Source organism: Ensifer sp. GW821-FHT05G01 (assembly GCF_059419585.1).
In genome coordinates, this window is the sequence record NZ_JBWKSC010000009.1 from 1 (window position 1) to 54,927 (window position 54,927).

The window sequence follows — 54,927 nt, forward strand, 5'->3', positions numbered from 1 at the left end:
GGAAGTGCGGCAACGCATGAAGCTTACCAGTACTAATCGTTCGATTGGCTTGATCGTTCCCATTGCTCATGCTCATCTTCCAGATGAGCGACGTGTTCAAATCAAAGAGGTGGCATCACCACCTCACCAGCTTCTCATTCGCTTTGCGCCAAGCTAGGCGCAAATCTTGCGCTTTGCCGACCTGGTGGTTCTGGCGGGGTGGCTGCACCCGTTCCCATTCCGAACACGGCCGTGAAACGCCCCAGCGCCGATGGTACTTCGTCTTAAGACGCGGGAGAGTAGGTCGCTGCCAGGTCTGCAAAGCGCAAGATAAAACCCGAAAACAACGATCTTCTTCTCTTCATGCCTCGGCCCAGCCGAACACGGGCCGCCCACAAGCGGCCCTTTTGTTTTGTTAGGCTGAAAACAAGAAGTGCGTCCCTTACACGAGACAAATCGCTTCGCAATTTGCTCGGCACAGACCATAAATCCCAAAGGGATTTACGCTTGGCGCGGGGTGGAGCAGCCCGGTAGCTCGTCAGGCTCATAACCTGAAGGCCGCAGGTTCAAATCCTGCCCCCGCAACCAAATCATAAAAGCCCGTCAGACCAAGAGGTCGGCGGGCTTTTCTGCGTTCGGGCCTAACCAGACAACGCTAACCGGAAAAGGCCAGGAAAACAGGAACCTTGCATGCGGAGTCAGATTTGATGGCGGGCCTCGCTGGCGAGATGTTCGGCGAGTCTGATGGCCAAGGCAACGGCGGGAAGCGTGGGGTTCGCTTGTCCGGACGTAGCGAAAACGGAGCTACCGGCGATATGGAGGTTAGCGATGTCGATGACGCGACAGTTGTGGTTGACGACGGCGTGGTTGCGGTCCACGCCCATCCTGGTCAACCCGATCTGATGGTAGCCGTCTTTGGCTTGCGCGGCGATATGCTCTTCGAGGTTTTCGGGGGCTGCGTCGAACATCAGCTTGCCTATCTTGCGCTCCTTGAGCCAGCGATCCAAGGCGAAATGTGATTGGAGCGTCCCGCGAAAATCCTGAGGCAGATATCGGAACGAGACGTCGAGCTTGAACTGGCCGTCCGCATCCTGCTCTGGCTTGAGGAAGGCGCGGCTTGAACTGCTTGGAATTTGTTCGCCATGGTAGCGAAGGCCGTATTTCATGTCTGGCCTGCGCAGCAGAACATATGGTTCGGCCAAGCTGAATTTTTGGCGAAGCAGCCCCAGCGCCGAAGAGGTCGCGCTAAGGGGATTGCGCAATGCAGTATGCAGCGCATTATTGTAACGGAGTCGGTCGGCTTGGCCCCATGTCGCCTTGTGGACGAAGGACTTCCGACTGTTCCAGAGATATAGCAGCGAGAGGGCCGCATCGGCCTCGCCGACAGCGGCCCTCCGATTTGTCGGCCAAAAAGCGATGTTCGGCAGTTCGAGTGCCCGTTGCAATTGGGGGGCGGGTTGAAACCGGTTGCACACGAAGGTTCCGGTGGATGTGCGTTTAAAAAGATACCGTTCTGCTTGCTCTTTGGTGGCGAATTCGATCTGCGCGATCTGTCCAGCGAGATGTCCCATGTAGAAGCGCCCGAGAGGCCCATCGCTTCCGCCGAACAATTGCGGAAACGCCAGCTGGAGGTTCAGCAGGAGCCGGGTATTACCTCTGCCGCCACAGGCCAGCACATATTGGTCGGCGCACACCTTGTACGAACCACCGCGGCAGGCAATCGACATGGAATGTACTCGCGCCTCAACCGGATCGAACGCCAGAGCTTTGATCCTCGCGTCCAGGGCGACGAAGAGGTTCTTCGAAGAAGCGAGCTCGGCGCTGTTGGCCTTCGCTGTGTTGCGCATACGTGTCCAGCTTTCCCGGGATGATGGGAAATCTGTCTCCGGTTCCGGCTCCGATCGCTCGCCGGCGACATTGCTGCTCAAAAGAGCCCGCGCCCGCTGATAAAAAGGCGAAATCTTTTCGTGAGCAATAGGCCAACCGGAGTGTGCTACATAATCTCTTACTTCGAAGTCTATATCATCCAGCTCAACGCATTGCCCACCCCATCGTTCGGACGTGCCGCCAAGCCGGTGGCCGAGGTATGTCGGTCCGCAGCGTGATAAATATCGTCTTCTATGTCGAAGCCTGTATCGTTTCGTTGGGGTCGTTTCGATCGTTTCGACCCGGCTTCGATAAGCAGCGTTCGCATGCCGCGCCTGCTCAATTCCAGCGCAGCGGCAATACCGACGGGGCCAGCGCCCCCGACACACACGTCGAACGCCTGTTGAAAGATCTCGAAGTCCGCAAACATCTATCCCCCCGCTTTTGAACAGCGCCCTCTTGGCCGCCTTCGCAATCACCCTTCCGTCCCCTTGTGGCACTGCGGATCAGTCTTGGCGCGATCGCTAGCGGATAGAAGATGGAGGCGCCAACTTGTCGCAGCACGCTAGTGTTTCACTATTCGCAGGACAATTTCGCCAAAAGCAGGATAAATTTTGCTCGTCACCGGATCAAAAGGATTAGTGGCACTTCGCTGAAAAACTAAGGTGTCATGGTTTCCGCTCACCTGCCGCTGGACCGGCTTCGGGCCTTTGAAGCCGCCGCGCGGCTCGGCAGTTTTGCCGGAGCCGGGGCCAAGCCGAATGTCACGCCGTCCGCCGTCTTGCAGCACATCCGGGGCTGAAGGCTGGCTCGGCAGGCGCTGACGCTCGTCGAGCAATCGATCGTCGTGGGTTGATGCGCCGTGCCTCGGATAAAGTCGGAGGAATGCCGTGAAAGCCGGCCGGACGGATCAGGAAATCAAATGCCCGGAAATCGATGCCGGGCTTCGTGCGCGCGGCGTAGAGGCTGATGCGCGAGGTGGCTGACGCCGACCTCCTGCTCGTGTGCTACACGCCGATCACCGCCCACGTCATCGCTGCGGCTATGCGCCTCAAGGTGCGGCGAAGACATCGATATTCATAAGGCCCGCAACCAGGCAAAAGGCGCAACACAAATTGCACCGCTGAGCTCCGTCACCCTGCTGCTTTACTGGCTCGAAAGAGTTGGGAGCGGAAAACCCGTCGGCCCGCGCGACGATGGGCAGCAAAGCTGGCGGGCTAACCGGTGCATTGCTCGTCAGCATGACCCGCTTTGCATGACCGTCGACAACACACCGACGTTTGCCAAGCGCCTGCCGGCTGGTAGAAATTGAGGATCAAGATTCGCGATCACAGGCTGTTTGCGACTGCGGGCGAAAATCTACCTTCGAAACGACATTGATGAGGCGAGCGTAAATCTATGAAAACATTCAGCCTGGGAACAACCGATCTCTCGGTTTCATCTGCGGTTCTCGGCCTGATGCGCATCGGTGACCTCAGTGATGACGCCATTTCGCGGCTCTATGGCAAGGCGCGCGACGTCGGCATCAACGTCTTTGATCACGCCGATATCTACGGCGGCGAGTTGCATGCCTGCGAGCGCCGCTTCGGCGATGCCCTCCAGTTGAAGCCTGCTGAGCGCGAACAGATCGTCATCCAGAGCAAATGCGGGATCCGGCGCGGTTATTTCGACTTCTCCCGTGACCATATCCTCCAGTCCGTCGATCGCTCGCTTGCGGCGCTGAAGACTGACTATCTCGATCTCCTTCTGCTACATCGTCCCGATGCGCTGGTGGAGCCGGAGGAAGTCGCCGACGCCTTCGACCGGCTGCAGGCGGCGGGCAAGGTCCGGCATTTCGGCGTTTCGAACCATACGCCGCGGCAGATCGATCTGCTGAAGACCGCCATTCGTCAGCCGCTCGTCGCCAACCAGATCCAGCTCAGCATTGCGCACGCTCCGTCGGTTGCCTTCGGCATGGCCGCCAACATGGCTGGACTGGAGCAGTCGATCGACCGCGACGGGGAGGTCGTTGTCTATTCGCGCATCAACCGGATGACCTTGCAGGCCTGGTCGCCCTTCCAGCAGGGCTTCTTTGGCGGCGTCTTCCTCGGTGACGAAGAGAACTTCCCGGAACTCAACCGGGTGCTCGACGAACTCTCCGGCAAGTACGCGGTGTCGCCATCGGCGATCGCCTATGCCTGGATTGCCCGTCATCCGGCCAACATTCAGGTGGTGCTCGGAACGACCAGCCCCGAGCGACTGGCCGACATCGCCCCCGGCGCGGATATCACGCTGTCGCGCGAGGACTGGTACCGCCTCTTCACTGCGGCGGGGCATGTGCTGCCCTGATTTCTGCTTTGACGTAGCCATAAAGACAAAAGGCCCGCTCGATGTGAGCGGGCCCTTTGCTTTCGATGCTTCGCGTCGCGCGCAGTCGATCAGCTCCGCGGCTTCAGGTTCTCCGGGTCGTAGAGCGGCTTGTAGCCGACGCTGGCAACTTCGACGGGGTAGCTCTCGGCGAAGTATTCGACGTTCAGCTTGCGGCCGACCTGGCAGTGGGACCAAGGCAGATAGGCAAGCGCGATGTTCTTCCCGATCGTGGGCCCAAAGGCGATCGAAGTGGTGTAGGAGCGGCGGCCTAGTTCGTCGACCAGCACCGCGCCGGTTTCCGGGTCCATGACCGGCAGGCTACCGACCGGGTAGCGCTTGACGCCGTTCTTGTCGGTGTTTTCGGTGAGAATGAGCGTGCACAGCATGGCCGGCTGGTGCTCGCGGGCCTTATATTCGAGATGCTTGGCCTTGCCGCGGAAATCCACGTCCTTCACCTTCGGGCGAGCCAGATCCGCCTCGATGAGGTTGTACTGGGTCAGGAGATCGGCGTTCTGCAGGCGCAGGCTCTTTTCCATGCGACGTGAGTTTGCATAGGTTTCTACGCCGAAGGCCATGACGCCGGTTGCGCGCAGTGCGTCCCAGACGGCAAGGCCGTCTTCGTACTTCATGTGCAGTTCCCAGCCCTGCTCACCGACATAGGAGATGCGGAAGGCGGTGACCTTCTTGCCGGCGATCTCGATCGGCTTGATCGCGGCGAAGGCAAAGTTCTCGAGTTCGAGGCCCGCGGGATCGGCAACGACCTTTTGCAGCGTCTGGCGGGCGTTGGGCCCCCAGATGCCGATGGTGATGAACTTCTCCGAGACGTCGGTGATGGTGACATCGAGGCCGCGGTCTTCGGCGACGCGTCGCATGTAGTGGAAGTCGCGCGGACCGGCATCGGCGCCGTTCACGAGACGGCAGCGGTCTTCCATGCGGAAGACCGTGAAGTCGGCGCGCACCATGCCCTCGTCATCGAGGAAGTGGGTGTAGATGCCCTTGCCGATATTGCCGTCGCCGCCGATCTTGGCGGCGCACAGCCACTCGAGCAGCGCGACATGGTCGGGCCCTGAGATGTCGACCATGTGGAAGTGCGAGAGGTTGACGATACCGCAATCGTCGCTCATCGCCAGATGTTCGGCGTTGGACACGCGCCAGAAATGGCGGCTGTCCCATTCGTTCTCGCGCACGGGAACGCGGTCGCCGTATTTTTCGAGCAGATGTTCGTTGGCGGCGTAGCCGTGCGCGCGCTCCCAACCGCCCAGTTCCATGAAGTAGCCGCCAAGTTCCTTCTCGCGCTCATAAAAGGGCGAGCGCTTGACTTTGCGTCCGGTCCCATAGGGTTCGCGCGTGTGCACAGCTGGATAGTAGATCTTCTGCGCCGCCTCGAAGCAGCGACCCTCGATAAACTTCTCCTCAAGCTGGTGCGGATAGAAGCGCGAATAGTCGATCGAGTTATGGTCGATCTCGGTGCGCCCGTCCGTCATCCAGTCGGCAATCAGCTTGCCGTAGCCGGGGCCATCCTTCACCCAGATGGCGACGCAGTACCAGAGGCCGCGCACTTTCTGGCTCTCGCCGCAGGACGGGCCGCCGGCGGCCGAAACCTGCAAGAGGCCGTTAAAGGAATGGCCTTCATTGTAGCCGAGTTCGCCGAGGATCGGTGTCAGTTCCATGGCGCGCTCAAGCGGCTCGATAATCTGTTCCATATCGAGGTCGCGCTGCGAGGGCGACAGGCGCGCCTCGTGCTTTTCAAGAATGTTACGCGGATGGCAGAGACGGGGATTGGTGGTCTCATAATAGCCCCACTCGATCTGGCCGCCTTCGGTGGTCTTCGGGTCGCCGGTGTCGCGCATATAGGCGGAGTTGCCCTGGTCGCGCAAAAGCGGAAAGCCGATTTCCTTGCCGGTGCCTTCGAATTCATTGTACGGGCCGAAGAAGGTGAGCGGATGGTCGACCGGCATGACCGGCAGATCCTCTCCCACCATTTCGGCGATCAGACGGCCCCAGATACCGGCGCAGACGACGACATGGTCGGCCATGATCGTTCCGCGATGGGTTACGACGCCCTTGATGCGGCCGTTCTCGACGATGAGTGACGTTGCCGGTGTGTTGCCGAAGATCTGCAGCTTGCCGGATTTCTCCGCCGCATCGACCAGCTTGCCGGCAACCGTCTGCGAGCGCGGGATGACGAGGCCGGCATCCGGGTCGAACATGCCGCCCATGACCTGATCTTCCTCGATCAGCGGGAACATCGCCTTGATTTCAGCCGGTGAGACATAGTGTGCGCGGGTGCCGAAGGCTTTGGCCGAGGAAAGCTTGCGCTTGATTTCTTCCATCCAGACATCGTCGCCGGTGCGTACGACTTCCAGGCCGCCGATGCGGGCGTAGTGCCCCATCTTCTCGAAGAAATCGATCGAATACTGCGTCGTCCAGACCGAAAGATAATCGTGGCTGGTGGTGTAGCAGAAGTCCGACGCGTGCGCCGTCGAGCCGATATCGGTCGGGATGCCGGATTTGTCGATGCCGACGATGTCGTCCCAGCCGCGCTCGATCAGGTGATGCGCGATCGAGGCACCAACGATGCCACCCAGCCCGATGATTACGACCTTCGCCTTTTGCGGAAACTCTGCCATTGATTGCGACCCTGATTGAAACTGAAGCCGGATTTTAGGATTTGCGGCGCTGCGACTAGAGCCTGTCTACGACATAATTATCGTGCTGCACGACCAGAGCCTGCACGCTGCAAACAGGATTTCTCTATCACCTGTCCGTCGGCGACAAGGGCGCATCACTTCGCATGCAGGGATTTCCTCGTCGGCAGCCGTGACGCAGCACTGCCGCCGGACGGATCGCCCAGGTTGTCGGTCGTTCGGCAACGCTTGAAGACTTGCCCTTCCGAAAGGGCCGGGACCGGTTCCACGTCGGTCCAAACTCCCGCTTCGTTCAGAAATGGCGATATGGAAGCAGTGTTTCTGTTGGGGAAATTCCAAACTTTTCAGACAAATAGAGCGGTGGAGCCAGATTGCTGTTGACAATACACAACAGTCTTTGGCAAATGTCATCGCCGGCCGTGTTGGGTCGGCCGTCGCGGCATCCGAACTCGAAAGAGGTCCCGGTGCGCGGTCACGGAGCGTGCCCTGAAGCGCGCTGGGAGCCGTGGTCGCGCTGGCTTGCGAACGACCACGACGGAGGACGCGCTTTGGAATTTCGGGTTGATCGTCAGTTGGCCTTTTTGGCCGTCGTCAACGTCGCCGTGATGGTGGCGGGCGGCGTTTTGGTCGGTGCCAGCTTCCTCGATATCTACAATCTGCAATCTATGGCCGGCCAGGTCCCCGAGCTCGGCCTTCTGGCACTCGGCGTGATGCTGGCGATGATCTCCGGCAATGGCGGCATCGATCTTTCCGGCATCGCGCTTGCCAACCTGTCGGGTGTCGTCGCCTATCTCGTGTTGCGCGACACGGTTTCGCCTGACGATGCGCCACTCCTGTTCAGCTGGAGCTTTGCCGGCATTGCGCTGCTGGTCGGTCTCGCCGGCGGAATGCTCAACGGCTTCCTGATCGCGCGCGCCGGGCTGACGCCGATCATCGCCACGCTCGGCACGCAGCTGTTCTTTACCGGGCTTGCGATCGCCTTCACCAACGGGTCTGCACTTGGTCTCGGCTACATCGAACCGCTCGATGCGTTCGGCAACACCCCGGTTCTGGGTGTCCCCCTGTGCTTCGCACTCTTCCTGCTGATTGCGCTTATCCTCGGAGGCGTGCTTCGCTACAGCCCGTTCGGTCTGAGGCTGCTGCTGCTCGGCAACAACGCCAAGGCCGCGCGTTATGCCGGAATTGCGGAAAAGCGCATCCTGTTTCTGACCTATACCGCCTGCGGCGTACTCGCCTCGGTCGCCGGCATCGTGATTGCCGCGCGCACCTCCAGCGTGAAGTGGGACTACGGCAATTCCTACGTGCTGATCGCCATCCTCATTGCCGTCATGGCGGGCGTTCGCCCGGAGGGCGGGTATGGTCGGGTGATCTGCGTCGTTCTTTCGGCGACGTCGCTGCAGATCCTGTCGAGCCTGTTCAACTTCATGGACATCTCCAACTTCTTCCGCGACCTCGCCTGGGGCGTGCTGCTGCTCGTCTTTCTCGCGACATCGGGTTTCGACGCCAAGGCCTGGGCAAAGGCGTTGCGCGGCTGACCTTAAGTTCCAGGGCCGGCGAGACGCCTTCGCACGCCGGCCGATCTGTCAAAATTCGAAGGTTCTTTGGGAGGAATGCATGCTTGCCATTCGTAAATTCGCTGCCTGCGCCGTTGCGCTTGGAGCATTGACTGCAACCACGGCCGCCATTGCCGAGGAAAAGCCCAGCATCGTCACCGTGGTGAAGGTCACCGGCGAAAACTGGTTCACCCGCATGAACGAAGGCGTCGACGCCTATGGCAAGGAAAATCCCGGTGTCGCCACGAGCCAGGTCGGTCCGGGCAAGGCGGATGCCGCCCAGCAGGGTCGTCTGATCGAAGATCTGGTGGCCAAGAAGGTTGCCGCGATCGCCGTCGTGCCGATGGACGCGTCCGCTCTCGAAGGCGTGCTGAAGCGCGCCAGCCAGCGCGGCATCAAGGTGATCACCCATGAAGCCGACAACATGAAGAACACGCTCGTCGACATCGAAGCCTTCGACAACAAGGTTTTTGGCGCACGGTTCAATGAAAAGATCGCCGAGTGCATGGGCAAGTCCGGCAAGTGGACTTCGTTCGTCGGCTCGCTCGGTAGCCTGACCCACGTGCAGTGGGCCGATGGCGGCTCGGAAAATGCCAAGAAGTACCCGGAGATGGAGCTGGTTTCGGAAAAGAACGAATCCTTCAATGATGCCAATCGCGCCTATGAAAAGGCGCGCGAGATCCTGCGCAAATACCCTGACATCAAGGGCTTCCAGGGCGGTTCGGCGATCGACGTCATCGGCATCGGCCGCGCCGTCGAGGAAGCCGGCCTGCAGGACAAGACCTGCGTGTTCGGCATCGGCCTGCCGAAGGACACCGGCTCCTATCTGGAATCGGGCGCCGTCGACGGAATCAGCTTCTGGGATCCGAAGGATGCCGGCTACGTCATGAACAAGGTCGCCGACATGGTGTTGAAGGGCGAGGAGCTCAAGGACGGCATGGACCTCGGCGTTCCCGGTTACGAGAAGGTCACCGTCAAGAAGGGTGCCGGCGAAGGCGTGATCGTCGTTGGCCAGGCCTGGGTCGACGTCGACAAGTTGAACTACGCCAAGTACCCGTTCTGATCGGGTAGATGATGACGGCGATGCCGGGCTCGATCGTGAGCCCGGCATCGCCAGTCGAATGCCGCTATAGCGCTGCGTGTCAAACCGGATGCGCCAGGGGCGCTATAACGCTTCAAACCTGCTGCCTATCTTCTCGACGGATCGATTGTGATGTGAGGAGACGTTCAGCAGGCCTCGTTCTTTTTGGTCAGGACAGTGCCATGCAGCTCAAGCACGAAGCCGGCGCGCCGCCTCAAGGCGGCGAGATCGCGACAGCCGCAATCCCCTATCTGGAAATTCGCAACATCCAGAAAAGCTTCGGTGGCGTTCGCGCGCTGAAGGGGGTCAGTCTGTCGATCGAACCCGGGCAGATCTATCACCTGATGGGCGAGAACGGTTGCGGCAAGAGCACGCTCATCAAGATCATTTCCGGTGCACAGCCGGCGGACGCCGGCGAACTGCTCATCGACGGCAAGCCCGTCGGCCATCTGACGCCCGTTGCGGCTCTCGCGGCCGGCATCGAGACCGTCTACCAGGACTTTTCGCTGCTGCCCAACCTGTCCGTCGCCGAAAATGTCGGCTTGACGCAGCAATTGGTCGCCGCTTCCGGCAAACTTGCCCGGCGGCTTGATCTCAAACAGATGCGCCAGACGGCGGAACGCGCGCTTGCCGCCGTGAACCTGCCGACGAGCCGCGCCTTTCTGTCGACGCGCACCGATGAATTGCCGATGGCGACGCGCCAGTTGATCGCGATTGCCCGCGCCATCGCGTCTGATGCCCGCCTCGTCATCATGGACGAGCCGACGACGGCGCTGACGAAACACGAGGTCGACAATCTGATCGGCATCGTCACGCGCTTGCGCGCCAAGGGCGTTGCCGTCTTGTTCGTCACGCACAAGCTTGACGAGTGCAAGGAGATCGGCGGCCGCGCAGTCATCATGCGCGACGGCCAGAAGGTCGCCGAATGCGACATCGCCGATCACACCAAGGCCGAACTCGGCTTCTGGATGACCGGCAAGGTGCTGGACGAAACGCGTTATCGCTCCGCACCGAAGTTTGGCGAGGATCTGCTTTCCGTCGATGCGCTGTCGTTGAAGGGGGCTTTTGCCAACGTTTCCTTCTCCATGCGCGGGGGCGAGATCGTCGGCATCACCGGCCTTCTGGATTCGGGCCGCAATGAACTCGCCAGGGCAATTGCCGGCGTCGTGCCGGCCGATGCGGGGCGCATCCGCCTCGATGGCAAGGATGTGACGCCCCGCAAGCCTGCCGACGCCATCGAAGCCGGCATTGGCTACGTCCCCGAGGATCGGCTTTCGGAAGGTCTCTTTCTTGAAAAGCCGATCGAGGAGAACATCGTCGTGCCGGTGCTCGACCGCCTTCGCGGCGCCTTCGGCATCCTCGACGGTCGTCGCAGCCGCGAACTGGCGAAGCGCTCGGTCGAAGATCTGCAGGTCGTGACACCCGATGTCGCCAACCCGGTGCAGTCACTTTCCGGCGGCAACCAGCAGCGCGTGCTTATCGGCCGTTGGCTGACCATCAACCCAAAGCTTCTGGTGCTGCACGGCCCGACCGTCGGCGTCGATGTCGGATCCAAGGACACGATCTATCGGATCATCCAGCGCCTCGCGGACGAGGGCATGGGCGTCATCATCATCAGCGACGACCTGCTCGAACTGCTGCAGAACTGCGACCGGATCATGGTGATGCGCAAGGGCGAGGTGGTCGAAGCCTTCGAGGCCGAAACGCTCAAGGAAGAGGCGCTCTATCGCGCCCTGGTAGAAGAGACGACTGCGAGGACCCCGCAATGACCGACACGACATTCAACGGGGCAACCCCTGAAGGCAACGGCAAGGCGTCGCTTGCTTCGGCCTGGCGCTGGCTGCTGCGGCATCCGCCGGTCGTCACCTTCTCGCTGATCGTGCTCGTCTGCCTGGTGGTCGGGACGATCAATACGGACTTCTGGCAGATGTCGAACCTGTTCGACATCCTGCGCGCTTCCGTCGTTCGCGGGCTCTTTGCGCTCGGGGTTCTGGTGGTGCTGGCATCTGGCGGCATCGACGTTTCCTTCACCGCCATCGCCGCTTTCGTCATGTACACGGTGACCATGCTGGTCACCAACCTGCTGCCAGGGCTGCCTATGCCGGTGATCCTGCTGGTGGCGGCCGCAGGTGGCGCCTGTTTCGGGGCGCTCAACGGCCTGCTTGTCCACACGTTGCGCGCGCCGTCACTGATCGTGACGATCGGCACGCAATACGTCATTCGCAGCTTCCTGCTCACCTTCGTCGGCACCGCCCTGTTTATGAACATCCCGGGCTCGATGGAAGCGTTCGGCAAACTGGCGCTTTTCACCCATCAAAGCGCCAATGGTTCAATCTCGGTGTTGCCGGCCTTCGTGCTGGTGCTGGCCGTTGCGGCAGTCGTCACCTGGTGGATCCTCGAGCGCACGCTGATCGGTCGAGCGGTCTATGCCGTCGGTGGTAACCCCGGCATCGCGGAGCGTCTCGGCTACAATCTGCGCACCGTGCACATCTTCGTCTTTGCCTATGCCGGCCTGCTCGCCGGCATCGCGGGGATCATGCATGTCGCCAGCAACCGGCTTGCCAATCCGTTCGATCTTGCCGGTACCGAGCTCGAGATCATCGCAGCCGTCGTTCTCGGTGGTGCGCGTATTACCGGTGGCTCCGGCAGCGTGATCGGAACGCTGCTCGGCGTGGTGCTGATCACGCTGGTCAGCAACGTTCTCATCCTCGTCGGCATTCCGAGTACCTGGCAGCTCGCCATTATCGGCGTCTTCATCGTTCTCGCCGGCACCGTCTTTTCGCTTCGCGCAAGAGGCTAAGGGCGTTCGGCAATCATCCAGCGGTTACCATTTCAGCAGGGAAGGTTAAGTGCATGGCGCACGACGTATCTGTAATCGGATTGTATATTCTCGATATTCTCGGCCGTCCGGTGGACCGGATCCCGTCCGGCGGCAACGTCGAATTTATCGACGAGATCCGCCTGACCGTAGCCGGCACTGCCGGCGGCACGGTGGTTGACCTTGCCAAGCTCGGGCTGAACTGCCTGGCTGTCGGCGCGGTCGGGGATGACGAGAAGGCGGACTTCGTGCTCGCCACGCTCGACCGTTTCGGCATCGACCGCTCGGAGATGCAGCGCATTGCCGGCGTGCCGACATCCGCGAGCATTCTCAACATCCGCCGCAACGGCGAACGGCCGGCGCTGCACGTGCGCGGGGCCTCGGGCCATTTCGAGATCCCGGCCGATGCGCGCGAGCGGGTGCTGGCGCCGCCGATCGTCCATCTTGGCGGTACGGGGCTGCTCGATCGCCTCGACGGCGAACCGAGCCGCGTTCTGCTGGAGGAAGCCAAGCGCTTCGGTCGGACGACGACGTTCGATCTGCTGGGCGCCAACGACAACACGCTGTCGCTGATCCGACCGCTCTTCCCCTTTATCGATTACTTCATGCCTTCGGTCGAAGAAGCCATGCTGATTTCCGGCCAGAAGACCGCCGAAGATGCCGGCCGCTTCTTTGCCGATCTCGGCGTCAAGCACTGCATCTTCACGCTCGGCGGCGACGGCGTCTGCTTCCTCGATGCCGATGGCAAGAGCCTGCGTCTGCCGGCTTTCGAGATCGACGTGGTCGACACCACCGGCTGCGGCGATGCCTTCAATGCCGGCTTCATCGCCGGGCTGCATCACCGCATGGAGACGGAGACCGCCTTGAAGTTTGCTCAGGCGTCGGCCGCACTCGTGGCGACCGGACTCGGGTCGGATGCCGGCATCACCTCGTTTGAGGCGACCTGGGACTTCATGAACAATGCCCGCGTGAAGGCCAGCTGACGCCGGGTCCCGCAGAAAAGACCGTCCGCTGCCCGATCCGACATCGGGCAGCGGAGCTGTTACTGCAGCAGCAATTCCGCCGTGGCGATGTCGGTGACCAGATGGGTGGGATAGCCGCCCTTCAGCGTCGCCCGGATCGCCGTCAGCTTGCTGGCGCCACCGGCAACGCACAGGCGCCGAGGCACCTGGCTCAACTCGTTGAGCTCGATGCCGACCATGCGGTTGTCGAGATCGCCGCGCACCGGCCGTCCTTCGGCGTCGATGAAGCGGCAGATCAGCACTCCGACCGCGCCGCCGGCCTGGTAGGCGTCGATGTCCTCCTGGCCGGTGATGTTGGCCGAGCGGATCAACGTCTCGGGGCCGATGTCTCCGACGCCGAACAGGATGATGTTCGAGGAGTGGATCAGCTCGAACTGCTTGACCAGCACCTGTTCCGCCAGAAGGGCCCGCTTTAGCTCAGGCGTCGACAGCAGGGCCGGGGCAAGCAGATTGATGCAGCGGGCATGGATGCGGCGCGACATCAGCGAGGTGCAGAATTCAGGCGCGAAGTCCGGGTTGGCAATCGAGCTTCCTGAGACCTGCACGACCGTCAATCCCTCCACCGGCTCGGGCAGCGAGATGCTGTCGGCAACCGCCAGCACCGTGCGCCCCCAGGCAACGCCGATCGTGTCGCCCGGCTGCACCATATCGGCAAGCAGGCGCGCTCCGGCTTCACCGAGACGCTGCACCAGGTCGCTGTTGTCGACGGCCGGAATGACCAATGCCCCCTCGAGGCCAAACTTGTCCTTCAGGCGTCGCGCAATGCCGGTGCGGAAGCCGACTTCGGTGTTGAGCCGAATATTGACCAGCCCGCGCTCGCGGGCCTCCTGAAGGTAGTTGACGATCGTGGCCCGGGACACGCCGAGCATCTTGGCGATCTCGCTCTGGGTGAGCTGGTCGACATAATAGAGCCAGGCGGCCCAGACGACGCCATCGTCGAACTCCGCGGGCAGCGCTATGCCTTCGCCCACTCCCCGGTTCGCCCGCGTGCTATCCATCATCGTCTGCTCCCCTGGATTGTCATGGCTTCTCCTGAAGCGGAAAAAGTGTCCGCCGTCAAACAAATTTGCCATGCTTGTTGACAGATGACACTACATGGTGGCAATTGTCTCGGCGAAGGTTTTGGGAGACGCCGAGATGCAATGGACGACTATAGGCGCGTGCAAACGGGTTGGAAACGAACCAGTCGGCCGAGCGCTGCGTCCAGCCATTTTCGCCTCCGCAAACCCGCTGCAACTCACTCGCGACGTCGATTGCGGTTTCGGGCGCACTCAGCCCCGGACCGATGACGCAGCAGCGAGGCTTCGCCTGCAGGCCGCCGGCGGATAGGCCGCCCAGTGTCTTCACGGCGCGTGCAGGACGAACGATCGTCCTGCACGCGATCCGATGGAGGGCCGGCGACAGGACTTGATTTTCAAACCCCATAGGAAACGCTGCCAAGCGCGGGAAGACAGGAGACTTTGATGAAATCCAGATGGTCAGAAGCCGAATTCGCCCGTGTCGTCGACAGCTATGTCAATGCCGGCGTCAACCGGGACCTTGCGATCCGCACCTACACGACCCGGCTTCTCGGCTCGGATCCTGAGCTGGTGCTGCACGGCGGCGGCAATACCTCGGTCAAGACCACGTTTACGGAGATGGATGGGTCCGAAGTCGCTGTTCTGTGCGTCAAGGGCAGCGGTTGGGACATGGGCACGATCGAGCCGGCAGGCCTGCCTGCGGTCAGGCTGGAGCCGCTTCAGGCCATGGTCAAATTCCCTGTCCTCAGCGACGACGACATGGTGATGCTGCAGCGCCGGCTGCTCATCGATCCCGCCGCACCGAACCCGTCGGTCGAGGCGATCCTGCACGCCAACCTGCCGTTCCGGCACATCGACCATACCCATGCCAACGCCATCGTTTCGCTGACCAACCAGCCGCATGGTGAGGATCTGGTGCGCGAACTGTTCCCGGATTCCATCATCGTCCCCTACGTCATGCCCGGCTTCGATCTGGCCAAGGCCTGCGACGAGGCATTCCGCGCCAATCCGGGCGCCGACGGCATGATCCTCCTGAAGCACGGCATCTTCACCTGGTCGGAAGACCCGCGTGAATCCTATGAAAAGATGATCGCCGCCATCGACAAGGCCGAGCGCCGGATCGCCCGTGGCAACCCGCGTCCGTTCAAGGCCGTCGAGCAGGCGGCTTCGTTGGCAACGGCGGCAGAGATCGCGCCGGTCCTGCGCGGCGCTATCGCCATCGACAGCGGCATCGAAGGCTGCCCGCGCCGCTTCGTGCTCGAACATCGTTCGGGTCCAGAAGTTCTCGATTTCTGCAACGCCGAGAACGTTGCCGATCTGGTGCATCGCGGCAATGCGACGCCCGAGCATGTCATCCACATCAAGCGCTTCGGCGTGGCGCTGCCGGCACCCGTTGCCGGCGACATGGCCGCCTGGGCCGACAAGGTGCGGGAAGCCGTCGCGGCCTACAATGACGAGTATCGCGCCTACTTCGAGCGCAACAACGCCCGCGTCGGCGGTATCAAGCGCATGCTCGATCCGATGCCGCGCGTCTTTTACGTGGCGGGCGTCGGCCTGTTTGCAGCCGGCCCGTCGAAGAAGGCTGCCCGTGTCGGCGCCGATGTCGCCGAGGCGACGATCGCCGTCATCCGCAATGCCGAGGGAATCGAGAGCTTCGAGGCGCTTTCGGAAGAGGACCTCTTCGACATCGAATACTGGTCGCTGGAACAGGTGAAGCTGACGAAGCAGGCGGAGAAGCCCTTGAGCCGCCAGGTCGCCGTGATCACTGGTGGTGCCGGTGGCCTCGGACTGGCGATTGCCGAGGCGCTCCACGCCGAGGGCGCCGAGATCGCCCTGCTCGATCTTGCAGAGGATGCTTTGAAGAAGGAATCCGCTCGTCTTGGCGGCATCGGTCTCGTCTGCGATGTGACCAAGCCGGAGGCGGTCGACGCCGCCCTTGCCGACGTGGCGAGGCATTTCGGCGGTGTCGATATCGTCATCTCGAACGCCGGTGCCGCCTTCCAGGGCGCGTTGCTGGATGTGTCGGAGGAGGTCTTCCAGAAGGCCTTCGCGCTCAATTTCTGGGGGCATCATTACATCGCCCGCAGCGCCGTCAGGATCATGAAGGCCCAGAAGACCGGCGGCGCGCTGGTGTTCAATGTCTCGAAGCAGGCGGTCAATCCCGGTCCCGACTTCGGTCCCTACGGAACGTCGAAAGCGGCGCTGATGGCGCTGATGCGCCAGTACGCCGTCGAACACGGTGCCGACGGCATCACCTCGAACGCGGTCAATGCGGACCGCATCCGTACCGGCCTGATGACTGACCAGATGATCGAGGAGCGCAGCCAGGCCCGCGGCATTTCGCCGGAGAGCTACATGCGCGGCAACCTAGTCAAGCGTGAAGTCACGGCCCGGGATGTTGCGGCCGCCTTCGTCCACCTCGCCAAGGCGCGCACCAGCACCGGTGCGGTCCTCACGGTCGACGGCGGCAATGTCGGCGCGATGATGCGCTGAGTTTCAGGCATCGGACATTAGACCAAGCATGACAGCACCCAGCCCGGTAGGTCCAACCTTCCCGGGCTGGGTAAAACTGAACTCAAAGGGCGGTTGATCACCGTGATCGTTCTCTTTGACTCAGCTTTCCGACCGCCGCAGTGCCCTGGGGAACAACGATCCATGCACGGCTTGCAGGGGTGGGCTGAGGTCTTGGCGCTACTGCCGGCGGGGGTGATCGCCTATATTCCTCTCATCGAAGCGAACGAAGCGCCAAGGACTGGCAGCTGAGCTTCGAAAGCCCAAGGAAAGGGGATCATCATGAACGTAGCACGCTCTTTCAACAACTGGCTCAAGTACCGGCAGACGGTCTCCGAACTGGGCCGCATGTCCTCGCGTGAACTGCGCGACCTCGGCATCGAACGCGCCGACATCCAGAGCATTGCCCGGGGTGCCTACGGCCGCTAATCGCGCCTGAGACAATTGACCAATTCACGAAGCGCCCGCTTGGAAACAAGCGGGCGCTTTTGATTCCGGTTTACAGCTCGATGCATCGCTTGTGCTTTGCCCAGACTTGCTTTCGGAGCGCGTCGAGCCTGCGACGCTTGGCGCGTCGACGCGGCAGCCGCCCATCGGGTAGATCATCGACGATTGCAGGGAAACGATCGGCGCGTTGCGATAACTCAGCCCATGCGTCGCCGCGCCGGCAAAGGATGCCCATGACTGCGTTTACACGACACGATTCAGAGACGGCGCTGTTTCACAACTATTCGCTGGAGATTACCGGCAAGGATATCGGGCAAATCGAAGCTGCGAGGTCCGCTATTCCCGCCGGAACGCCGATCAACATCGCCTTCCTCGGAAACGAGACCCATGCGCAACGTATCGACGCGGCGGCACGGATCCGGCAATGGGGGTTCGAACCCGTCCCGATCATTTCATCCCGGCGGCTGAGATCGGTCGAGGACCGGGACGAACTGCTCGTCGGCCTGATCGTTGCTGCGCGTCCCACGCGTTTCATGTTCGTGGGCGGCGATCCGTCGTCACCCGCCGGTCCTTATGGAGACTCCCTCGATCTGATTGCCGGCGGCATCATCACAGACCACGACATTGTCCATGTCGGGATCGCGGGCTACCCCGAAGGTCACCCGAGGATCGACCGAGCGCGCCTGTGGGAAGCCCTCGAGCTGAAGATCGGGCTCTTGAAAGCCCGTGGCTGCACGGTGGAGATCACGACGCAATTCGGTTTCGACGCGGACGCAATCGTCGATTGGATCGCGCAGGTCAGAGGCAAGGGTATCGATGTACCTATCCGCATCGGCGTGCCTGGACCTGCCGACGTCAGACGGCTGTTGCGGTTCGCCACGCAATTCGGTGTGGCCTCGTCGGCGGCGATCGTCGGGAAGTATGGGTTCTCGCTGGCCAATCTCGTCAACAAGGTAGGGCCGGATTGTTTCATGACCCGTCTCGAAGACGGGATGAGGGGGCGTGATCTCGGCAAGGTCAGGCTTCATCTTTACCCCTTCGGCGGCATCGACGAGACGGTTGCCTGGGCGGCTGGCGTCGCTGGCCGGCACATGAACGGAATCGCACGTGTCCTCGACGAGACCCGATATCCTTGACGGGCCTGGAAGCCCATCAACCGGACGTTGCCGGAGGTGCGAATGCCGTCGCCTTGATCTCGACCAGCCCGCCGTCGGGATTGAGTTCGGCAACGGCAAGTTCGACCGCGGCGGGATAGGGCGCGGCAAAGAACTCGTCTCGCACCGCGGCGATCGCGGCCAGTTGGCCGGCCTTGTCCAGGGCCAGGCGGTCGCTTCCAAACACATGAAACATCTGGAGTTCGATAACGTCCTCGAGGCGCGCGTCACACGCATCGAGCAATCGTGCGATCAGCGTGAAAACGCGGCGCAGTTCGAGACGAAACCTTTCGGCGTCCATCGGTCTGGTGTCGTCGTTTGCGGCGACAATGCCGGAGAGATAGACGAAATCACCGGCGCGGCGGGCGGGCGCGTAGTGAAACTGATCCACATCCGCCTGAAATTCCTCCGGTATTACGACCTTTCCGGTCCGGGTGGGCACAGCGTTGACGGTCGTCTCAAAGGTCTGCATCGTCATCTCTCTCAATTCGTCGTGACTGCCGCAGCGGCAATCTGTCTTCATTGTTGCAGGGCGGTGAGGGACGGGCCGACAAGAGCTTCCAGCTCCGGCCGGCGCGCGCCATCACGCGCCTGCATGGAAATGGCCTGCATGATGGCGCCGTAGTAGCTGGCCAAGGTCGCTATGTCGGTGGTTTGCGGGAGATCGCCGTCTGCTACGCCGCGCTCGAGCCTTGCGCGCACGCGCTCCACGGTTTCTTTCCGCAGGCCCTTCAGCAGATCGTAGAGCGGCTCTGTTTCGGCTTGGCAGTTCATGACGCCGAGGATCAGCAAGCAGCCGTTCGATTGCGGAGCATTGAGCGCGACGTCGATACTGGCGAGAAGCATCGCGCGTATCGCCTGTTGCGCCGTTTCTCCGGTATTGAGCGCGCGCATCGAGCTCGATCCAGCGGTCTCGACGTAGAGGCTGACCGCCTCGCGAAACGCCTGTTCCTTCGAGCCGAATGCGGCGTAGAAGCTCGGCGGCGTGATGCCGATGGCCGCCGTCAGGTCGTTGAGTTGAGCGGCCTCGTACCCTTTTGCCCAAAATACATCCATGATTTTCTGAAGCGCAAGATCGCGGTCGAAACCACGCGGCCGTCCCCGGGTTGCCATGAACAGTCCTTTCTGTAGTCAGATTTATATAAATCGTCTGACCGCCTGCACAAGGCCGTCCCCGTATTTATGTAGCCGCGATTACAGAAAAGACCTCGCCCTCCATATTTGTTCAGCTATGGACAATCTTCGGTGCTTGATTACAGTCCTTCGAATGAGCGGGGAGCAGCAATAGCGGCGGTCTTCACCGGGCGATCGTGGCGGACAAGTCGCGCGAACAACGAGGGGCAGGCATGGAACAAAGCATCACTTTGGGCGCGCGAAACAACGCATGGCTCTATGCGCTGATTATCCTCCTCGCGGTTCTCGCCATTGCCGGCAGCCTGTTGGCCGGTGGCGATCAATCCGGTTGGCGATGGCTGCACTACCTCACGAAGCCGACGGCGACGCTGCTTTTGCTCGTCGCCGTCCTTCGCAACATCGCCCCTTCGTCTGGCGCCTATGGGAAGGCGATCGTCGTGGGGCTAGCCTTTGCGGCGGCTGGCGATTTCTTTCTGATGTTGCCGGGCGACTATTTTCTTGCCGGCCTCGTCTGTTTTCTCCTGACCCACTGCGCCTATATCTGGGCGCTCACGCGAGACAGCCGCTTTGCCGCGGACAAGAGGATGTTCGCGCTCTTCACCGTCATCGGCTTTGTCGTCATTGCCGGATTGTGGTCGTCCTTGCCGCCAGGCATGCGCGTTCCCGTCGTGATCTATGCGTTGGCGCTGGCGGCGATGGCAGCACAGGCGATTTCCCGCGACCGGCAGATTGCTATCGGCGCGCCGCAGAAATCCGCTGCGCGATCAGCGGCGCTCGGTGGGCTGTTCTTCATGGTCAGCGACACGCTGCTCGCTTACGGTCGGTTCCGCTGGAATATCCCCTATAATGCCGTCTGGGTACTCGGCACCTATTATGCCGCACAATGGCTCTTCGCCCGTTCGACCGAAGGCAATGCGCATGCACGATAGTCATACGCCTCAGCTACAGCAGAGCTTCGAGCGCTTGCGCGCCGCCTGGCTCGACCAACGTCCATCCTACGAGCAGCGCCGGGACGATCTGAAGCGCCTGCGCCGTCTCTTCCGCGAACGCCTCGACGAGATGTCGACGGCGGTCAGCGCCGATTTCGGCCATCGCTCCGTCCATGAAACGCTGCTTGGTGAGGGCAGCGTCGTGCTTTCGGAGATCGATCACACGCTCGCAAGGCTCAAGGCCTGGATGAAGCCCGAGCGCCGCGCGGCCGGATGGAAGCTGTGGCCGGCAAAGGCGCACGTCCGGTTCGTTCCTCTTGGTGTCGTCGGCGTCATTTCGCCGTGGAACTATCCGGTCAATCTGGCGCTGGCGCCACTGGTCGCGGCGATCGGTGCCGGCAACCATGTGCTGCTCAAGCCGTCCGAGCATACGCCGCGCACGTCGGAATTCTTGCGCAGGCTGATCGCCGACGTTTTCCCGCAGACGCGGGCGACGGTGGTGCTCGGCGGCGCCGACCTCTCGGCGGCCTTTTCCGCTTTGCCGTTCGACCATCTGTTCTTCACCGGTTCGACCGCCGTTGGTCGCAAGGTGATGGCGGCGGCCGCGCAGAATCTGACCCCGGTCACACTGGAGCTTGGCGGCAAATCCCCTGTGATCGTCGGGGAAAGCGCGGATTTAAGGCGTGCGGCGGACCGTATCGCGACAGGCAAGTTCTTCAACGCCGGCCAAACCTGCATCGCGCCGGACTATGTCCTGATCCACGAAAGCAAACGCGATGCTTTCGTCAGCCTGCTGAGGCAGCAGATCGGTGAGCGCTACGGGGCGGGCAACGGTTATCAGGATTATACCTCGATCATCAACGACGCCCAGCACGACCGTCTCGCCGGCCTTGTAAGCGATGCGCGGGCGCGCGGGCATGCGCTCATTCCGCTTCTGGAAATGAAACAGGCTTCGCCGTCGCGCGTTCGCCTGATGGAGCCCACCGTGGTCCTCGAGCCCACTCAAGATAGCGCGGTCATGCGCGAGGAGATTTTCGGGCCGATCCTGCCGGTGATCAGCTATCGCACCACGGACGAGGCGATCAACCATGTGCTCGGCCGCGATCGGCCGCTGGCGCTCTATTGCTTCAGCGCGGATGCGACCGAGATCGAGGCGATCCTCGCCCGCATCGTCGCGGGCGGCGTCTGTATCAACGACACGCTCTACCAGTTTGCCTGCAACGACATGCCGTTCGGCGGCGTCGGCGCGAGCGGCATGGGCCATTATCACGGTCGGGAAGGGTTCCTGACCTTCTCCAAGTCGATGCCGGTACTGAGGAAATATGATCCCGCACCGAGTGACTTGATCTCGCCGCCCTACAAGGGACTGACGGACAAGCTTGTTCGTTTCATCACGTGGATTCCCGGCCGCTGACGCAGCCTGAGGCCTGTCCGGCAGGTCTGTCGATCGGCCCTGACGGCGACTGTCATGCTAGAATTTCGCCATCGGCGTCGCTCGGACGGTTCTGCCTGGCGACGGTCACAGACCCAATGTCAGCGCGTCCCCTAGCTGTTGGATTCCACGGGAGAGGGTGCTCGTTTGAAGCTGGCCGCGGGCGAGCCGCCGGAAATTGGCCGGCGAAAGCAATCGAACGCTGTCAATCGCGGGCCCGAACCTCTAGGAAAAGCAAACGGCGATTGATGACTGCCGAATGATCGATTTTGTTGCGAGCACCCATTCATGACCACTCCCTCCGCACCTCGGCTGAACCCGTTGCACCTGCTGGCCGCCTTCGGCACGGGCGGGCTTCTGACGCTGATGGTTCATTTCAACGGAGAACTGGGCCGATACGGCAACGCACTGTTCTCGTCCTGGGCAGCGCACGGCACGGGGACAGTGGCGGCACTTGTGCTGCTCGCTATCCTCTATCCCTGGCGCGCGCGAAATGCAGGGGCGAAGCCGCATGCGCCGCTGTGGGCCTATCTTGGCGGGATTTCCGGCGCCATCACCGTCATGCTCACCTCGTTTGCGGTGAACTCGCCGCTTGCATTGTCCGGTACGCTTGCCCTGGGCCTGGCGGGCCAGGTGATCTTCAGCATCGTGGCGGATCGCTGGGGGCTCTTCGGCCTGCCGATGCGTCGTCCGGATCGTCGAGATCTGGCCGCCATGGTCCTGATCCTTGCCGGCAGTGCGCTCATTATCCTCTTCGGCAGGGGCAACGCATGACCCTGCCGATCCTTCTTGCCTGCCTCGCCGGAGTTCTGGTCGGCGTCAGCCGACAGGTCAATGGCCGGCTCAGCCTTTCGACGTCGCCGCTGATCGCGTCGTTCTGGAACCATATCGTCGGCTTCGTCGCCCTGAGCATTCTCGGCCTGTCTATTGGCGGCCTCATTCCCGAAGGGGCGGCGGACGCCCCCTGGCATGCCTATCTCGGCGGCTCGATCGGTGTGGTCTTCGTCGCTGCCGGAAGCTGGCTCATCGCGCGCATCGGTGCCGTCAATACCGCGCTGCTGGTGATCGGAGGGCAGATGGTCTCGGGCGTGGCGCTTGATGTGTTGCAGGGCGTCTCTGCGGGGCTTCTTGCCAGTGTGCTCGGCGTCGCGCTGATCCTTGCCGGCATGGCGCTGACCCAACGCCGCCGTTGAAAAGGCGACAGGCGCAGGCAAGCGTTATCGCCGCGTCAGTGGACAACCACCGCCGCCTCCGTCGTCATTTTGCTGATGGATGTGATTTGCTGACGGGGATGGGCGACAACCGCTTTGCCGATCATGCCTTGCGCAGGCCCTCGTTCGATCCCTGCGCAAGGCAATAGACCCAAGGTCCGCCGACGCCGATGGTGCCACCGATTTCGTGGCCTCAATAAGGCGTCCAGGTATGTGGCGCACGGCGGCGGCGCCGATGGCCAGCTGATCCCCAACTTATTCCCGAAAATGTGGACAGCCTTCATTCCGACGGAAAAGCACAGGCCCGAAAAAATAACGATGTCGGCGTCACATGTGCCTGCTGCCAATCGTCATCTGGGTATCGCGGCCAAACGCGTCCGTCTCAAGCCATGGTGATATCGAAAAATGACCCAGTTGACTTCGCTCCTCCTGATCAAAGCCGTCCTGCTTTCCGGGCTCGCGCTCTGGCTTGCAATTGTCGTGCTCAACAACGTCGTCGCGTTTCGCAACGGCGTCTTTTCGATTGGTTTGTTGATGCGCATGCAGCTCTTCGATCAGGAGCCCGCCATCCGCACGCCGCTGCTATCGCGCCGCGTCAATGGCGCCCTGTGGCATCGTGCGGTCTTCAGCTTCGTTCTGCTGCTGGAGGTGGCGACCATGCTGCTTCTGGCCGCAGCAGCGTTTATGTTTTTCGGCGCGCTCGTCGGCATATCGGCGGGTCCCACGGCTGTCATCTGGGCCAATCTCGCTTTCGCAGCCTTCATAGCCCTCAGCCTGGTCATGCTGATTGGCGGTGCCTGGTTTGCCTACTATATCCGCCAGGACACCCTGCAGATCACCCATTTCATCCTGATCGGGCTTGGCGTCGCCGGCACGCTGCTGGTGAACATGCCGGCTCAATAGAAAAGCTCACTTGGCGTGGCCAACCGTACCGGTCAACCACGTCGGGCCCGGCAGTTATCGCCAACGCGCATTGCTTTGGCAGGACACGCCGACAAGGACGCCGATAGCAAAGCCGATCAGTCCGGCGGTGCTGACAACCGTCGTCGCCGTGCCTGGATTGTCCTTCGCCGCTTCGACGACGCTCTGTCCCTGTGCACGCACGACACGCGCGGCCGAACGAACCCGCCCTCTCGCATCCTCCGCCAGATCGGCGGCGCTCTCGGCAGCCTCGCCAGCGCGTGCGGAGATCGATCGGGTCAGATCGGCAACCTGTGCCCGCAGTTCGGAGATCTGGTCTTCGACGGATCGCTGAATGTCATTGGCCATTTTTGCACCTCGTTTGTTATAGCAAGGGTGCAACGAAGAAGGGCGGCTTAAGTTCCGCGTGGGATTGCAAACGAGGCGACCGACGGTGCCGTGTTCACGAAGGAGCTACCTTCTAGGATGGCTTGAGTGTCTTGCTCATATTGGTGCCGGTCACGCGAAATCCTGTTGCCTCATAGACGTGCCGGGCGCGCGGGTTGTTCTCGGCGACACGCAACTTGATCTGCTCGAACCCTTTTGCCGAGAGTTCGACCTCAAGCGCAGCCATGGCGAGCTTTCCAAGGCCTTTTCCCTGATGATCGGGCAGAATATGGAAGTCGCTGATGAAGGCTGAGCGGCCCATTGCGTCCGGTCGATACCAGAGATAGCCGACATGCGCGGCACTTGCGCTTTCGATCAGGCACAGCAGGACGCTGCCTGGTGTATCGACGCCTTGCGGCAGATCCTCGGCGATCTCGCTCGTTGCCTGCGCCAGCGCGTCTGCAGCCGGGATCCCGTAGTTGGCGGCGATCTCCGCGGCATAGTCGGGAATGAAATAGGCGAGATATCCAGCGTACTCGCTCTCAAGCATCGGCCTGAATGAGATCATGGTTCCTTCGCATATCTGCAGAGTTCGGTGAGCAGTCCGGCTGCTGCCAGTCCGGCGGCACATGCTGTGGAAGGCCTTCTGCATGTCTCTTTAAATCGTATCCGGTTCAAGGGTAAAAACAGCCAGCAATTTCAGGTGCGACATTGACCTTCGTGCGTCCGTCAGGACGCGCGGCGCTGTAGTGAACGGCCACGTGGTCTCGTGGCAGCGAGGTAGACGTCAATCGCCCGCCCGACCCCATCCTAAAACTGATGGCGATCGCGTTCCCGGATCTTCTGCCAGACAAAGGCAGTCGAACGCAACAGATCTGTGCGGATTTTGATGAGGCAGCGGGAAATCTCGAAAACAAAAAAGGCCGGCAATGCCGACCTTTTCCCGTTCGCTGCTTTGCCCTGCCAGTACATCCGTGGTCAGCGGTTTAGCGCGAACTCTGACCGGAACACATCCGTCTCACCGAGACTGTCTATGCTCAACGATCAATTCGTTATGCCCCATATGGAGAGCGATTGCGGCCATTTCAAGCCCTGGAAACAAGGTCGTCGACAATCTTCTCCAAAAGTCTTGCGCGTGAGGGGGGCGACCAAGGCTGTACCTGACGGCCATTGACGAGCCTCGGGCCGGACCTAAATCCCTGTCGATTGCGAACGGAGGATTTGAGGATGGAGCTGCATCGCGGCCGATTGATCGACCATATCCAGCTGGTGATCAAGGATCTCGGCGCCAGTCGGCGGTTCTACGAAGCGGTACTGCGTGCTCTCGAGGTGCCGTTGGGAGGCGTGGGCGAAGACTATTTTTGGGCCGACGAACTGTTCGTCTCGACGGCCGGCAGCCAAGCGGCCCAGGGTAAGCTGACCGGGCGCCACCATCTGGCATTCCAAGCCCGGGACCGCGCCATGGTTGACGCCTTCTACAAAGTCGGTCTGGAAAATGGCGGCAAGGACAACGGTCGACCCGGCGAACGTCCCTATCATCCAGGCTACTACGCCGCGTTCCTGCTCGATCCCGATGGCAACAACATCGAAGCCGTCTATCACGGCGCCGCCAGCCGTAGCACCAGTTCGGTGAAGATCACGTTCTAGGGGCGTTTGTCCGGGGGAGGCGTGATGCCTCGGCGCCCATGATGTCATGGGGCTTCTTGGCAACGCCGGCGCGCAGGCGAGACGTTCACTTGACATTTTTCTAAAAATAGAACAAAAAGAGAACAGATGTGGAGATGAACGATGACCCGCACTGAAATCATCAATCGCGCACTGGCCGCCGTCGCCGACTCCCGCCTGAAGCGAGAACGTGACAGCGAGCGCCGCAAGCAGATTTTTGGCCGTATCGACCTGGCTGCGCCTTTGCCGAAGCTGAGCCGCGGCGTGCAGCTGAGCTTGAACCTCGATGGTGGGCGCAAGCAATTCGACCTGAAAAGGGTGAAATCCCATTGATCCTGAACGCGCACAGGCGATGACCAGCGGATTTTCCTGAAATTGAGCCGGGGATGTATGCGCTCGGGTGCTTTGCCGGCTGCTCTTTGTTCCTATGGCGCGGGCGAGTGCGCGAGCGCTTTCGGCGCCAGCGAAAGAAAGTGGGCGGATCTGCCGCCGCAACCGGGCGACGGAGCCGGCGGCCCCGTCACTGTTTAACGTCTTGTAGAATGGCGGGCCGAGGCGCCGGCCCGTTGCGTGCGCCGTCAATGATATCGGTTGATTGCCAGGTCCGCTGTTTCGATCTCGGGCTTGGAACCGCTGATGAGATCGCTCAATACTCGGCCCGAGCCGCAGGCCATGGTCCAGCCAAGCGTGCCGTGACCGGAGTTGAGAAACAGGTTGGCGAAGCGCGTAGCGCCGATCACCGGCGTTCCATCCGGCGTCATCGGCCGCAGCCCGGACCAGAAGGTTGCCTGCTTCTGGTCGCCCGCGCCGCCGAACAGGTCTTCGACCGAATGTTCGAGTGTGGCGCGACGCGTCTGGGGAAGGTCGTTGCTGAAACCGGCGATCTCCGCCATGCCGCCGACGCGAATGCGATCACCGAGCCGCGTGATGGCGATCTTGTAGGTCTCGTCCATGATCGTCGATACCGGCGCGCGCGTCTCGTCGACGATCGGCACGGTGATGGAATAACCCTTGACGGGATAGACGGGCAGGCGAAGGCCGAGCGGCTTCAGAAGCGCCGGTGTGTAGCTGCCGAGTGCTGCGACGAAGATGTCGGAACGGATTTCGCCTTCTGCCGTTTCGACGGCGACGATGCGGTTGCCGTCCTGGCGAAGCCGGCGGATGTCGACGCCGAACCGGAACTGGACGCCGAGAGCTTCGGCGCGCTTCTGCAATTCGTTGGTGAACTTGAAGCAGTCGCCGGTTTCGTCATTCGGCAGCCGAAGGCCGCCGACGATCCTGTCGCGGACCGGCTGCAGCCCGGGTTCCGCGGCCACGCAGCCGGCCGGGTCGAGCACCTCGAACGGCACGCCATCGGCCTTCAGCACTTCGATGTCCTTGCCGATGCCATCAAGCTGTTTGGCAGTCCGGAAGAGTTGCAGGGTGCCTTGCGTGCGGTGATCATAGGCGATGCCGGTTTCCTCGCGCAGAGCAATCAGGCAGTCGCGGCTGTATTCGGCCAGGCGAACCATCCGGCCCTTGTTGATGGCGTAGCGGGCTGAGGTGCAATTGCGCAGCATTGCGGTCATCCAGCGCCAGGTGGCGGCGTCCACCATCGGGCGGATGATCAAGGGCGCATGCTTCATGAACAGCCATTTGAGCGCCTTTTGCGGGATGCCGGGCGCCGCCCAGGGAGAGGCGTAGCCCGGCGAGATTTCGCCGGCATTGGCAAAGCTCGTTTCCAGCGCCGGGCCGGGCTGACGATCGAGGACGGTCACCTCGTGGCCGGCCTTGGCGAGATAGTATGCAGAGGTCACGCCGATCACGCCGGCGCCCAATATGGTAATCTTCATCGCATCCTCAGGATCACAGATCGATCGTCCGGCAGCCTGAGGTCGACACAAGGTGCTTGGCGTTTGCCAGCCTCCCTCCAAGCCCCCCCCACTCCGGCAGAAATCGCTTCAGAGCATAGTGAAATAATCGAGCACGATCATGCGAAGTAGCGCTTGAAAATTCCATCATTGACTGATTTTAGGAGTATTCGGCGGAAAAACGAAAGAATCTGCATGTCCGGTCTTGATGCGATCGATCGCAACATCATTCGCCTGCTGCGTCTCGATGCGCGCATGAGCAACACCAAGCTCGCGGCAGAAGTGGGGCTGTCACCATCGGCCTGCCTGAGGCGCATCAATCTGCTGGAACAGGGCGGCGTGATCCGAGGCTACACCGCGCTGGTGGGAAACGTCGATGGCGACAACGCCATTGCAGTGATCATCAACATCACCCTGGAACGCCAGACGGAGGAGCACCTCAACCGCTTCGAGGCGGCGGTCAGAAAGCACCCGGAAATCCAGGAATGTTACCTGATGACCGGTGGTTCCGATTATCTGTTGCGGGTCGAGGTCGAAAATGCCGGCGACTTCGAGCGCATCCACAAGGAGATCCTCGCAAAGCTCCCAGGCGTCCTGCGGATCCATTCCAGCTTTTCGATCCGCAACGTCCTTGCGTCACGCTCGCGGCGGCGATAGCTCGGCCGTGTGGCTATGGATGGAACGCGTGCCGCTTCCTGATCTCGTGAAAGGTTGCCGGCGGGCAGGGCCAAACGTGTTTCGGCGTGCTGCCTGTCCGCCAGTTCTGTCGTTGCAGAGACGATGGCCGCAGCCATCGCTCTCCCAATTACGTTGGTATCAGTGAAGCGCGCGCTGCGCTGGTGGCGTGGATTGCAGCCACGGCGGAAAAGCCCGGCTTGAAACCAGACGCGCAATCAGGCGTCCGCTTGGCGCAAGCACGTCAACGATCGCGCCACGATACTCGTATTCCTCGGCGAGTTCGTCGGCGATGAGCTGTCCGTAAGCGACTGCGCGGCCGTCATTGGGGTGCTGTTTGCCGGCCTGATCGCGGCTCGTCACGCCGGCCGCATGGATATGGTACATGTAGCGGGGCATGGTCCGCCGCTCCTTTCCGTTTTGCATGGGCTTTCAATGCTTCTCGCATCCACAACCGCTGGCCGGGGGATGTCGGAGACACGCGATGACGGGATTTTATAACACGGTTTGTGGGACCGTTCCCGTGACATGGGCGTGACGGCCGCGGCTGCGGGTGTCACTTGCGATGCAAGCCTCTGATATCATTGAATTTTGCCGCTGGCGGAGGATGGGGGCTCGTCCATGCGAAGGGCAGTTTCAAGCCCGTTTGGGCCGATCTTTCTGTCGTTGGCTGATGTTGCGAGCCATCCGATCGGCGCTGAGTGCATGGCTGGTCTGCGAACTCGGATCTACGAAACCGACCGGTTTCTTGTATAGTCAACTCATCGAAGCGGTGCATCTCCTCCCGCAACGCTTCGATAGTTGCAGGCGCTTTCTCCTCCTCCCAAAGAGCGCTTGCCGGAATGGCAACACTCCTCCTCCCAGTTGCCATTCAATCCATTCAAGAGCCTGCCGCACCTCCTCCCGCGGCAGGCTTTTTCTTTTCCGGCGCGGCCTATACGCAAGACTGGCGGCATTCAGGGGGAGTCTGGATTTTGGGCGGGAGAGCGCGACTGGTGTATCCAGAAAGAGGGGGCGGCGCGTTTCGCCTTGCAACGTTTTCGCAGGGGGATTGCGTCCGAGGCTGACGCATCTTTAAATCGAAATTTGTCGATCCGGGCGCGCGCCGGGCGCCCGGTCGGTCACGATGGCCTAGCTTGCGCGCCGGGCGAGCCAGTTCTGCCAATCGTTCTCATCGCCGTGAAAGACATTGAGGTCGATCTTGCCTTCGACGCCGTGCGAGAGGCCCGATCCCGAATATTGCCAGAAGACCCACTTGCGGCCCGGATATCTCTTTGAGGGGTGAGCCGCCACCGAGCGCAGCCAGAACGGATAGTCGAGCAGCTCGCCCGAAAGGTTGTCGGCATAAAAATCCGGGGCGGTGTAGATGATCGGGCGCTGGCCGTAATGCGCCTCGAGCTTGTCCATGAAGACCTGCATCTTTTCAAGCACGCGGGCGCGCGACAGGCGCCGCTTGCAGCTGGACTCGCCATTGTATTCGACGTCGATCACCGGCGGCAGAGCGCCCGCTTCACGCGGAACATTGCGGATGAACCAGTCGGCCTGCTCGCCGGCAGTCCGGCACCAGTAGAAGAAATGATAGGCACCGCGCTTCAGTCCGGCTTCCTTGGCCTTGCGCCAGTTCTTCTTGAACATCGGGTCTAGGTGGTCGCCGCCATCGGTCGCCTTGATATAGGCGAAGTTGGCACCCTGGGTGCGCAGCTTGGGCCAGTCGATCTCGCCCTGCCAGCGCGACACGTCGACGCCATGGACGGCCATTTTGCGTGGCGATGCCCGTCCGAAATTGATCGGCTTTGCGTCGCGGAAGCGATGCCCGTAAATTTGCGAGCGGGTTCCCGGCGTCGTCAGAACCGCGGGTGTCGCCGGCACGATGGCGGCAACGGGCCGCTCCAACGGCATCGGTGTTGCTGCGGCCCTTGCATCCGGTCGGAAGGCTTCCGGTTCCGGCACCGCCCCTGCCCAGGCGAGCACTTCCTGCGGCGGCGCAGCTTGCGCCTGGGCGACGCCGACACTGGCCGAAGGCACGGGAGATGTCGGCATGACCGAGCTCGTCGTTTCGCGCGACGGCTGTTGCGGCACGATCGTGTCCAGCGTCGAACTGGACGTGCAGCCTGCCAAAACCAGACAGGCAAGGAATATTGCTGGCACAGCTGAGAAACGCATGAACACCCGTACGCAAAACATTGTCGACGGCGAGGAACAGTGCCGCCAGACCCCATTGATGTGAAATTGCTAACGGAAACTTACCGGAAAAGACTAAATACAATCTTTACGACCGCCCCCCTTGAGGACGCTGAGGCGGAGCGGATGGTGCAATGGCGCAGTCAGCACTCAATCTGCGCTGTTCGGGTGGTCTGCACATGAGGGCAACCTGTTGCCCATGGCAGCGCCGTAGCGCCGCTCGAAATCGGCGGCGATATCGGAAACGGCGATTTCGCCGAGGCGCGCGAGCAGCAGGGCCTCGGCCTCATCGAGCGTTCGCTCCAGCGCCGAATTGACAGCCTGTTCGACCAGGCATCTCGGTTCGTCGGTGGCGACACCCATGGCGAAGAAACCTGGACTGCCGATGGTTCGATAGACATCGAGGAGGGTGAAATCGGAAAGCGGCCGCGACAATGTCCAGCCGCCGCCATGGCCCTTTTCGGACGATACGTAACCGGCGTCGCGAAGTCCGGCCATCGTGCGGCGCACGACGACGGAATTCGTACCGAGCATCCGGGCGATCGTTTCGGATGTCATTGGGGCCGCATGCTTTTCCATGTGCAGCAATACATGCAGCAAGCGTGAGAGTCGTCCGTCCTGTCGCAATGGCATTCTTCCCTGTTTTCCTTTGATAACATGGAACATGCAGGCCAGGGGAGCCCGCAGTCCCGGTGTTCAGCGGTGCGCTGCCGGGACCTGTCGCGATCGGCCTCTCAGTCGAACATGAGGGATCGGTGAGTGGCAGCACCCGCCATCGCCCCATCTCCGACAGACAGCGCGACCGATCCCGTCGGCCTTGCGGCATCGCCGCAAGCAAAGACGCCGGCAACGGTCGTCGCCTTCATGGCATCGGTTCGGATGTAGCGTCCGAGCGGGCCGTCATCGAAGGCGCAGCCGAGCTGTTCGGCAAAGGGCGCCGAGACCACCGTCCTGGTGGTGGTGAACAGGCCATCCATTGGCAGCACCCGTCCGCCCCGCATGACAACGTCCGCCCGTTCACCATAGAGCCTGTTGACGATGCCACGCTCCACCGTCACATTCCGCCGTGCTAGCTGCTGCAACTGGTCGTGATCGGGTTCGAATGCGCCGTTGAGGAAGAACGTCGTTGGACCCCAGTCCGGCAGCATCATGGCCTGATGCATCGACAGGGGCGATGTCGCGAGCACGCCGATGTTACCCTCGTCGAGTTCGTAACCGTGGCAATACGGGCAGTGGAAGACGCTTTTGCCCCAGCGATCGGCAAGGCCTTCAAGCTCCGGCAGGACATCGGTGACACCCGTGGCGAGCACAAGCCGCTTTCCGGTAACCTCCGGGCCTTGCCGCAGGGCGACCTTGAAGCCATCCTGCATGCGTTCGGCATGGGTGGCCTCAGCCTGCAGCCACTCGACCGTCCGGTATTCCATCAACTGCGCGCGGGCTTCGGCGGCAATGTCTGCCGGAGTGCTGCCATCCTGGGTGAGGAAGCCGTGCGACGTGCGGGCGAACCGGTTCCGCCGCAACCCGGTGTCGATCACCAACACCTTCCGGCGGGCGCGTGCGAGTTGAAGACCGGCGGAAAGCCCGGCGTAGCTGCCGCCGAGGATGAGTACGTCATGGGTCATATCGGGCCTCGTTTCGTGGGTATCGTATCTTATTAGGTTACATGAGTGGCGCTTTTCAATATCATGGCGCAATAAAAATTACGTGATGGCGTCAATGAAGCGGCGCCAACCGGACTGATCCGGTTCGGTCGCGAGCGCGCGCCGCTGCGGAGAGGAGGGGTCGCCGGACAATAAGAGTTGCGCAGCGCGATTTTGGGGCAGAGAAAAATCCGCCCCTTTGCTAACCGACTGCACCATATCGATGCGTGTTCAGTCTCTGCCTCCGCCCCGGAGGATTGGAACTCTTCCCGCCAGGGTCCCATGGGGACGCCCATGAACGACCGGATTTGCCATGCTTCGCAGTTTGTATAATTGGACGATGGACCTCGCTGGCCGAAAGTCGACGGCCTGGTGGCTGGCGCTTGTCGCCTTCGTCGAAAGTTCGGTTTTCGTGGTTCCGGCCGACGTCCTGTTCCTGCCGATGGTGTTGGCAAAACCGCATAGGGCCTATCGTTATGCCTTCCTTGCCACCCTGTTCTCGGTGCTTGGCGGCATCGCCGGCTGGTTCCTCGGCCACTATGCTTTCGACGCGATCGCCCGTCCGATCCTGCAGTTCTACGGCAAGATCGATGCGTTCGAATCCATGCGCGCTTCCGTGGACATGGAAGCGGTCGTGCTTCTGCTGGTCACATCGGGGCTTGCGCATGTACCCCCGATGAAGGTGGTCACCATCCTGTCCGGTGCAGCCAATGTCAGCCTTGGCATGTTCATCGCATCGGCGGTCATCACCCGCGGCGCACGTTTTTTCATCCTCGCCGCGGTGCTTCGCCGGCACGGCGAAGCGGTGCGGCACTTCATCGAGAAGCGCCTGGGCTTGATCGCGGCCATCGGTGCTGCAGCGCTCATTGTGCTTTACGGCCTATACGTCCTGGCAAAGTAGCAGCGGCCGGGCCAAGCCAAGGGCGTGCACATTGCCCGCTTCGGACGGATCAGCCGGTAGACAGGCGCCAACTTCCCGCAGCCGTTGCGGCGTACCAGCAGACATCCTCTCAAGCGGTTCGCGCGGTGCTGATCCGGCCATTCGCGCGCGGCGTCTACCGCAAATTGATGGCTTGCAAATCTGCTGCAACAGGCGGCGAAATGAATGGGAACCAGGTCGCGCAGTTAAAGTCTCCGAGAGGCGAGTGTTCATGCGGCTTATCGTTGTCAACGACGTATCGGAGGCCCTGGGGGGTGCAACCAAGGTTGCGCTCCAATGCATTGAGGCTGGCGTTGCTGCGGGGCTCGATTGTGCCGTTCTGGTCGGCGACGACGGTGCCGGCATTCGCTCGCGTTTCCCGGGTGTCGAGGTGGAGGCTTTGGGCGAGCGCCCCTTGCGTGACGGCGTCCGCTTCACAAACCTGTTTGACAGGAACTTCAACCGCCGCGCCTACCGCGCCTTGCGGCGATTGCTCGAAGCCCGGAGCGACCCGACCGTCGTTCATGTCCACGGCTGGTCGCAGATCCTGTCGCCCTCGATCTTTCATGCACTTGCGCACAGCAAGGCCAAGGTCGTCGTCACCGCCCATGACTTCTTCCTGACCTGTCCAAACGGTGCCTATGTCCACTACGGCAAGGGCGAGGTCTGCACTCAGAAACCACTGTCGACCGGTTGCCTCGTCAGTGCCTGCGACAAGCGCAACCACCTGCACAAGCTGTGGCGGTTCGCCCGGGCGATGACCCAGACTGCCACGGGCGAGGCATTTTGGAGCCGTGTCGGGGTCATTCTCGCCCATGAGGGCATGGAATCCTATCTGAGCGAGGGCCCGCTTCGAAACTTCCTGACGTTGCGCACGCCGTCGACGCCGCTCACGCAATCCCCGGTCGAGGCCTGGAAGAACAGCCGCCCCATGTTTCTCGGCCGCATGTCGGTGGAAAAGGGCGTTCGAACCCTCGCCGAGGCGCTCGACGCCACCGGCAAGGCTGCGACCTTGATCGGAAGGGGGCCTTTGCTCGAGGAGATCCAGCGCGCGCTTCCGCACTGTTATGTTCCAGGCTGGCTCGATGACGACGAAGTTGCCGCTGTCGCATCGCGGGCGCGCTATTTCTTCATGCCGTCAAGGATGCCGGAACCCTATGGTCTGGTGGCCGCCGAGGCACTGATGTGCGGCATACCGGTGATCGCCAGCAGCAATGCGTTGATTGCCACGGAAATCGAGCAGCACCAGGCCGGGCTGGTGTTTGAGAGCGGCAATGCACGATCTCTTGCCGAGATCATGGCACTGATGGAGAGCGACGCTCTGGTCCGGCATCTGAGCAGGGGGGCTTTCGCCTATGGCAAGAGCGTTGCCCCCTCGAGAGACGAATGGCGCCAGCGGATCGTCGATATCTACTCAGGCCGGCTCAAATTCGTGACACGCGACAAGCTGAAAGAGGCAATGGGGCGGCCAGCCCGACAAGAGTTTGAAATGGCCGGCCGGATCTGAAAGGCAGGGGGATGGCGCGCGCATTGGTGACCGGTGGAGCCGGATTTGTAGGACGCCATCTCTGCGGCAAGCTGATATCGGAGGGTGTCGATGTCGTTTGCGTCGACAAGTTCGCGCGCGGAACCGGCGCGATGCGTCCCGCCGAATGGCCGAACCCGCCAAAGGCCGGCTTCTCTCTGATTGAGGAGGATTGCCGCCGCTATTTCGATCGCGCCGACGACCGGTTCGACATGGTGTTTCATCTGGCCGCCATGGTCGGCGGCCGCGTCATGCTTGAAACGCAGACGCTCCTGGTTGCCGAGGATCTCGCAGTTGACACCGACATGTGGCGTTGGGCGGCGCGCACGCGGCCGGGATCGGTCGTCTATTTCAGCTCCAGCGCCGCCTATCCCGTGAGCCTGCAACGACCGGAAGCCTATCGGAAGCTCAGCGAGGACATGATCGGTTTCGAGGCCAGCATAGGCGTTCCAGATCTGAGCTATGGCTGGGCGAAGCTCAGCGGCGAATATCTGATGAAGCTGTATGTCGAGAATTATGGCGGCCGGGCGGTCGCCTATCGCCCGTTCAGCGGCTACGGCGAGGACCAGGATCTGAGCTATCCGTTCCCGGCGATCTGCCGGCGGCTTCTGGAGGAGCGCGGGGCGGAGGAGGTCTTCGTCTGGGGCTCCGGCCGACAGTGTCGCGACTTCATCCATATCTCCGACTGCATCGACTTCGTCTGGAGAACCTTTACCCGGTTGCAGAACGGCGCCTGTCTCAACATCTCCACCGGCGTCGCCACCTCGTTCATAGAACTCGCCCGGCTGGTCAGCCGAGGCATCGGCTGGGAGCCGAAGATAAGCGGCCGGTCAGATAAGCCCGAGGGCGTGTTCTACCGTTGCGGCGATACGGCGCTACAGGCCTCCTATGGCCTTTCCCCGCGTGTCGATCTCGAGGCCGGCGTGGCGCTGACGCTCGACCATCTGCGATCGAGAGTCTACTGACCTATTGGCTGCCGTCGCCTTTCAATAGCCAGAGGCGGGTGTGTTCGCTCCGGCTATCGGTGCAGAAGCATGCTCGGCAAAGCTTGCACGCAGGCGACTGGTCGCCCCCACCAGCAGGCTGACATCGTTTCCGACCGCAACAAAAAGCGCGCCGAGTTCGAGGTAACGTTTCGCAAGTGCAGTGTCCGAGGTCAGGATACCGGCAGCCTTGCCGTGCGACTGGATCCGCGCCAGTGCGGCCTCGACGGCTTCCTGCACTTCCGGCGCACCGGGCCGGCCGAGAAAGCCCATGTCGGCGGCCAGATCCGCGGGGCCGATAAAGACGCCGTCGACGCCTTCGGTCGAGGCTATATCGTCGATGGCCGCCAGACCCGCCCGGCTTTCCACCTGCAGCAGCAGGCAGATTTCGGCATTCGCAGTCGGGAGATAATCGTCGATGCGATTGAAGGCGGCGGCACGGGCGAGCGCTGCACCGACCCCGCGCATGCCGTGTGGCGGATAGCGCACGGCCCGGACCAGCGCGCGGGCCTGTTCACTGGTTTCGACCATCGGCACCAGCAGCGTCTGCGCGCCGATATCGAGGAGCTGCTTGATCAGCCAGGCCTCGCCGATCGGCGGACGGATGATCGGATGGCTCTGCGAACCGGCAAGCGCCTGCAACTGCGCCATCATCAGCGGCACGTCATTGGGCGCATGTTCGCCGTCGATCAGCAGCCAGTCGAAACCGGCACCACCGCAGATCTCGGCGGTGTAGGGATTGGCGAGCGCCAGCCAAAGGCCGATCTGCGGCCGTCCTTCGGCAAGTGCCAACTTGAACATATTGCGTGGAGCAGGCATGGGCGCACCCTATTCGAAGTAACAGCTGACGGTTCCCTGCGGCCCGAAATCGGCGACAATGGTGTCGCCCTGGCGGGCCTCGACGGGGCGGATGAAGGAGCCGGCAAGCACGATCTGCCCGGCGTCGATGCGGTCGCCATAGCTGGAAAGCCGGTTGGCGAGCCAGGCGATACCGCGGGCCGGGTGGTTGAGCACGCCGGCACCAAGCCCGGTCTCTTCGACCTCGGCATTGCGCGAGACGATGGCGCCCATCCAGCGCATGTCGACATCCTGCGGGCGCATGGCCCGGCCGCCGATGACGATGCCGGCATTGGCGGCGTTGTCGGAAATCGTGTCGACGATGGTGCGGGCCTTCTTCGTTCCCGGATCGACACGCAGGATGCGCGTATCGAGGATTTCAAGCGCCGGGGTGACGTAGTCCGTGGCGTTGAGCACGTCGAAGACGCTGACATTGGGGCCGGCGAGCGGCGCCTTCATGACGAAGGCGATCTCTGCCTCGATGCGCGGCTGGATGAAGCGGTTCTTCGGGATCATCGCGCCATCCTCGAACATCATGTCGTCGAACAGCACGCCGGAATCGGGGATGTCGATGTTGAGCGCATATTGCATCGCCTTCGACGTGAGCCCGATCTTCCAGCCGATGACCCGGCGACCCCGCGCGATCTTCTGCTTCACCCAGGCCGCTTGCACGGCATAGGCGTCGTCCATCGTCATGCCGGGATGCTTCAGGGAGAGGAGGTGGGTCTGGACGCGGTTTTTTTCCGCCTCATCCAGCGCCTTTGCCGCATCGGCGATTTCGGTCGTATTCAACATGGATCAGGTCTCGTCGGCGATAGGGTTGCGCAGCACGCCGATGCCATCGGCCTCGACCTCGACGATATCGCCGGGTTTCAGCCAGATCGGTGGGTCAAAACGGGCGCCGGCGCCGGTCGGCGTCCCCGTGACAATGACGTCACCGGGCGCCAGCGTCGTGAAGGTGGAGACGTAGTTGATGATCTTGCGGAACGAGAAGATCATCCGGCTTGTGCGGTCCTGCTGGCGGACCTCGCCATTGACGCGGGTCTCAAGCTTGATGTCGGCGATTTGCGCCTCGTTGGTGTAGGGAACCATCCATGGCCCGATCGACCCGGTGCGGTCGAAGTTCTTGCCCTGCGTCACGTTGAACTTGGCGTGACGCACCCAGTCGCGGATCGTGCCTTCGTTGCAGAGCGACAGCGCGGCGATGTGGTCAAGCGCCGAAGCCTCGGGGATGCGTCGGCCACCCTTGCCGATGACAATGACGATCTCGCCCTCGTAGTCGAGCTGCGGGCTTTCGGGCGGACGGATCAGTGGCTGCTCGTGGCCGGTGAAGGAGCGTGGGAAGCGGATGAACAGCGACGGATAGGAGGGGGCTGCCTGCCCATCCCGATACTCTTCGTTGCGATCGGGGAAATTGACGCCGACGCAGATGATCTTTTCCGGTGCAGGGATCGGGATCTCGAAGCGGATATCGGCGAGTGACAAATCCGGAGCGAGGGCGGAAGCCTCGTCCGCCAGTTTTGTCAGGGCGCCGTCGGCGACGACTTCCCGCAGCGTCGGCCACTTCGAGCCGTAGCGCCGGGATAGGTCGATGATGCCATCTTGGGTGACAACGCCGTATCCCTGGCCGCCAGCGGCGGCGAAGGTGGCGAATTTCGCAAAGGTCATTTCAATCCTCCGGCCTGGTCAGGCGATGCCGACGGGCAGGCATGTTTGATCTCGTGGATCACTGGTTTGACATTCGCACCGCGATCTCGGTGATGACATCGAACGCGACATCGGCATCCGCCTCCGTCATGTCGAACTGGCCGGCCTGGAAGCGGATGGCGACGCGGCCGTCGACCCGCGTCTGGGTCAGGTAGATACGGCCATCGTCGTTGATGGCGTTGACGAGTGCGATGTTGTGAGCATCGCTGTCGGCGCCACCGCGATGTCGGAACGAAAACAGCGAGAAGCGCGGGGCCGTGACGATTTCGAAGTCGTCATTCGCTCCGAGGCGCTCGGCAAGGCGGCTCGCCCATGAGACGTGGTTGCGGATCATCGTCTTCAAGCCGTCCAGCCCGTGGAAGCGCAGCAGGAACCACAGTTTCAATGCGCGGAAGCGTCGGCCGAGCGGGATCGTCCATTCGGAATAGTTGATGATGCCGTCGCGGCCGTGTGTCTTCAGATATTCCGGCTGGATCGCCATTGTGCGGACGAGATCATCCGGATTGCGGATGAAGTGCGCGGAGCAGTCGAACTGCGCGCCGAGCCACTTGTGCGGGTTGAAGACGACTGAATCCGCCTCTTCGACACCGGCCCAGAGCGAGCGGAATTCCTCGCAGATCATCGCGGAGCCTGCCCATGCCGCATCGACATGGACATAAAGGCCATGCTTGTGGGCGATCCGCACGACCGCGGCGATATCGTCGCAGGCGCCGGTACTGGTGCCGCCGGTGCAGGCGATCACGCCGGCCGGCAGAAGCCCTGCGGCCTTGTCTCTCAATATTGCCGCTTCGAGCGCCTGGCAATCCATGGACTGCAGCGGCCCAGCAACCGGGATGCGCACGAGGTTTTCCTCGCCGATGCCCGACACCCAGATGGCCCTGTCGATCGAGGTGTGTACCTGGTCCGAGGAGTAGATGCGCAAGGGAGCGTGCGCGCTGAGGCCTTGTTTGTTGCCCTTCCAGTTCAAGGCGCGCTCGCGCATGACAAGCACTGCGGAAAGCGTGGCGGAGGAGGCCGAGTCCTGGATGACGCCGGAAAAGCCGTCGGGCAGGCCGATTGCCTGGCGCAGCCAATCGAGAACCCTGGTTTCAAGCTCGGTTGCCGCCGGCGAGGTCTGCCACAGCATGCATTGGGCGGCCATCGCCGTCACCAGATATTCGGCGATGACGGAAACCGGTGCGGCGTTGGCAGGAAAATAGGCAAAGAAACGCGGATGCTGCCAATGGGTCATGCCCGGCAGGATGATCGTCTCGAAATCCTCGAAGATCGCCGCCATGTCCTCGCCGGTCTGGGGCGGCTTGGTCGGGAGTTGTGCGGCGATCGCGCCGGGCGTCGTCTGAGCGCGAACCGGCCTGTCGCGCAGCGACGCCCGATAGGCCGATCCCCACTCCGCCGCCTTCAGCGACCATTCCCCGAAAGTCTTCTCGTCCATAACGTTCCTCCCTTTGCGCCCGCTCCCAGCCTTTCATGCCCCGATTTACGGCGCGATGATAGGTTGCGCCTTTAATGCCGATTCTACCGTCTCGGCGCCGGCAAACTGGCTGCCTTCCTCAAACCAGGAGCGTGGCGCCGGCGCGCCCCAAAGCGTCTGGCGCTGCGGGTCCTTGAGATCCCATTTGATTGGTTCGAGATCAGGATCGACCGTCTGGTAATCCGAGCAATAGATCTCGATGCGATGGCCATCCGGGTCGCGGACATAGAGGAAGAAGGCATTGGAGATGCCGTGGCGGCCAGGCCCGCGCTCGATATTGGCGAGCCAGCCGGAGGTCGACATCAGGTCGAGCAGGTCGATGATGTTGAGTGGCGTCGGCACCCAGAAGGCCGTGTGGTGCAGTCGCGGCCCGCGACCGTTGGTAAAGGCGATGTCGTGCACGCCGCCCTTGCGGTGGGTCCAGGCGGCCCAGAGACGGCCGGTCTCTTCGTCGGCCGTATACTCGGTCACCCGGAAGCCGATTTCGTTGTAGAAGGCGACGGCGTCATCGACATTGGGCGAGAAGCAGTTGAAGTGGTCGATGCGCAACGGCTTCACGCCGCGATAAAGCGCATATTTCTGGTGGATCGGCGGCAGGCGGTCCATTTTCGAATAGAATTCGAGCGGGATGCCTTGGGGATCGCGGGTGCGGAAGGTGCGCGACTGGTAGGGGCGTTCGATCCATTCGACCGGCAACGCCTTCTGCTTGAAGAAATGCGCCGCCTTGTCGAGGTCCTCATCGCCAAAAACCTTGAAACCGAGATCGCGGGCCTCGGCTGTCGTCGCCTTCTTCAGCACGATGCAGTGATGGCCGCGTTCTTCCATCGCACGCAGATAGATCGTGTCGGTGGTCTCGTCGGTCACTTGCAGGCCGAGCACGTCGACATAGAAGGCGCGCGACTTGGCGAGATCGGTGACGGCGAGTTCAACGTGGCTCAACCGTACGATGTTGAAGGGCGGATGAAGGTTCGGTTTCGGTAAGGGCATTGTTGTCTCCTCCAGATGCGGCGCGGTTCTATCTCGCGCTCAGCCGCCGAGCTTGGCGATCGCATGCGCCGAGCTGGCAAACGCGATGTTCTTGGTTTCCATGTAGAAGTCGAACGACCAGTCGCCGCCGTCGCGTCCGATGCCGGAGCTCTTGACGCCGCCGAAGGGTGTCGGCAGGTGACGGACGTTCTCCGAATTGACCCAGATCATCCCGGCTTCGAGGTGGTCGGTGAAGCGGAAGGCACGCGTGACGTCGGAGGTCGTTTGCGAGGGCCAGCGCCTCGGCCTCGTCCTTGAAGGGAATGGCGGTCAGGACCGGGCCAAAAATTTCCTCCTGAGCGATGCGCATGGCATTGTTGGCGCTGGTAAACAGCGTCGGCTGGACGTAGCATCCGCCGCCGGGACCCTCGAATTTGGAGCCGCCGGCGGCAACCGTCGCCCCTTCCTTCTGGCCGATGTCGATGTACTCCAGCACCTTCTTTTCGTGCTCCGGGTGGATCAGCGGGCCGACGACGGTCTCAGGATCGAGCGGATGGCCGATCTTGATGCGCTTGGCCTTTTCGGCCACCAACGCGGTGAAGCGGTCGTAGATGCTCTGTTCCACCAAGAGGCGGGAGGAAGAGGTGCAGCGCTCGCCGTTCAGCGAATAGATCATGAAGACCGCCGCGTCGGCAGCCCGTTCCAGATCGGCGTCGGCAAAGACGACGACCGGGTTCTTGCCTCCGAGTTCGAAATGCACCCGTTTCAGCGTATCTGCGCCCTGCTTCATGATCAGCGAGCCGGTGCGGCTCTCGCCGACAAAGCCGATGGCCTTGATCGCGGGATGCTTGGTCAGCGCCTTGCCTGCGTCCTCGCCAAAGCCGTTGACGAGGTTCCAGACGCCCTTGGGAAGGCCAGCGTCCTCGGCGATCTCGACGAGCAGGCGCGCCGTCAGCGGCGAGAATTCGGCCGGCTTGTGCACGATGGTGCAGCCGGCCGCAAGCGCCGGCGCGATCTTCCATGTCGACAGCATGAACGGCGTGTTCCACGGCGTGATGATGCCAACCGGGCCGATCGGCACGCGCGTGGCCATGTTGATCTGGTCGGTCGCGCGGAGCATCTTGCCGTCACGAGCCTCCGGCGCACGGTCGGCGAAGAAGCGAAAGTTCTCCGCGCCGCGCAGGGCTGCCTTGGCCATGAACTTCAGCGACTGTCCCGTGTCCATGCACTCGACGAAGGCGATTTCTTCTGCGCGTGCAACGATGGCGTCGGCGATCTTGTGCAAGAGCTTCTTGCGCGCGTCGCCCGGCATTGCGGCCCAGGCCGGGAAAGCTTCCTTGGCGGCGCGGGCGGCGCGATCGATATCGGCTGCCTTGCCGCGCGAGACGGTTGCAAGCGTCTTCAGATCGACCGGCGAGATCGTCTCGAAGCTGTCGCCGTCGATTGCCGGCACGGCTTCGCCATTGATATGGTTCAAGACGCCGTGCGTGCGGAAGCGGGCGAGATATGCTTCCGCCTTCGTGAGGTTCTCGTCGAGTTTGGACATGTCATTCTCCAGTCGTGGTGCGCTACCGTTCAAGCGGGCGCAGAAACGTTGTGCCGACTTCCGTCGGTGTGAGTTGCCCTTCGGGCGGAGTCGTGGATGGATCGCGTTCTTCTTCCAGCTGAGGTCCGGATCGATCTCACGGACCTCGAGGCTGAGTGCGAAATGGGGCGTGGCGAAAAGGCTGGCGAGCTCCTGTGTGACCGCCTCGAAAATGGCTGTCCCGGTCGCCTTTTTTTCCGCATCCGAGCGACCGTGTCCGATGCGGAAGGCCATGTCGATGAAGCCGTTCTCAGGCAAGAGATCGGCAACCGCATAGTCGGCGCAACGGATCGTGCGCACGCGGATGGCGCCGATTTCGAAGAGGCCGGTGTCGAGGATGGTCTTGTGGACCGCGCGGCACAGACGGTCGAAGTCGACACCCGCGTCGAGCAGAGGCTCCGGCCGTCGGCCGACGAGCGCGACATTTCCCCCGTCCGCGCGGATGCGGCGCGCAACTGCCGCACTAATTCCGGTTCCGCCACCCGTAATCAGGGCGGTCTTGTTCTTGAAGCGCATGATGTCTCCTCTCATTGGTGAGAGGCATGATCGCCGTCGCGTCCAGCTGTGAAATCAGTTTTCACTGAGCGTGCACAGCGGCTGCCGGTTCTCAGAACAATCAACGGAAGAAGTGGAAAGAGGCCTTGAAATCCGGACGCGCTCAACTATCTACGCATCACTACCCGTATCGATGGCTTCCTGCAGCGGCGACAGCCGCGCGTTCGAAGCTGTCCGGGTCAAAAAAGGGCGCTCCTCGTCAAGGGTTGAGCGCCCTTTTTATTTGCGCGTCCGATGAAGGTGATGGAACAAACGCGCTTCAGGGGCATTGTGAATTAAAGGAGGCCTGCGATGTCACTCCGTCACCCCAAAACCAGCCGCTCTTCGGCGATCCTTTCAGCATCCGCTCAATGGCCCCGACATGCCGCAGCGGCGCAGGCACGCCGCGCGTGGCTGGATGTGCTCATGGGGCGACCAGAGCAGGAAGATCGCGTATCGCGCGAAGCTCAGGTGGCCGATGCGGGCGATGGCCGGATTGTCAGCTTCGGCATCGACGATGACGAAACCGAAACGACGAGCCGGCAGCCGCGCCCTCACGATTACAGTGCGGCGGCATCCGTCAACCGCCCGACCGCGTTGGCGGCAACCGCCGACGTCGATGCTTCCGGCGGAGCGTTGTGGAACGCGGTCCTGGGAGGTGACACCTCGCATGGCATGCAGCGCTTCTTCAGGCTTATCGCCCTTTTCATCCTTCTTTCAGGATCGGTGTTCTGGCTGCTGACGCCGTGAGGGCGTTTGTCGAAGGTGGGACCTTCAATACGTCGTTGCTGGCTACCGGCGCATGATGCGCTTTACGGCGGCGCAACTGTGACGAGGGAACCATTCCAAGTGCAGCCGGTTCTCCCTGCTTGCTCACAAACCGGGAAAGGACTTGGCCATGCCATCGATCGACACCGCCAGAATTCTCATTCTTGCAACCGACGGCTATGAGCGTTCGGAGTTGCGGGTGCCGCGAGACGAACTGTCGAAGCGCGGCGCCACAGTGACCATAGCATCGCCGGAAAAACGTGCCATCAAGGGGTGGGACAAGGGCGATTGGAGCGACACCGTCGATGTCGACCTCACGGCGAAGGACGTGTTTGTTCGCGACTTCGATGCGCTTGTACTGCCGGGTGGCCAGATCAATCCCGATATCCTGCGGAAGGATGCTGACGCCATGCGGGTCGTCACCGATTTCGTGCAATCGGGCAAGGTGGTGGCGGCGATCTGCCATGCGCCCTGGCTGCTGGTGGAGGCCGACGCTTTGAAGGGGCGCAAGGCAACCTCCTATGCCTCGATCCGCAAGGATGTCGAGAATGCCGGCGCACAGTGGGTCGATGCCAAGGTCGTCAACGACCACGGCATCATCACCTCCCGCTCCCCCGACGATCTCGACGCCTTCGTTGCCAAGATCGTCGAGGAGATCGAAGAGGGACGCCACGACCGGCGTGCGGCCTGAGATTGGAGCAGAGGGATGACTTCATCAAGCATCCCTCATTGCCATCTGGCAAGACATCACGACCGGCAACGCCTGCCGGTCGTGCCCCCTGATCCTTGTTACTGCAGCGCCTTGGCGAGGAAGGGCAGGCTGACATCCATGCGGTAATCGACCGAATTGTGGTTGTCCTCGAACTCTTCATAGGTATGTTCGACGCCGAGTTCCTTCAGCGTCCGGTGGATGCGGCGATTGCCGTAAAGCAGGTTGTACTGATCCACGGTGCCGCAATCCACGTAGAAGGCCTTGAGCTTGGCGATGTTGTGACCATGGGTTTTCGCCAGTTCGACGGGATCGCAGGCCATCCAGTTTTTCCACCGATCCTTTATCAACTCGCAGGTTTCCAGATCGACCGGAAGCCGCAACCCCTTGAAGACGTCAAGGTCTGGATCAGGGTCGTAGCTCGCCGCCTGGGCAAGAACGAGCAGGACGGGAATGTCCTCGTCGGCATGCTTCTGCCGCTTCTCGTAGGCCCGAAACCAGTTTTCGATCGACAGACCATGCCGCGCGAGAGCGCGCAAAACCATGGGGAAATCGGCCGCCATCAGATCGAAGCCTGCGTCACCCGAATGGCTTGCGGCCGCAGCCCAGATGTCCGGCCGCCGGAAGGCATGGGAGAAGGCGCCATAGCCACCCGAACTTTTGCCGAAGACGCCGCGCCGCCCGGTGCCGCCGCAGCCAAAGCGCGTTTCGACGGCCGGAAGCATCTCGTCGATGAGGAAATCCTCCCAGCGGCCGACGACCGAGCTGTTGACATATTGGTTGCCGCCCAGCGAGGTGAAACAATCGGGAAAGGCGACGGCCACCGGCGGCATCTCACCTGTCGCAATGAGCCGGTCCAAGCGTTCCGGCACGTTCTCGAAGAAGGGCTTCCATGCCGTATGCAAAGGCCCGCCCGCCGTGAAGCCGACGAGGTCGACGAGCAGCGGCAGGCCGGTACCATCGTGGTTTGCGGGAACATAGACATCGACGTCGCGCCGTGTCGGGTCCCCGAGCCTGTTGCTTTTGAGAACATCGCTGTCGATGCTGAGACGGGAAACCGTACCCCTGGGGTAATCGGACTTCTGCATTTTTTCCTCCTGATCGCCCATCGGTTGTATCGCACGTAACCGACACCGGCCACCGGTTTCGGTGGTTTGAGGACGCGCTTTCCGAAAACCGGGTCGGAAATCAATAGTCGGCCGGCAGAGTTCTCGCGACCGAACAGCCAGCGTTAGCGCAGCACGCCGCTCAAGAAGGCGAGCACCGCATCATCGAAGACATCGGGCCTTTGCAACGGCGCAAAATGGCTGAGGCCGGGAAGGATGCTAAGGGTTGCGTCAGGCAGCGTCTCGGCGAGATAGGCCATGTGCTCCTGCCTGATGAATTCGTCATGTTCGCCAAGGACGACGGCCACGGGCACGGAGATCGCTGCAAGCTCGGCTGCCGACAGGTTCGGTTGCGTGCGCTGCATTTTTTCCACCGCTGCCGAGAGCGCTTCGAAATCACCGGGTGTCACCGAGCGTGCGGCATAATCCTTCTGGTGCTGTTGCCAGATGCGGCCGATCACAGGCGTGAACTCGAACGGCCTGGTACCCGAGTTGTCGACATTGCAGGCGAAGAAGAAAACACCGGCAACACGCTCGGGCGTTTCCTGGGCGAGGATCAGGCCGGTATCGGCGCCATCGCTCCAGCCGATGATCGCAGCCTTGTGGATCTGCAGTCGATCCATCACGGCGCGGGTATCGGCGGCCATCAACTGGTAGCTGTAGTCGCGACCATCCCGCGTGCTGCGGCCGTGGCCGCGGCTGTCGATGACGACGGTGCGGTAGCCGGCGTCGACGATCGCCGGCACTTGATAGCCCCAGTTGTCGCTGTTTCCCATGCCGCCGTGCAGAAGGATTACCGTCGGCCCGGAACCGTGGCTCGCATACCAGATGCGCGCGCCCTGGTTTTCGACGAAACCCTGCTCATCTGGCGCGGGAAGCGGCGGAATGCCGTGGCTTTCGAGATAGGTCAGATCATCGTCGCGGAAGGCCATGGGCATTTCCTTTTCCGAACTTGATGTGCGCAATGAGATAGCGGCTGCCGTGATTGCTGCAAGGGGCGTGTTTCGCCGTCGCGATGCCGGGCAAATGGGTCGATGGCAATGGCAGGAAACGTTGCGCAGCTCGCAGATGTCGGATCAATCGACCGCTTCAAAGGTTGCACGGATCGTTCCGCTCAACGTTGATCCACTGTTGAGGATTTACGTATCGTTACTTAAAGAGGGTTAGGTTGCCCAAAGGCGCCGCGCCTTGCATGCCCTCTCTCCGCCAACCGAGATGGAACAATAATGACAGGTTCTTCCGACACCAACATTTTTGATCTGGCGCCGATCGCGATGTGGATCGAGGATTTCAGTGGGGTCAAGGCGCAGTTCGATCGCTGGCGGGCCGAGGGTGTGGTGGATCTCCGTGCCTATCTTAGAGAGGATCTGACGCGTGTCGCCGCGTGCTCCGGCCAAATTCGTGTTCTCCAGGTCAACCGCCGGACACTGGAACTGTTCGAAGCGCGCGATCTCGATCATCTCCAGGCGAACCTTTCGAAAGTCTTTCGCGACGACATGCTCGAAAGCCATGTCAACGAGCTTGCCGAATTGTGGGAGGGCAAGACCGAGTTCAGCAGCAGTGCCGTCAACTACACGCTGACGGGACGCCGGCTCGACATCCAGCTGCGCGGCTCGGTACTGCCGGGATACGAGGATACGCTGGGGCGGCTGCTTCTGACGACGGAAGACGTGACCGCGCGCGAAGAAGCCCGGCGCAACGAACGGGCCAACCGACAGTATGCGGAAGGCATCTTCGAGCATTCGCCGGTGTCGCTGTGGGTCGAGGACTTCAGCCGCATCAAGCTGCTGCTCGAGGATGTCCGTGAACGCGGCATCGTCGATTTCCGCGTCTTCACCGACGTTCATCCGGAATTCGTGCGCCAATGCATGAGTGAGATCCGGGTCATCGACATCAACCAGGCGACGCTCGACCTGTTTTGTGCACCGGACCGGAACACCCTGCTACAGCATCTCGGCGACATCTTCCGCAACGAGATGGAGAAGCATTTCAAGGAGCAGCTGATCGAGTTGTGGAACGGCAATCTTCTGCATCACCGCGAGGTGGTGAACTATGCGCTCGATGGGGCGGAGCGCCACGTCCTGCTGCAATTCTCCGTACTTCCCGGCCATGAAGGCGACTGGTCGCTGGTCCAGGTGGCGTTGACCGATATCACCGCGCGCAAGAAGGCGGAGGCCTATCTCGAATATCTCGGCAAGCACGACGTGCTGACCAAGCTGCACAACCGCGCCTTCTACTCCGACGAGCTGAACCGGCTGGAGCGCAAGTCGTTGCGCCCGGTTTCGGCCATCGTCGTCGACCTTGATGGTCTCAAGGCGGCGAATGACCAGCTTGGGCACGATGCCGGCGATGCCCTCCTGCGCCGTCTCGGCGAAGTGCTGAACGGCGCGGTGTCGCAGCCCAACCATGCCGCCCGCATCGGCGGCGACGAATTTGCTATCCTGATGCCAGGCGCCGACCGCCAGGCGGTGGCGACCATGGTCGAGACCATCAGCGAATTGTTGAAGATCAACAACCAGTTCTATTCCAACGCGCCTCTCAGCATATCGCTCGGCACTGCGACCAGCGAGACCGGGGAAACCATGGAAGCCTTGGTCAAGCGCGCGGACCTCAGCATGTACGAGCAGAAGCGGGCACGCTACGCTGCGCAGGAGAGCCGCAACGCTCAAGGCGGCAAGGCCGCCTCGGCGGCGTAGGCGCTGCGTGGTCGATGCCCGGCGCAATCCGCGCGGGCAGGCGGCCCATCACCCAGAACGTGCCGGCGGCGGACCGAACGCCGGCTTTTGCGACATGGCAAGGATCGGTCCGTTGATCCAAGTGATTCAAGGCGGCGGCGCCTTCACGGCCAGGCGCTCCATCACTGCCCGGCGGCCAGCGACATGTCTAGCGCCCCGATTGCGCCGCCAGCCTGCGATGCTTTCGTGCGATACCCGGTGCGCCAGGCGACCAGCCGCCTCACGGCCGGTCCGATTCCGTCTCCATCCTCGAAATCCAGTCGGCCCCGAGGTGATGGCTCTTGAGCACGGAAACGGGATCCTCGGCGTCCAGCCGCGAGCAGATGCGGTAAATCTCCAGCGTTTCCGCATCCATCTGGCCGCGCTGGTAGAAGAACATCGCTGCCGCATAGCGCGTGCGTCCGGACCATTCGATACCGGGCAGCGTTCTGATCAGCGCCCAATGCCGCTTCGTTTCGTCGTCCATCACGACACCCCTAGAAACGTCCCGGGGGCATCGCCGAGCGGCGGTCGAGCTTGACGAACGGCCGTGACACCACGCGGGCGCGCTTCATCAGCTTCTGATACTGAAGTTCCCGCATGGCGTAGATCTCCACCCAGAGATTGTCGGTGACGCTCGCCCCGTAAGGTCGCGAAAGCGTGGCGATTGCGATGTTGCGCTTGGCAAGCGGCGACCAGATGGCGGCCGTCACCAGCCCCACTTCCTTCTTGCCGCGATGATAGACGATGGCGCCTTCGGCGGGAATGTTGCCCTCGATCTCGAGGCCGACCAGCACATGTTTGAACGTGCCTTTCGTCCGCGCCTTCAGGATTGCATCGCGACCGTTGAAATACGGCTTTTGCGGATCGACGAGCCAGTCGAGGCCGATCTCGTCGGGCAGCCGTTCGCGATCGGCACGAAGAGCGGCCTCGGCGGTGATGAAATCGGCGTTGGCGACGATAAAGCCCGCCTCGATGCGGGCGCGGTTGAGCGCGTCGTAACCGATTGCCTTCAGGCCGAATCCGCTGCCGGCTGTCCAGAGCCGATCCCAGAGGCTGAGCGCCGCTTTCGCCGGGGCGAAGAGTTCGTAGCCGAGATCGCCGGTAAAGCCGGTGCGCGAGATCGTCACGCTGCCGTCCGCATGCGGGAACTCGGCCAGCTGAAACGGCTTCAGCGTCTCGATGCTAGCAAAGCCGGCGGCTTCGAGCACTGCAAAGGCGGTCGGTCCCTGCAGTGCGACGGCGGCGATCTCTGCAGTCTCCTCGCTGATTTCGACCGAGAACCCGCCGGCGCTGTCGAGCAGCCAGGGCAAATGCCGCTCCTGGCAGCAGAGGCGGAAGTCGTCGGTCGCCAGCCGGAAGAGCGTACCATCGTCGAGCACGTGTCCGTGGTCGTCGCACCAGGCGGTATAATGGACCCGCCCGACGCCGAGCTTGGCGACATCGCGCACCGTCAGGCGGTTCAGGTAGCGCGCGGCATCGCTGCCGCGAATGCGGTACTTCACCATGGGAGAAATATCGAAAAGGGCCGATGTCGAGCGGATGGCGAAATATTCGAGTTCGGTGTCGAAGATCGAATGCGGCGCCTTGTAGCCCGCCCAGCTGTACCAGTCGTTGGTCTCGCTGAGCGCGGCCAACCGGTCGTGAAAAGGCGTTTCGAGACGCGGCGTCAGGATGTGCCCCTGTTCAGCGCGGTTGAAGGCGGTGAGGTGCATCATGCGCGTTTCTCCGAAAGGATCTGGCGGGCAGCGAGCAGGCCGGGCAGGCCGGAGATGCCGCCGCCCGGATGCGAGCCGGCACTGGCGAGATAGAGGCCCTCCAGCGGTGTTGCGTAACCGGACGCGGCATTGACCGGACGGTTGATCAGCAATTGGTCGGCCTGCAATTCGCCGTGGTGCCAGTGACCGCCGGGCAGGTTGTAGCGTTCTTCCATGTCGGCAGGTGTCAGGAAATGCGTGGCGACGATAGTGGCGCCAACCCCCGGGCAATAGCGTTCGAGCGTTTCGAGCACGATCTTCAGGAAGGCGGGCTTGCCCTTTTCCCAACCATCCGCAAGCGCATAGGGCGCAAACTCGACCAGCGCCGAAAGTGTGCAGGCACCCTCGGGAGCGAGCGAAGGGTCGGTCAGGCTCGGAAGCGTTATCTCCATCACCGGATCGGTCGAGAACTGGCCATACTTCGCCGGGTTGAATGCCTGCTCTACGTGATCGATCGATCGGGCGATCACCAGCCTGCCGGCAAGATCGGCGCGCGCCACACCCGGGAAATCGGGGACACGGTCGAGCGCCAGGTCGAGCTTGGCGACATTGCCCTTGGTGCGGATGTTGCCGATCGCGCGGCGGAAGCCGGTGCCGATCTCGGCGGCATCGGTCAGGGCCATGAACGTCGCCTGCGGATGGATGGCGGAGATGATGGCCGGGGCGGTAAGCGTTTCGCCCGTCGACAGCACGATCCCGGTCGCGCGGCCGCGATCGGCGACGATCTTCTCGACGCGCGTGCCGGTCCGGATCGCAACGCCCGCCTTGGTCGCCGCCGCATCGAAGAGGGCGGCGATCGACTGGCCATTGCCCTTCGCCACGACCTGCGCGCCGGTAGCGCCAGCCACTTCGCCGGTCAGGCGATAATAGAGACCAAGCAGCGACGTCGGCGATCGCGGCCCGAGATGAATGCCGAGCGTCGCATCGAAGGCGGCAAGGCCCTTCAGCCGGTCATCGGTCAGATATTCATCGGCGACATCCGCGACATTCATCAGGAGCATGCGTAGGAAATCGCGGCCTTCCTCGCGCCCCTTGCTCAGGAGATGAAGACCGGCGGCGGCGAAGGACTTGAGATCGTCGAAGGCGATCTCGCCCACTTCGGGCGGGCGACGCTTGAGGAAGCGTTTGAAGATGCCCGCCTGGAACAGGAGCTTGCCGCGAAAATCGGTAAAACGCGCCGCCTCCTCCCGAGAGACCCCGTCGATCGTTTTACCATAGGCGCCACGCAGCACGGCGTGCACACCCGTCGGCGATAGCGCAACGGTCGGGGCGGTCACGTGCGTTGTCGAATGATCAATTTCGAGCGCGGACAACACATCTGCGTCGAGGCGATTGATGATGTGCGCAAGGCCAGGGCTGACGAAGCCTGGATGAAACTCGAAGCTGCGGGCCGCACCGCCGAGCGTGTCGTCTGCTTCGATCACCACGACCTTGCGCCCGGACCGGGCAAGGAGGGTGGCGGCGGTCAGGCCGTTGTGGCCGCCGCCGATGACGATGGCATCAAATGACGTCATGGGCCGAACTCATGTGCGAGGGAGCGTGCCTGAGATCGCGCAGGATCTCGGCGGCGGCGTTGCGGCCGGGGGCGCCCATGACGCCGCCGCCGGGATGGGTCGAGGAGCCGCAGATGTAGAGACCGCGGACCGGGCTTCGATATTGTGCGTATCCGGGGACCGGCCGGTTGAACAGCAACTGGTCGAAGGTCAGTTCGCCCTGGAAGATGTTGCCTTCGGTGAGGCCGACTTCCTGCTCTATCTCGCGCGGCGTGCGCACCTCCATGTGCAGGATGCGTTCGCGGAAGCCGGGCGAATAGTCGGAGATCTGCTTGATCACCGTCTCAGCGAAGGCGTCACGGTCGGCATCGGTCCAGTCGTTGCCTTCGACCTTCGGTGGACAGTATTGCACGAAGCAGGAGACGAAGTGCTTGCCGGGCGGGGCCATCGTCGGGTCGAGCGTCGTCGGGATCATCATGTCGACGAAGGGATCGGCCGACCAGCGCCCGGCCTTCCAGTCGTCATAGCCCTTTTCCATGCGTTCGGTCGTGTCTGTGAAGTGCAGGTCGCCGCGAATGCAGGAGGAGCCAGATGGCAAGGCCGGAAACTCCGGCAGGCTGTCGAGGGCGATGTTGAGCTTGCCCGAGGAGCCGCGCATCTTGAAGTGGCGGACACGGTGGACGAAACGCTCCGGCAGCGCGCTCTCGTCGACGAGCTTCAGGAAGGTACGCTTGACGTCCGCATTGGAGACGACAAGCTTGCCGAGGACTTCTTCGCCATCGGCAAGCACCGCCCCTGTCGCCTTGCCGCGATGGGTCATGATCTTGGCGACATCGGCGCCGGTACGGATCGTGCCGCCCGATGCCTTGAAGGAGGAGGCGAGCGCCGACGTCACCGCCCCCATGCCGCCGCGGGCATAGCCCCAGGCGCCGACCGACCCGTCGACCTCGCCCATATAGTGATGCAACAGCACATAGGCCGTTCCAGGCGACATAGGCCCAAGCGCCGTTCCGATGATGCCCGAGAGCGCCAGATAGGCCTTCACCACGTCGGTCTCGAAATACTCGTCGAGGAAGTCCGAAATCGACATGGTCCAGAAGCGCAAGGTTGCGGCCATCTTTGCGGGAGAGAAGTCACCAAACTTCTTTGCGAGATAGAGCATCTCGTGAAGATCGCGCGGCTTGAAGCTGAACGGATCCGGTGCCGTGCGCATCAGCAGCGGCTGGATGAACCGGCATTGGCGCGTCACATCCCGTGCATAGCGATCATAGGCTTCGGCATCGCGCTTGGAAAAGCGGGCGAACTCGCGGCGGTGGGAGTCATGATCGCGGTAGGAGGCGAGGTAGTCGCCATCCCGCGTAAAGACCGCGCCGCCCTCATAGGAGATGACCTGCAGCCCGTGCTTGGGCAGCTCGAGGTCGCGCATGATCTCGGGCCGGAACAAAGAGCAGACGTAAGAACAGTTCGAATAGAGAAAGCCGGGGGTCAGCTCCCGGCTGGTGGCGGCGCCGCCGACCCAGGCGTTCTTCTCAAGGACGATCACATCCAGTCCCGCCCGCTGGAGATAGCAGGCCGTTACCAGCCCGTTATGGCCGCCTCCGATCATCACCACGTCGTATTTTTTCATGTGGCTCCCCTTGTCGTTGATGAAAAAATGACATGGAAAGCAGAATGTTGTCCATATATTTTGAATGAGTGTTCAGCAAATATGTTGCAATCCTCTGATAACGCGATAGGATTTCTGTCGAGGTGCAACGCTGGATCGGAGGTCCGATGTCGTCGATCGATGGAGAGGTGCAGCCGCTGGCGGAATACGACGATGCGGCCATCCGCTTTCTCGCGGTGCTCTGGGGGGAGGGGTATCTTTCTCCCGGGGGTGCTGGAGAGGTCGATCGCGTTCTCGAAGGGCTGGAGCTTGGCGGCAAACGCGTGCTCGATTTCGGCTGCGGGGCCGGCGGGGCGACGCTGCATATTGCCGAAACCCATGGCCCGGCGCAGGTGACAGGTTTCGATGTCGAGGTGCCGGTAATCGAGCGGGCACGAGTTGCTGCCGCGCGTTCGGGTTTGACCAATGTCGCCTTCATCCAGTCGGCGCCCGGTCGGTTGCCATTCCCAGATAGCAGTTTCGATGTGGTCTTTTCCAAGGATGCGCTGGTGCATGTCCCGGACAAGGCGGCGATCTTCCGCGAGATCTTCCGTGTGCTTGCGCCCGGCGGGGCCTTTGCTGCCTCCGATTGGCTGATCTCGCATGATGGCGAACCGTCCAGTGACATGAAGGCCTATCTTGCGGCCGAAGGTCTGAGCTTCGGCATGGCCTCGGCTAAGACCTATATAGCAGCGATGACGGCGGCCGGCTTCGACGATGTCGGTTCGCTCAGCCGCAATGCCTGGTACCGGGACGTCGCCCGCAACGAGCTTTCAAGGCTTGAAGGTTCGTTGCGCGACGAGGTCGTTGCCGCGGTCGGCGAGGCCTATGTGGCGAAGAACATCCGGACCTGGACCGCGATGCAGAAGGTGCTTGACAGTGGTGAGCATTCTCCCACTCATCTGCGTGGCATCAAGCCGATGCCGCGCGGAGCATGATATGCACCTGCGCCTCAAGAAGAACAGCACGGCGGTACGGATGAAACTCACCTCTGCGGCACAGGACGCAACGGACACCGAGAAGCGCGGGCGCAAGGCGTCCAAGGAAACCAGACGGCAGCAGTTGATCGAGGCGACGATCGATTCGCTCGCCAAGCGCGGCTATTCCGAGACAACGCTGGCCGATGTCGCCGATGGCGCCGGTCTTTCGCGCGGTATCGTCAACTTCCATTTCGAAAGCAAGGAAAAGTTGCTGATCGCCACGCTGCAATACATGGCGGACGAATATGCCGCCAATTGGGGTGCGGCGCTGGACAAGGCCGGCGACAAGGCGGCGGCCCAACTCTGGGCGCTCGTTGCCTGCGATTTCGATCGAAAGATCTGCACCAAGCGCAAGCTTGCCGCCTGGTGCGCCTTCTGGGGTGAGGCAAAGTCGCGGCCGACTTATCAGGCGCTCTGCGGCGCACGCGACGTCAAGTACCAGGAGATCTTTCTGGCGCTCTGCCAGACGCTCAAGGACGAGGGCGGCTATGCCTACGAGCCTGAGGGGATGACGCTGGCGCTCTGCGCATCGATGGAAGGGCTGTGGCTGCGGCTGATGATGGGCGACGGACTGACGCGCGAGAAGGCGCATGCGGCGGCTGTCGAATATCTGCTCGTCGCCTTCCCCACGCATTTCACCCGGGAAGGGCCGAAATAGGGAACAACAACGCCGGAACGGCCGGATAGAGGAGGTTGGCATGATATTGGTGAACGTGTGCAGGCAAATCTTGCGGGGCGTGTTCATCGCCTCGCTTGTCTCGAGCACCGCCCTGCCGG

53 protein-coding genes, 1 tRNA gene, 1 rRNA gene and 2 pseudogenes (1 of these 57 only partly in view) are annotated in these 54,927 nt (G+C 62.0%); 30 read left to right on the forward strand and 27 right to left on the reverse strand.

Annotated elements, in window-relative coordinates; all coding sequences use genetic code 11:
• Window positions 1-180: 180 nt before the first annotated feature.
• Together rrf and AC07UR_RS21130 are read left to right on the forward strand one after the other, a co-directional pair.
• Window positions 181-295: ribosomal RNA gene (gene rrf / locus AC07UR_RS21125) — 5S ribosomal RNA — on the forward strand.
• 195 nt (window positions 296-490) lie between these two features.
• Window positions 491-567: transfer RNA gene (locus tag AC07UR_RS21130), tRNA-Met, on the forward strand.
• 110 nt (window positions 568-677) lie between these two features.
• Here the strand turns inward: AC07UR_RS21130 and AC07UR_RS21135 are convergent.
• From AC07UR_RS21135 to AC07UR_RS21145, 3 genes are all read right to left on the reverse strand, one after another.
• Window positions 678-1,826: a GMC family oxidoreductase gene (locus AC07UR_RS21135; protein ID WP_209790262.1), complete on the reverse strand. Its 1,149-nt coding sequence runs from the start codon at window positions 1,824-1,826 to the stop codon at window positions 678-680.
• A 170-nt stretch (window positions 1,827-1,996) separates the two neighbouring features.
• Window positions 1,997-2,275 carry an FAD-dependent monooxygenase gene (locus AC07UR_RS21140; protein ID WP_209790261.1) on the reverse strand — a complete coding sequence of 93 codons (279 nt, stop codon included), beginning with the start codon at window positions 2,273-2,275 and terminating at the stop codon, window positions 1,997-1,999.
• 135 nt (window positions 2,276-2,410) lie between these two features.
• Complete coding sequence (locus AC07UR_RS21145; RefSeq protein WP_327795843.1) at window positions 2,411-2,683, reverse strand: hypothetical protein; 273 nt, start codon at window positions 2,681-2,683, stop codon at window positions 2,411-2,413.
• 560 nt (window positions 2,684-3,243) lie between these two features.
• Between AC07UR_RS21145 and AC07UR_RS21150 the strand changes: the two genes are divergently transcribed.
• Window positions 3,244-4,173 (forward strand): aldo/keto reductase, encoded by a 930-nt coding sequence (locus tag AC07UR_RS21150; RefSeq protein ID WP_209790259.1) that lies wholly within the window; start codon window positions 3,244-3,246, stop codon window positions 4,171-4,173.
• A gap of 89 nt (window positions 4,174-4,262) precedes the next feature.
• On the opposite strand, the gene AC07UR_RS21155 is transcribed toward AC07UR_RS21150, so the two are convergent.
• Window positions 4,263-6,824: a GcvT family protein gene (locus tag AC07UR_RS21155; protein ID WP_209790258.1), complete on the reverse strand. Its 2,562-nt coding sequence runs from the start codon at window positions 6,822-6,824 to the stop codon at window positions 4,263-4,265.
• 623 nt (window positions 6,825-7,447) lie between these two features.
• On the opposite strand from AC07UR_RS21155, the gene AC07UR_RS21160 reads away from it, so the two are divergent.
• The 5 genes from AC07UR_RS21160 to AC07UR_RS21180 all read left to right on the forward strand — a co-directional run bounded on the left by AC07UR_RS21160 (window position 7,448) and on the right by AC07UR_RS21180 (window position 13,277).
• Window positions 7,448-8,377, forward strand: coding sequence for an ABC transporter permease (locus AC07UR_RS21160; RefSeq protein WP_234941816.1), 930 nt, complete (start codon window positions 7,448-7,450; stop codon window positions 8,375-8,377).
• Between the two features lie 79 nt (window positions 8,378-8,456).
• Window positions 8,457-9,458, forward strand: a complete 1,002-nt coding sequence (locus AC07UR_RS21165; RefSeq protein WP_209790256.1) for a substrate-binding domain-containing protein — start codon at window positions 8,457-8,459, stop codon at window positions 9,456-9,458.
• Window positions 9,459-9,658: 200 nt separating this feature from the next.
• Window positions 9,659-11,245 (forward strand): sugar ABC transporter ATP-binding protein, encoded by a 1,587-nt coding sequence (locus tag AC07UR_RS21170; protein WP_209790255.1) that lies wholly within the window; start codon window positions 9,659-9,661, stop codon window positions 11,243-11,245.
• The gene (locus tag AC07UR_RS21175) at window positions 11,242-12,276 is read left to right on the forward strand and encodes an ABC transporter permease (RefSeq protein WP_209790254.1); all 1,035 of its coding nucleotides are present in this window, start codon (window positions 11,242-11,244) and stop codon (window positions 12,274-12,276) included. The genes AC07UR_RS21170 and AC07UR_RS21175 overlap by 4 nt, the downstream gene beginning before the upstream one ends.
• Before the next feature lie 53 nt (window positions 12,277-12,329).
• Window positions 12,330-13,277: a carbohydrate kinase family protein gene (locus tag AC07UR_RS21180; RefSeq protein WP_209790253.1), complete on the forward strand. Its 948-nt coding sequence runs from the start codon at window positions 12,330-12,332 to the stop codon at window positions 13,275-13,277.
• Between the two features lie 59 nt (window positions 13,278-13,336).
• Here AC07UR_RS21180 and AC07UR_RS21185 read toward each other — a convergent pair whose 3' ends face one another.
• Window positions 13,337-14,317 (reverse strand): sugar-binding transcriptional regulator, encoded by a 981-nt coding sequence (locus AC07UR_RS21185; protein WP_234941782.1) that lies wholly within the window; start codon window positions 14,315-14,317, stop codon window positions 13,337-13,339.
• A gap of 462 nt (window positions 14,318-14,779) precedes the next feature.
• Between AC07UR_RS21185 and AC07UR_RS21190 the strand changes: the two genes are divergently transcribed.
• From AC07UR_RS21190 to AC07UR_RS21200, 3 genes are all read left to right on the forward strand, one after another.
• A complete protein-coding gene (locus tag AC07UR_RS21190; protein WP_209790252.1) occupies window positions 14,780-16,828 on the forward strand; it encodes a bifunctional aldolase/short-chain dehydrogenase in 2,049 nt (682 codons plus the stop codon).
• A 300-nt stretch (window positions 16,829-17,128) separates the two neighbouring features.
• On the forward strand, window positions 17,129-17,275 hold the full coding sequence (locus AC07UR_RS21195) for a DUF1127 domain-containing protein (protein WP_173423414.1): 147 nt from the start codon (window positions 17,129-17,131) through the stop codon (window positions 17,273-17,275).
• A gap of 251 nt (window positions 17,276-17,526) precedes the next feature.
• On the forward strand, window positions 17,527-18,429 hold the full coding sequence (locus tag AC07UR_RS21200) for a methylenetetrahydrofolate reductase (RefSeq protein ID WP_209790251.1): 903 nt from the start codon (window positions 17,527-17,529) through the stop codon (window positions 18,427-18,429).
• Window positions 18,430-18,445: 16 nt separating this feature from the next.
• Here AC07UR_RS21200 and AC07UR_RS21205 read toward each other — a convergent pair whose 3' ends face one another.
• Window positions 18,446-18,919 (reverse strand): Rid family hydrolase, encoded by a 474-nt coding sequence (locus AC07UR_RS21205; protein ID WP_209790250.1) that lies wholly within the window; start codon window positions 18,917-18,919, stop codon window positions 18,446-18,448.
• A gap of 47 nt (window positions 18,920-18,966) precedes the next feature.
• Complete coding sequence (locus AC07UR_RS21210) at window positions 18,967-19,560, reverse strand: TetR/AcrR family transcriptional regulator (protein WP_209790249.1); 594 nt, start codon at window positions 19,558-19,560, stop codon at window positions 18,967-18,969.
• A gap of 233 nt (window positions 19,561-19,793) precedes the next feature.
• Here AC07UR_RS21210 and AC07UR_RS21215 point away from each other — a divergent pair, with 233 nt between their 5' ends.
• From AC07UR_RS21215 to AC07UR_RS21235, 5 genes are all read left to right on the forward strand, one after another.
• Window positions 19,794-20,510 (forward strand): lysoplasmalogenase, encoded by a 717-nt coding sequence (locus AC07UR_RS21215; RefSeq protein ID WP_209790248.1) that lies wholly within the window; start codon window positions 19,794-19,796, stop codon window positions 20,508-20,510.
• Window positions 20,494-21,924 (forward strand): coniferyl aldehyde dehydrogenase, encoded by a 1,431-nt coding sequence (locus AC07UR_RS21220; protein WP_234941780.1) that lies wholly within the window; start codon window positions 20,494-20,496, stop codon window positions 21,922-21,924. Before AC07UR_RS21215 ends, AC07UR_RS21220 begins: the two co-directional genes overlap by 17 nt.
• A 306-nt stretch (window positions 21,925-22,230) precedes the next feature.
• A complete protein-coding gene (locus AC07UR_RS21225) occupies window positions 22,231-22,716 on the forward strand; it encodes a DMT family transporter (protein WP_209790246.1) in 486 nt (161 codons plus the stop codon).
• A complete protein-coding gene (locus tag AC07UR_RS21230) occupies window positions 22,713-23,135 on the forward strand; it encodes a DMT family transporter (protein WP_209790245.1) in 423 nt (140 codons plus the stop codon). Before AC07UR_RS21225 ends, AC07UR_RS21230 begins: the two co-directional genes overlap by 4 nt.
• A gap of 423 nt (window positions 23,136-23,558) precedes the next feature.
• On the forward strand, window positions 23,559-24,056 hold the full coding sequence (locus AC07UR_RS21235; RefSeq protein ID WP_209790244.1) for a DUF2165 family protein: 498 nt from the start codon (window positions 23,559-23,561) through the stop codon (window positions 24,054-24,056).
• A 54-nt stretch (window positions 24,057-24,110) separates the two neighbouring features.
• On the opposite strand, the gene AC07UR_RS21240 is transcribed toward AC07UR_RS21235, so the two are convergent.
• Both AC07UR_RS21240 and AC07UR_RS21245 read right to left on the reverse strand, forming a co-directional pair.
• Window positions 24,111-24,422: a hypothetical protein gene (locus tag AC07UR_RS21240; protein ID WP_173423405.1), complete on the reverse strand. Its 312-nt coding sequence runs from the start codon at window positions 24,420-24,422 to the stop codon at window positions 24,111-24,113.
• A 112-nt stretch (window positions 24,423-24,534) separates the two neighbouring features.
• A complete protein-coding gene (locus AC07UR_RS21245; protein ID WP_173423404.1) occupies window positions 24,535-25,008 on the reverse strand; it encodes a GNAT family N-acetyltransferase in 474 nt (157 codons plus the stop codon).
• Between the two features lie 659 nt (window positions 25,009-25,667).
• Here AC07UR_RS21245 and AC07UR_RS21250 point away from each other — a divergent pair.
• Together AC07UR_RS21250 and AC07UR_RS21255 are read left to right on the forward strand one after the other, a co-directional pair.
• On the forward strand, window positions 25,668-26,087 hold the full coding sequence (locus AC07UR_RS21250) for a VOC family protein (RefSeq protein ID WP_173423403.1): 420 nt from the start codon (window positions 25,668-25,670) through the stop codon (window positions 26,085-26,087).
• 141 nt (window positions 26,088-26,228) lie between these two features.
• Window positions 26,229-26,438, forward strand: a complete 210-nt coding sequence (locus AC07UR_RS21255) for a hypothetical protein (protein WP_209790243.1) — start codon at window positions 26,229-26,231, stop codon at window positions 26,436-26,438.
• 245 nt (window positions 26,439-26,683) lie between these two features.
• On the opposite strand, the gene AC07UR_RS21260 is transcribed toward AC07UR_RS21255, so the two are convergent.
• Window positions 26,684-27,937: a D-amino acid dehydrogenase gene (locus tag AC07UR_RS21260; RefSeq protein WP_209790242.1), complete on the reverse strand. Its 1,254-nt coding sequence runs from the start codon at window positions 27,935-27,937 to the stop codon at window positions 26,684-26,686.
• A gap of 213 nt (window positions 27,938-28,150) precedes the next feature.
• Here AC07UR_RS21260 and AC07UR_RS21265 point away from each other — a divergent pair, with 213 nt between their 5' ends.
• Entirely contained in the window at window positions 28,151-28,612 is a 462-nt protein-coding gene (locus AC07UR_RS21265; RefSeq protein WP_077502660.1) for an Lrp/AsnC family transcriptional regulator, read from the forward strand.
• 159 nt (window positions 28,613-28,771) lie between these two features.
• Here AC07UR_RS21265 and AC07UR_RS21270 read toward each other — a convergent pair whose 3' ends face one another.
• Both AC07UR_RS21270 and AC07UR_RS21275 read right to left on the reverse strand, forming a co-directional pair.
• Window positions 28,772-29,029 carry a hypothetical protein gene (locus AC07UR_RS21270; protein ID WP_173423400.1) on the reverse strand — a complete coding sequence of 86 codons (258 nt, stop codon included), beginning with the start codon at window positions 29,027-29,029 and terminating at the stop codon, window positions 28,772-28,774.
• A 732-nt stretch (window positions 29,030-29,761) separates the two neighbouring features.
• A complete protein-coding gene (locus tag AC07UR_RS21275) occupies window positions 29,762-30,748 on the reverse strand; it encodes a GH25 family lysozyme (protein WP_327795845.1) in 987 nt (328 codons plus the stop codon).
• Here AC07UR_RS21275 and AC07UR_RS21280 point away from each other — a divergent pair.
• Window positions 30,669-30,857: a hypothetical protein gene (locus AC07UR_RS21280; RefSeq protein ID WP_234903115.1), complete on the forward strand. Its 189-nt coding sequence runs from the start codon at window positions 30,669-30,671 to the stop codon at window positions 30,855-30,857. The genes AC07UR_RS21275 and AC07UR_RS21280 overlap by 80 nt on opposite strands.
• A 104-nt stretch (window positions 30,858-30,961) precedes the next feature.
• On the opposite strand, the gene AC07UR_RS21285 is transcribed toward AC07UR_RS21280, so the two are convergent.
• Together AC07UR_RS21285 and AC07UR_RS21290 are read right to left on the reverse strand one after the other, a co-directional pair.
• On the reverse strand, window positions 30,962-31,438 hold the full coding sequence (locus AC07UR_RS21285; RefSeq protein ID WP_209790300.1) for an Rrf2 family transcriptional regulator: 477 nt from the start codon (window positions 31,436-31,438) through the stop codon (window positions 30,962-30,964).
• 107 nt (window positions 31,439-31,545) lie between these two features.
• Window positions 31,546-32,433 carry an NAD(P)/FAD-dependent oxidoreductase gene (locus tag AC07UR_RS21290; RefSeq protein WP_209790240.1) on the reverse strand — a complete coding sequence of 296 codons (888 nt, stop codon included), beginning with the start codon at window positions 32,431-32,433 and terminating at the stop codon, window positions 31,546-31,548.
• A gap of 331 nt (window positions 32,434-32,764) precedes the next feature.
• On the opposite strand from AC07UR_RS21290, the gene AC07UR_RS21295 reads away from it, so the two are divergent.
• The 3 genes from AC07UR_RS21295 to AC07UR_RS21305 all read left to right on the forward strand — a co-directional run bounded on the left by AC07UR_RS21295 (window position 32,765) and on the right by AC07UR_RS21305 (window position 35,860).
• Window positions 32,765-33,352: a YqaA family protein gene (locus tag AC07UR_RS21295; protein ID WP_209790239.1), complete on the forward strand. Its 588-nt coding sequence runs from the start codon at window positions 32,765-32,767 to the stop codon at window positions 33,350-33,352.
• Window positions 33,353-33,602: 250 nt separating this feature from the next.
• Window positions 33,603-34,877: a glycosyltransferase gene (locus tag AC07UR_RS21300; protein ID WP_209790238.1), complete on the forward strand. Its 1,275-nt coding sequence runs from the start codon at window positions 33,603-33,605 to the stop codon at window positions 34,875-34,877.
• Between the two features lie 11 nt (window positions 34,878-34,888).
• A complete protein-coding gene (locus AC07UR_RS21305; RefSeq protein WP_173423395.1) occupies window positions 34,889-35,860 on the forward strand; it encodes an NAD-dependent epimerase/dehydratase family protein in 972 nt (323 codons plus the stop codon).
• 21 nt (window positions 35,861-35,881) lie between these two features.
• Here the strand turns inward: AC07UR_RS21305 and hpaI are convergent, their stop codons facing one another.
• The 7 genes and pseudogenes from hpaI to AC07UR_RS21340 all read right to left on the reverse strand — a co-directional run.
• Window positions 35,882-36,697, reverse strand: coding sequence for a 4-hydroxy-2-oxoheptanedioate aldolase (gene hpaI, locus AC07UR_RS21310; protein ID WP_209790237.1), 816 nt, complete (start codon window positions 36,695-36,697; stop codon window positions 35,882-35,884).
• A gap of 9 nt (window positions 36,698-36,706) precedes the next feature.
• The gene (hpaH, locus tag AC07UR_RS21315) at window positions 36,707-37,510 is read right to left on the reverse strand and encodes a 2-oxo-hept-4-ene-1,7-dioate hydratase (protein ID WP_209790236.1); all 804 of its coding nucleotides are present in this window, start codon (window positions 37,508-37,510) and stop codon (window positions 36,707-36,709) included.
• 3 nt (window positions 37,511-37,513) lie between these two features.
• A complete protein-coding gene (locus AC07UR_RS21320) occupies window positions 37,514-38,383 on the reverse strand; it encodes a fumarylacetoacetate hydrolase family protein (protein WP_209790235.1) in 870 nt (289 codons plus the stop codon).
• A gap of 58 nt (window positions 38,384-38,441) precedes the next feature.
• Window positions 38,442-39,854, reverse strand: a complete 1,413-nt coding sequence (locus AC07UR_RS21325; protein WP_209790234.1) for a pyridoxal phosphate-dependent decarboxylase family protein — start codon at window positions 39,852-39,854, stop codon at window positions 38,442-38,444.
• 45 nt (window positions 39,855-39,899) lie between these two features.
• Complete coding sequence (gene hpaD, locus AC07UR_RS21330) at window positions 39,900-40,880, reverse strand: 3,4-dihydroxyphenylacetate 2,3-dioxygenase (protein ID WP_209790233.1); 981 nt, start codon at window positions 40,878-40,880, stop codon at window positions 39,900-39,902.
• Window positions 40,881-40,919: 39 nt separating this feature from the next.
• Window positions 40,920-42,405: pseudogene (gene hpaE, locus AC07UR_RS21335) on the reverse strand (5-carboxymethyl-2-hydroxymuconate semialdehyde dehydrogenase).
• Window positions 42,406-42,504: 99 nt separating this feature from the next.
• Window positions 42,505-42,975 (reverse strand): annotated as a pseudogene (locus tag AC07UR_RS21340) (5-carboxymethyl-2-hydroxymuconate Delta-isomerase); the annotation flags it as partial.
• A gap of 429 nt (window positions 42,976-43,404) precedes the next feature.
• Between AC07UR_RS21340 and AC07UR_RS21345 the strand changes: the two are divergent.
• Window positions 43,405-43,728 (forward strand): hypothetical protein, encoded by a 324-nt coding sequence (locus AC07UR_RS21345; RefSeq protein WP_494701957.1) that lies wholly within the window; start codon window positions 43,405-43,407, stop codon window positions 43,726-43,728.
• A gap of 148 nt (window positions 43,729-43,876) precedes the next feature.
• A complete protein-coding gene (locus tag AC07UR_RS21350) occupies window positions 43,877-44,437 on the forward strand; it encodes a type 1 glutamine amidotransferase domain-containing protein (protein ID WP_173423356.1) in 561 nt (186 codons plus the stop codon).
• Window positions 44,438-44,535: 98 nt separating this feature from the next.
• Here AC07UR_RS21350 and AC07UR_RS21355 read toward each other — a convergent pair whose 3' ends face one another.
• Both AC07UR_RS21355 and AC07UR_RS21360 read right to left on the reverse strand, forming a co-directional pair.
• Window positions 44,536-45,543 (reverse strand): alpha/beta hydrolase, encoded by a 1,008-nt coding sequence (locus tag AC07UR_RS21355; RefSeq protein ID WP_209790231.1) that lies wholly within the window; start codon window positions 45,541-45,543, stop codon window positions 44,536-44,538.
• 143 nt (window positions 45,544-45,686) lie between these two features.
• Window positions 45,687-46,493: an alpha/beta fold hydrolase gene (locus AC07UR_RS21360; RefSeq protein WP_209790230.1), complete on the reverse strand. Its 807-nt coding sequence runs from the start codon at window positions 46,491-46,493 to the stop codon at window positions 45,687-45,689.
• Here AC07UR_RS21360 and AC07UR_RS21365 point away from each other — a divergent pair.
• Together AC07UR_RS21365 and AC07UR_RS21370 are read left to right on the forward strand one after the other, a co-directional pair.
• A complete protein-coding gene (locus AC07UR_RS21365) occupies window positions 46,492-46,728 on the forward strand; it encodes a hypothetical protein (protein WP_209790229.1) in 237 nt (78 codons plus the stop codon). The two genes, AC07UR_RS21360 and AC07UR_RS21365, sit on opposite strands and share 2 nt — an antisense overlap.
• A gap of 59 nt (window positions 46,729-46,787) precedes the next feature.
• The gene (locus AC07UR_RS21370) at window positions 46,788-48,257 is read left to right on the forward strand and encodes a sensor domain-containing diguanylate cyclase (RefSeq protein WP_209790228.1); all 1,470 of its coding nucleotides are present in this window, start codon (window positions 46,788-46,790) and stop codon (window positions 48,255-48,257) included.
• A 259-nt stretch (window positions 48,258-48,516) separates the two neighbouring features.
• Here the strand turns inward: AC07UR_RS21370 and AC07UR_RS21375 are convergent, their stop codons facing one another.
• From AC07UR_RS21375 to AC07UR_RS21390, 4 genes are read right to left on the reverse strand one after another with little or no spacing between them, the layout of a single operon-like run.
• Window positions 48,517-48,762 carry a hypothetical protein gene (locus AC07UR_RS21375; RefSeq protein WP_209790227.1) on the reverse strand — a complete coding sequence of 82 codons (246 nt, stop codon included), beginning with the start codon at window positions 48,760-48,762 and terminating at the stop codon, window positions 48,517-48,519.
• 10 nt (window positions 48,763-48,772) lie between these two features.
• A complete protein-coding gene (locus AC07UR_RS21380; protein WP_209790226.1) occupies window positions 48,773-49,993 on the reverse strand; it encodes an aminomethyl transferase family protein in 1,221 nt (406 codons plus the stop codon).
• Window positions 49,990-51,546 carry a phytoene desaturase family protein gene (locus AC07UR_RS21385; protein WP_209790225.1) on the reverse strand — a complete coding sequence of 519 codons (1,557 nt, stop codon included), beginning with the start codon at window positions 51,544-51,546 and terminating at the stop codon, window positions 49,990-49,992. Before AC07UR_RS21385 ends, AC07UR_RS21380 begins: the two co-directional genes overlap by 4 nt.
• Window positions 51,533-53,152 (reverse strand): phytoene desaturase family protein, encoded by a 1,620-nt coding sequence (locus tag AC07UR_RS21390; protein ID WP_209790224.1) that lies wholly within the window; start codon window positions 53,150-53,152, stop codon window positions 51,533-51,535. The genes AC07UR_RS21385 and AC07UR_RS21390 overlap by 14 nt, the downstream gene beginning before the upstream one ends.
• 146 nt (window positions 53,153-53,298) lie before the next feature.
• On the opposite strand from AC07UR_RS21390, the gene AC07UR_RS21395 reads away from it, so the two are divergent.
• The 3 genes in view from AC07UR_RS21395 to AC07UR_RS21405 are tightly spaced (at most 40 nt apart) and all read left to right on the forward strand, a layout consistent with a single transcriptional unit that may run on beyond the window.
• Window positions 53,299-54,108: a class I SAM-dependent methyltransferase gene (locus tag AC07UR_RS21395; protein WP_209790223.1), complete on the forward strand. Its 810-nt coding sequence runs from the start codon at window positions 53,299-53,301 to the stop codon at window positions 54,106-54,108.
• A 40-nt stretch (window positions 54,109-54,148) separates the two neighbouring features.
• On the forward strand, window positions 54,149-54,808 hold the full coding sequence (locus AC07UR_RS21400; protein WP_173423458.1) for a TetR family transcriptional regulator C-terminal domain-containing protein: 660 nt from the start codon (window positions 54,149-54,151) through the stop codon (window positions 54,806-54,808).
• 40 nt (window positions 54,809-54,848) lie between these two features.
• Window positions 54,849-54,927 carry the 5' portion of an extracellular solute-binding protein gene (locus AC07UR_RS21405; RefSeq protein WP_209790222.1) on the forward strand. Its footprint extends 1,004 nt past the window's final position, so 79 of the gene's 1,083 nt are visible here — the first part of the coding sequence; the start codon lies at window positions 54,849-54,851; the stop codon falls past the right edge of the window.

Coding starts and splice junctions, on each gene's coding strand:
- hpaD (WP_209790233.1), bottom strand. CDS start 40,880: ATGCCCTTACCGAAACCGAACCTTCATCCGCCCTTCAACATCGTACGG.
- AC07UR_RS21355 (WP_209790231.1), bottom strand. CDS start 45,543: ATGCAGAAGTCCGATTACCCCAGGGGTACGGTTTCCCGTCTCAGCATC.
- AC07UR_RS21320 (WP_209790235.1), bottom strand. CDS start 38,383: ATGACCTTTGCGAAATTCGCCACCTTCGCCGCCGCTGGCGGCCAGGGA.
- AC07UR_RS21390 (WP_209790224.1), bottom strand. CDS start 53,152: ATGAAAAAATACGACGTGGTGATGATCGGAGGCGGCCATAACGGGCTG.
- AC07UR_RS21395 (WP_209790223.1), top strand. CDS start 53,299: ATGTCGTCGATCGATGGAGAGGTGCAGCCGCTGGCGGAATACGACGAT.
- AC07UR_RS21345 (WP_494701957.1), top strand. CDS start 43,405: ATGGGGCGACCAGAGCAGGAAGATCGCGTATCGCGCGAAGCTCAGGTG.
- AC07UR_RS21165 (WP_209790256.1), top strand. CDS start 8,457: ATGCTTGCCATTCGTAAATTCGCTGCCTGCGCCGTTGCGCTTGGAGCA.
- AC07UR_RS21365 (WP_209790229.1), top strand. CDS start 46,492: ATGGGCATTTCCTTTTCCGAACTTGATGTGCGCAATGAGATAGCGGCT.
- AC07UR_RS21225 (WP_209790246.1), top strand. CDS start 22,231: ATGACCACTCCCTCCGCACCTCGGCTGAACCCGTTGCACCTGCTGGCC.
- AC07UR_RS21305 (WP_173423395.1), top strand. CDS start 34,889: ATGGCGCGCGCATTGGTGACCGGTGGAGCCGGATTTGTAGGACGCCAT.
- AC07UR_RS21250 (WP_173423403.1), top strand. CDS start 25,668: ATGGAGCTGCATCGCGGCCGATTGATCGACCATATCCAGCTGGTGATC.
- AC07UR_RS21260 (WP_209790242.1), bottom strand. CDS start 27,937: ATGAAGATTACCATATTGGGCGCCGGCGTGATCGGCGTGACCTCTGCA.
- AC07UR_RS21185 (WP_234941782.1), bottom strand. CDS start 14,317: ATGATGGATAGCACGCGGGCGAACCGGGGAGTGGGCGAAGGCATAGCG.
- AC07UR_RS21300 (WP_209790238.1), top strand. CDS start 33,603: ATGCGGCTTATCGTTGTCAACGACGTATCGGAGGCCCTGGGGGGTGCA.
- AC07UR_RS21295 (WP_209790239.1), top strand. CDS start 32,765: ATGCTTCGCAGTTTGTATAATTGGACGATGGACCTCGCTGGCCGAAAG.
- AC07UR_RS21240 (WP_173423405.1), bottom strand. CDS start 24,422: ATGGCCAATGACATTCAGCGATCCGTCGAAGACCAGATCTCCGAACTG.
- AC07UR_RS21215 (WP_209790248.1), top strand. CDS start 19,794: ATGGAACAAAGCATCACTTTGGGCGCGCGAAACAACGCATGGCTCTAT.
- AC07UR_RS21245 (WP_173423404.1), bottom strand. CDS start 25,008: ATGATCTCATTCAGGCCGATGCTTGAGAGCGAGTACGCTGGATATCTC.
- AC07UR_RS21190 (WP_209790252.1), top strand. CDS start 14,780: ATGAAATCCAGATGGTCAGAAGCCGAATTCGCCCGTGTCGTCGACAGC.
- AC07UR_RS21235 (WP_209790244.1), top strand. CDS start 23,559: ATGACCCAGTTGACTTCGCTCCTCCTGATCAAAGCCGTCCTGCTTTCC.
- AC07UR_RS21140 (WP_209790261.1), bottom strand. CDS start 2,275: ATGTTTGCGGACTTCGAGATCTTTCAACAGGCGTTCGACGTGTGTGTC.
- AC07UR_RS21385 (WP_209790225.1), bottom strand. CDS start 51,546: ATGACGTCATTTGATGCCATCGTCATCGGCGGCGGCCACAACGGCCTG.
- AC07UR_RS21210 (WP_209790249.1), bottom strand. CDS start 19,560: ATGGCAACCCGGGGACGGCCGCGTGGTTTCGACCGCGATCTTGCGCTT.
- AC07UR_RS21375 (WP_209790227.1), bottom strand. CDS start 48,762: ATGGACGACGAAACGAAGCGGCATTGGGCGCTGATCAGAACGCTGCCC.
- AC07UR_RS21220 (WP_234941780.1), top strand. CDS start 20,494: ATGCGCATGCACGATAGTCATACGCCTCAGCTACAGCAGAGCTTCGAG.
- AC07UR_RS21175 (WP_209790254.1), top strand. CDS start 11,242: ATGACCGACACGACATTCAACGGGGCAACCCCTGAAGGCAACGGCAAG.
- AC07UR_RS21155 (WP_209790258.1), bottom strand. CDS start 6,824: ATGGCAGAGTTTCCGCAAAAGGCGAAGGTCGTAATCATCGGGCTGGGT.
- hpaI (WP_209790237.1), bottom strand. CDS start 36,697: ATGCCTGCTCCACGCAATATGTTCAAGTTGGCACTTGCCGAAGGACGG.
- AC07UR_RS21195 (WP_173423414.1), top strand. CDS start 17,129: ATGAACGTAGCACGCTCTTTCAACAACTGGCTCAAGTACCGGCAGACG.
- AC07UR_RS21270 (WP_173423400.1), bottom strand. CDS start 29,029: ATGCCCCGCTACATGTACCATATCCATGCGGCCGGCGTGACGAGCCGC.
- AC07UR_RS21290 (WP_209790240.1), bottom strand. CDS start 32,433: ATGACCCATGACGTACTCATCCTCGGCGGCAGCTACGCCGGGCTTTCC.
- AC07UR_RS21380 (WP_209790226.1), bottom strand. CDS start 49,993: ATGATGCACCTCACCGCCTTCAACCGCGCTGAACAGGGGCACATCCTG.
- AC07UR_RS21325 (WP_209790234.1), bottom strand. CDS start 39,854: ATGGACGAGAAGACTTTCGGGGAATGGTCGCTGAAGGCGGCGGAGTGG.
- AC07UR_RS21370 (WP_209790228.1), top strand. CDS start 46,788: ATGACAGGTTCTTCCGACACCAACATTTTTGATCTGGCGCCGATCGCG.
- AC07UR_RS21350 (WP_173423356.1), top strand. CDS start 43,877: ATGCCATCGATCGACACCGCCAGAATTCTCATTCTTGCAACCGACGGC.
- AC07UR_RS21230 (WP_209790245.1), top strand. CDS start 22,713: ATGACCCTGCCGATCCTTCTTGCCTGCCTCGCCGGAGTTCTGGTCGGC.
- hpaH (WP_209790236.1), bottom strand. CDS start 37,510: ATGTTGAATACGACCGAAATCGCCGATGCGGCAAAGGCGCTGGATGAG.
- AC07UR_RS21180 (WP_209790253.1), top strand. CDS start 12,330: ATGGCGCACGACGTATCTGTAATCGGATTGTATATTCTCGATATTCTC.
- AC07UR_RS21150 (WP_209790259.1), top strand. CDS start 3,244: ATGAAAACATTCAGCCTGGGAACAACCGATCTCTCGGTTTCATCTGCG.
- AC07UR_RS21135 (WP_209790262.1), bottom strand. CDS start 1,826: ATGCGCAACACAGCGAAGGCCAACAGCGCCGAGCTCGCTTCTTCGAAG.
- AC07UR_RS21160 (WP_234941816.1), top strand. CDS start 7,448: ATGGTGGCGGGCGGCGTTTTGGTCGGTGCCAGCTTCCTCGATATCTAC.
- AC07UR_RS21400 (WP_173423458.1), top strand. CDS start 54,149: ATGAAACTCACCTCTGCGGCACAGGACGCAACGGACACCGAGAAGCGC.
- AC07UR_RS21205 (WP_209790250.1), bottom strand. CDS start 18,919: ATGCAGACCTTTGAGACGACCGTCAACGCTGTGCCCACCCGGACCGGA.
- AC07UR_RS21360 (WP_209790230.1), bottom strand. CDS start 46,493: ATGGCCTTCCGCGACGATGATCTGACCTATCTCGAAAGCCACGGCATT.
- AC07UR_RS21265 (WP_077502660.1), top strand. CDS start 28,151: ATGTCCGGTCTTGATGCGATCGATCGCAACATCATTCGCCTGCTGCGT.
- AC07UR_RS21280 (WP_234903115.1), top strand. CDS start 30,669: ATGACCGAGCTCGTCGTTTCGCGCGACGGCTGTTGCGGCACGATCGTG.
- AC07UR_RS21255 (WP_209790243.1), top strand. CDS start 26,229: ATGACCCGCACTGAAATCATCAATCGCGCACTGGCCGCCGTCGCCGAC.
- AC07UR_RS21170 (WP_209790255.1), top strand. CDS start 9,659: ATGCAGCTCAAGCACGAAGCCGGCGCGCCGCCTCAAGGCGGCGAGATC.
- AC07UR_RS21200 (WP_209790251.1), top strand. CDS start 17,527: ATGACTGCGTTTACACGACACGATTCAGAGACGGCGCTGTTTCACAAC.